This window comes from Ruegeria sp. BHSB058, from assembly GCF_059613285.1.
This window is the reverse complement of sequence record NZ_JBXWSF010000006.1, coordinates 1-55,348: the sequence shown is the minus strand read 5'-3', so window position 1 is coordinate 55,348 and position 55,348 is coordinate 1. Positions and strand designations below refer to the sequence as shown.

Genomic DNA, 55,348 nt, shown 5'->3' with positions numbered 1-55,348 from the left:
CGGTTTCACGGAAAATTCAGAACGATTGTGGCTGTTTTGCGGCTGAAACGGTCTATCTGCTGGCTTGTTTTGATTTTGAGCCCAAGAGGTAAACCATGAAGCTCCTTGTTGCGTCCATTTCGGCCGGTCTGATGGCAACTGCGGTACTTGCCGGCGGCGACACGCCGTCAAACCCTGATGCGTCGGTCTATTTCGCGAACCTGTCCGACGGCGATGCTGTAACCTCTCCGGTCACGGTCGTTTTCGGCCTGAACGGCATGGGCGTCGCCCCGGCCGGAACCGAGGCCGACAATACCGGCCACCACCACCTGCTGATCGACCGCCCGCGCTTTGGCGAGGGCGAGGACGGGGCCGAGGAACTGACCTATGGCCTTCCGGTTGATGATCACCATCGTCACTTCGGCGGCGGCCAGACCCAGGTGACCATCGACCTGCCACCGGGGGACCACACCCTGCAACTGGTGCTTGGTGACCACTCTCACGTCCCCCACGCAACCCCGATCATGTCCGAGGTCATCACCATCACGGTCGAATAACCGGTAGAATCGCCAGCTTCCCCTGACGCAGGGAATGCCCGGTTCCAAACAACGTATCCGGGCTTTGCCCTGACCTCTCCGGCGCATGGATAAGTGAGGTTCCGCTGTGCCGGGCGGAGCAGTTGTTGAAATTGTCAATCTCGATGTCCGCTTTTTTCAAGTCGTCAACTCATAGGCCCATGACAGTACCAGCTATATGCACCAAAGAGACTAACCACCTTCAAGCATGTTGTGTCGTAGGTAATCGTCTCGATTCTGTCGGGTTTCGTCATGTAACTCCCCAGTCACCAGCCGATAGAACAGCCCTTTCAGTGTGGCATTCAGGGGCCAAATATCACCTATGCTGAAGAACGGTATTGGTTCCGCGCCGTACTTGCTATCAGTGTGAAAGTTGCGCACTCGGTCAGAGTAGTAATCCTCAAAGAATTTTCGCTGGGTGTACGGCACACCATAAATCTCATCCATGTACGCTTGGGCATCATACGAACTAGGGTTTTTGGCCCCCAAGGTTTTCAGTTGCCACAATATCCTGCTGTAAGCCGCGTCCAATGCAATCGTGCGCGGCGGCGGAGCGTGGAAAAATCCGGAACGGGAACGTCGGCCTGCATGAGCCGCAGCAAACTGCGGACAAAGCCCTGCATTTGGCGAAGGGGTAAGCCGAACACGACGCGCAGGGTCAGGCAGGTCTCAATTGCCAGATCAGAGTAGTGTCGCTGACCACCACGTTTCCCTGACCTTGGCGCGCACCACCCGGATACCGCATCCTCGCTGAACCAGACCGTATCATCACCACGCTGGCGAAGCGCCTCGTTGTACTCAGGCCAATTCGTGACCCGGTACTTGGCCTTCTCAAATTTATCCCGCCGCGACGCATTGAATTTGAAAGGCATCCCGCCATCCCGTCGTTAAACCAAGAAACTGGCTACGCTGATGAAACGATCCGTGCAACACAGTCGTTCGCAAGGAAGTGCCCGGCCATGTTGTCGATCGCCCGCAGGCCGCGATCTGGCGCGAGGCGATTAACCTGGTCGTCTCGGGCGTTGCCTCGGTCGAGGATGTGGACAAGGCGGTCTGGGCCGGGCCGGGACTAAGATGGGTGGCGACGGGGCCGACCATGCTGTTCAACCTTGGCGCCGGCGAGGGCGGCCTCAGATCGTTCTGCGACCATTTCGCGGACACGTTCAACGGTTGGTGGGATGATCTGGGCCAGATCTATCTGACGCAGGACGTAGCCCGGCAATTGACCGAAGGTGTCGAAGCCGAAGCCCGCGGCATGACGCCTGGCGAGCTGTCGCAACAGCGGGATGCGTTGATCGTCGCCATGCAAATGGCCATCGCGGGGTTGCGCTGAAAAACCGGCGGCGCGTGCCTGATCGTCACGCAAAGCTCCCCTGACAGAACCAGCCCGGAGACATGGCTCCGCCGTGGCCATAGAACAGCCACAGCCGGTCGCCCTGTTCGGTCACCACCACCCAATAGTCGCGCACGCCGCTACGCCAATCGGGGTCGTCCAGCCACCATTCCGGCGCGATGCGCTCGGGGCCGGTGGCCTGAGCCAGTTGCCAGTCCCGCCCGCGCCAACGAAACCGGTCGGGTATGGTGGGGCCGTCCGGGGCCGTCACCGGTTCGGGGCGCCACATCAGCAGGGGGCGCGGGCGCGGGGGGGAGGGCCAGTCGCGCGCGGGTTCGGACCAGGCCGCAGCAAGGATCTGGGCGGATTTCTCGGGGATGTGGGACGAGGCAGGGTGGCGGCGGGTGATCGTCTCCAGCCCCACCCGCGCGCCCAGCTTGGCCGTAAGGTCATCGACTGCGGTGTTGCCCGCCAGCCGGTCGCGCACGGCGCGGTTGGCCTCGGCATGGCCGGTGACGGTGCGGGCATGGACCGGTTCGGTCTGGACCGCCTCTAGCCGCAGCATGTCGATGCCATACCCCGCGTCGATCCGATCGACCTTCATCTCGAGCAGGGGGCGGATACGGTGCGGGTCGAAACCGGGCCGCGCCAGCCCGATCTCGACGATTTCGGCGGCCTGATCGGTGCGGTGCGCCTCGAGCCGCAGACCACGCAGGCCGCGCCCCTTTTCCTCGAGCCGGGTGCAGAGCACAGGCAGCATCCGGTCGATGGCGGCCATGACATCCTCGTGCAGCCCGATCGGATTGGGCAGGGTCATCCGCACCGCGAAATGATGCGCCGGACGGGCGGGCGAGACCGGTTCGGGCGCGCTGCCCATGGCCTGATCCAGCCGCAGCACCAGCCCCCGCCCGAACCGTCGCGCAAGGCTGGCGCGGGGCTGGCCCAGCAGATCGCCGATCCGGCGCAGGCCCAGACGGTTCAGTTGGGCGACGGTCTGATCCTCCAGCCTGAGCGCGGCCACCGGCAACGGGCTGAGCGCACCATAACTTTGCCCCGGCGGCGCGATCCGGGCACCGCCGCCCGACGCCGACACCTGCGGCGCGGCGCCACCGCGGGTCCAGTGCCGCCGTTTTCCGGCGCGGGCGCGGGTGGCGCGGGCCTCCTGGCTGATGGCGTCGCCGTTGCGGTTCGACGCGACCCGCTGCCCCGCATACCGCGCCAGGGCCCAGGCCGCGCCCAGCGTGTCGGCGATACCCGTTTGCACGCCCAGCCCCATATCGGCGCAGTCGGTTTCGATGACGTCCAGCAGCGCCTGTTCACCTCCGAACAGTTGCGCGCAGCCCGACAGGTCGATGACCAGCCCGTCGGGCGGTTCTTCGGCCACCCAGGGGCTGAACTTTCCCGCCCAGCGCCGGAGCGCGGCCAGAAACGCGGCCTCGGCGGGCGCATTGCGGGGGCGGGTGATCAGGACCGCGCACATGGCATGGGCGTCACGCACCGGCTGTCCCACATGCAGACCGGCGGCCTGCCCTTCGGCATTGAGCGAGGTGATGACCTGCATGTTCGCCTGTTCGGCCACCACGGCCAAGGGGCCGGATTGCAGACCGCGCGCGGCGCGCACCAGCCGTTCCGCCCCAAGGCGGGGGAACCAAAGCGAAAGTATTCGGCGTCTGGACATCCGGGCAACAACAAATGTTCTTTGTTTGTTCTTATCCGGGAATCACCCACCGAGTCGAGAGGGGCCTAGCCGCAGGTCAGCCGCTGAATGATACCGCTGTCATCCACAAAAACATTCAACCGGTCGATGCGGTAATCCTGCGTGGCGATGCTGTCGGGCTCCAGCACCCGCGCCTTGTCCGGCAGGCTGGCCTGAATGCCGGATACCGGTTGCCCTACGGCGCCGGCAAAAGCTTCCCCGTCGCAAAAGGCCAAATCGACCGGGGCCGGTTCTGGTGCGGGGCCGGGGTCACCCGTATCCACGGGTTCGGTTCCTCCGCACGCGGCCAGCAGAGGTAAAACCATGAGAAATCGGTACATTGGCGCTCCTTCACGCGGTGATGTCGGTTCTGTGTGATCTTATTGCAAACCGGCCTGCGATGAAACGAGTGTTGAAGAATCCCTGTAATTGACGCAGGGTCGTGCGAAATTAACAGGGAGAAATTGCATCATGCGTACCCGTGCCGCTGTTGCCCTTCAGGCGGGCAAACCCTTGGAAGTGATGGACGTGAACCTCGAAGGACCCAAAGCGGGCGAGGTACTGGTCGAAATCAAGGCCACCGGCATCTGCCACACCGACGAGTTCACCCTGTCGGGCGCTGACCCCGAAGGCCTGTTCCCGGCCATTCTGGGCCACGAAGGCGCGGGCGTGGTGGTCGAGGTCGGCCCAGGCGTGACCAGCCTGAAGCCGGGCGATCACGTGATCCCGCTTTACACGCCGGAATGTCGCGAGTGCGAATACTGCCTGCATCCCAAGACCAACCTGTGTCAGGCGATCCGGACGACCCAGGGTCAGGGCCTGATGCCCGACGGCACCTCGCGCTTTTCGACGCTGGATGGCGATCCGATCCTGCATTACATGGGCTGCTCGACCTTCTCGAACCACACGGTGCTGCCTGAAATCGCGCTGGCCAAGGTGCGCGAGGACGCGCCGTTCGACAAGATCTGCTATATCGGCTGCGGCGTGACCACCGGCATCGGCGCGGTAATCAACACGGCCAAGGTGGAAATCGGCAGCCGCGCCATCGTGTTCGGTCTGGGCGGGATCGGCCTGAATGTCATTCAGGGCCTGCGTCTGGCCGGAGCAGACCAGATCGTCGGCGTCGACCTGAACCCCGCCAAGGTGGAAATGGCCACCAAATTCGGCATGACCGACTTTGTGAACCCGTCCGAGGTTGAAGGTGATCTGGTGCCCTATCTGGTCAACCTGACCAAGGGCGGTGCGGATTATACGTTCGACGCCACAGGCAACGTTGGTGTGATGCGCGCGGCGCTCGAGTCTGCGCACAAGGGCTGGGGTGAATCGATCATCATCGGCGTGGCGCCTGCGGGGGCCGAAATCTCGACCCGCCCGTTCCAGCTGGTCACCGGTCGTTCGTGGCGCGGCACCGCGTTCGGCGGCGCGCGAGGCCGCACCGACGTGCCCAAGATCGTCGACTGGTACATGGAAGGCAAGATCGAGATCGACCCGATGATTACCCACACCATGGGTCTGGACGACATCAACAAGGGCTTTGATCTGATGCATGCCGGCGAAAGCATCCGGAGTGTCGTGATTTATTGATCCCGCTTCGGGCGGGTGGTGAGGCGGGCGGAAACTTTCGCCCGCCTCTATTAATGGGAAAAATCACTCTTAACTCTAAACCATTGGTTGATCTGGGGAATTGAAGTGATTGAAAAACGAAGTGACCGACTGGCTGTACTGATAGACGCCGACAACATCGCCGCTAAACACGCGCAAGCCATCTTTGACGAGGTCGCTTCCCTCGGCGAAGCCAGCATCCGACGGATTTATGGCGATTTCTCCAACGGATCGCCACAGGGTTGGGACAAGGAAACGCTGGCGCAGCATGCCATCGTTCCACACCAGCAGTTCGCCAATACGACTGGCAAGAATTCCAGCGACATCGCGCTCGTCATCGATGCGATGGACATATTGCACTCTGCCCGATTTGACGGTTTTGTGCTGATCTCTTCCGACAGCGATTTCACTCGCTTGGCGAGCCGCATCCGGGAACAAGGTCTGAGTGTCATCGGAATAGGAATGAGGAAGACGCCCGCAGCATTTGTCGCGGCATGCAAACGCTTCATCTATATCGAGAACCTGGAGCCAAATGTCGCGCCCGAGGCCGCAAACGATAAATCTTTGGCGCAGAAACCGGACTTGAACAAAGCTTATCAACTTATACGAAATGTCGTGCTCAACACGAAGGAGCCGGATGGTTGGGCAAGTCTGAGCTATGTCGGCAGCGAGCTGGGCAAGCGCTATCCCGATTTCGACGCGCGCACCTTTGGTTTCAAAAGATTAAGCGACCTAGTACGCGCAATCGGTCGTTTCCAGGAAACTGGGGACAACGGTGGTTTCAAAATCAAGACGCGCGATGACTGACGCTCTTTGTCCAAGCGCACGCCTCAAGACAGCGTAATCGACAAGATCCCCAGCGCGATCAGGCTGGCCCAGCCGATGCGGTGCAGAAAGCGGGGCTCTTTCAGGATTAAGGCGGCAAGGATCACCGAAACCGGAATCGACGCCTGCCGTACCGCGCTGACCGACGCGGCCTCAGCCCCAAGCTGAAAGGCGGTCAGGATGAACAGGTAGGACAGATAGGACGCGATCCCGGCAAAAATGATACGCCCCGGCGCCAGCGTCCAGCCGCGCACGACCCCCAGAAACGGGGCCGACAGGCGGCGATCTTCCCACGCCCTGATACCGGCAAGCAGTGGCGTCACCAGAACATAGGTATGAAACAGGAAAGGCGCCGGGTCGGCCTGTCGCATTGCATTGGCATCGCTCAACGAATAGGCCGCAGAACCCAACATCGCCATGACCGCCAGCGCGAACGCCTTGTGATCGTGCAGCAAACCGCCCGGCGATTTCTGGATCATCAGGCTGCCCAGCAGAACCAGCGCGATCCCCAGCAGGGTAAGCCACGAGTATTGCTGATCCAGCGCCAGCCAGCTGAAAGCGACAATGGCGATCGGCGAGGACCGGATGATCGGGTAATAGACCGACAGGTTTCCACGCCGCAGGGCCGACAGGGTGCCGTAATAATACAATGTCAGCCCAAGGGCCGAAATCACCACAAAGGGCCAGGTTTCGCGCGGCAGACTCAGGTCTTGCCCGGTTGCAAGCGTATGTACCGCCGCCAGGATCACCCACGTCGACGACACCCCGACATAGCACGACACCGGATGCGCCGCCCCCTTCAGTGTCAGGTCCCGCAGCGGGTGAGTCACCGCCGAGATCAGGACAAGGGCAATCCAGTACAGCTCCATACCTCAGGTCTGGTGCAGGGGGTTGCGCTGCAGGAAAGTGTTGAAATGCACCGTCAACTGGTCATCCCCGATCTGCACCACACCATAGGCCGGAGGCTCGTCACAGAATGCACCGTCGACGCTGGCCGCGTTCAGCGGGATCTGGTGGTTGAGGCTGGGCAAGCTGGTGAATGGGATACCACGCCAGTTCACATAGGTCATGCGATGCACATGGCCAAAAAACACGTGCCGGATGTTGCGCCCGTGCTTAAGGGTTTCGGCAAACGCGTCGGCCTCGACCAGCCGGATTTCGTCCACAAAAGGGATGCCAATGTCGAAGGGCGGGTGATGCAGGAACAGATAGGTGGGTTTGTTCCCCGCTTGGGCAAGTTGCGCCTTCAGCCAGTCCAGACGGTCGGGGCAAAGCTGCCCTTCATGCACGCCCTGCCCGTTCTTGGTGGAGTCGAGGAACAGGAAAACACCCTGGTCTGTCTCGTGCCGGTGCTGGACAAAACCGTTGGCGTCCTTGGGATGGTCGGGGAAAACCGATTGGAACACAGCCCGATCGTCATGATTGCCGATCAGCAGAAAGCAGGGCAGCGGGAAAGCAGCCAAACGCACCTTGAGCGCCTCATAGGCCTCGGCCTCGGCAAATTCGGCCAGGTCGCCCGAAATCACGCAAAAGGCAGCATCGGCGTGCCACTGTTCGATGTCGTTTAGACAGGCGTCCAGCCGTTCGGAAGGCACACCGCCGTTCAACGGGCCGTCCCCGCGAACAAGATGGATGTCCGTGATATGAATGAACTTCATCCGCATATTTCCCTATGATCTGCATACTGGACATTGACGATATCCAACTGTCGCACAAGGCTTGACAACCAGTTCGGTGACCTTCTCGCCTGAACGCGACATGTTTCACGGGTTCGGTTTGGCTTTGACGACCGGCGTCATGTCCGGCGCGACCGAGAGAACACCTGAGGTATCTGGTTCTCGATGATAGAATGGCCGCTCAGACCATTACCTTTTACAGTGAGAATGCTGGAAGCGGAGGTCGAAATCGCGGCGAAGATGCATACGATCTTTCCAAGCCTCCACGGATCAAAAGCTAAACAGGCGGGATTGACCAACTGGTAATGCAGATCAATTGAGGATGGCGACGTATTTCAAGACGCTTTTTTCGCCCCATACCGAGCCATGAAGGTATCGACAGCCTGCAGGGCTACCTCGTCGATCTCTTCCTGCGAAAAACGGCTCTGGATGCCAAAGGCCGCGCGCATCCAAAGCCGGGTTTTGCACAGTTCCGAAAACTGCTCGGCGGCGATCTGGACGTCGTCGATCACCAGTTCTCCCTTGGCGACGGCCTTTTCCAGATATTCGGTCATCTGGCGTTGGCCGTTCTCGGGACCGGCCGCATAGAAAGCCTGTCCAAGCTCGGGGAAACGATCCCGTTCGGCCATGCAGATGCGGAACACCTTCTGCGCGAAATCCGACACCAGAAACCCGGTCAACTGCGTGGCCGCGATAGTCAGGACCTCGCGTGCTGGCTTGGATTCGTCGATCATCGACAGAATGCGTTCGGACATCAGGCGGCACTCGGTCTGCGCCACCTCCATGAACAAAAGCCGCTTGTCGGGGAAATAGCTGTAAAGCGTCGCCTTGGAAACGCCCGCCACGCGCGCAATGTCATCTACGCTGGCGCCTTCGAACCCGTCTGCCATGAAAACCTCGCGCGCGCCTTGCAGGACCTGATCGAATTTTCGACCGGTGCGAAGGATTGCGGCGCTCTGAGTCATGGTGTCTCCTGCGATATTCGGTCTATCAAATGTATAAACCGTTCAGTTCAGTTTCAACGATTCGCCGAAGCAGTTGCATGATCTAGCGCAATTACTATCTTAGAACCGTTCTAATAATGAGGCAGGCAATGCGATTTCTTACTCAGCGCAAACACTTCCGCGACCTGTCCGAGCAAGAGGTCATCGCGCTGGCCATTTCGTCGGAAGAGGACGATGCGCGCATCTATCGATCCTATGCCGAGATGCTGCGCGGCGACTATCCGGCGACCGCCAAGATATTCGACGGGATGGCGGCGGAGGAAGACCAGCACCGTGCCCGCCTGATCGCCTTGCATGAGTCGCGGTTCGGCCCGGTAATCCCGCTGATCCGGCGTGAACACGTGGCGGGATATTATGCGCGCCGCCCCGTCTGGCTGGTAGAGAATTTGGGTATCGACCGTATCCGGACCGAGGCCGAAGCGATGGAGCGTGACGCCGAGCGGTTCTATCTGGCTGCGGCAAAACGCACGTCGGATGCCGCAACCCGCAAGCTGCTGGGCGATCTGGCGGCGGCAGAGGCCGGGCACCAGGCCACCGCGTCGGAACTGGAGCAAACGCATCTGGATGACGAAATCCGCGCAACCGAGGATGCAACTGCGCACCGGCAATTCGTTCTGACCTGGGTGCAGCCGGGTTTGGCCGGGTTGATGGACGGGTCTGTGTCGACGCTGGCCCCCATCTTTGCCACCGCGTTTGCCACGCAGGATACGTGGACCACGTTTCTGGTCGGCGTCGCTGCCTCGGTCGGGGCGGGTATTTCGATGGGCTTTACCGAAGCAGCCTCGGACGATGGGGAATTGTCGGGGCGCGGGTCTCCGGTGAAACGCGGCCTTGCCTCGGGCGTCATGACCACGTTGGGCGGATTAGGTCACGCTCTGCCCTATCTGATTCCCGAATTCTGGACCGCGACAACCATCGCTGTGATTATCGTGTTCTTTGAGCTGTGGGCAATTGCGTGGATTCAGAACAGGTATATGGAAACGCCTTTCTTCCGTGCGGCGTTCCAGGTGGTTCTGGGTGGTGCACTGGTTCTGGCCGCCGGTATCCTGATCGGCAGCGGGTGACGCACGGACTTGTTAATCGGTAAAATCATGTTACCAATTCCACCATGGTCGAGATATTCCTGCGCACATTGCCATTCTTTGCGATCATCGGCCTGGGATACTGGGCCGGGCGCAGCCGTTTCTTTACCGAAGACGCCACGGCCTATCTGACCAAGTTCGTGTTCTATTTCGCCCTGTCGGCGATGCTGTTCCGGTTCTCGGCCACCCTGCCCTTTGCCGAGATTTTCGATGGCCGGCTGATAATTGGCTATCTGATCGGCACCGCCGGCGTTTATGCGCTGGCGACGCTGGTGGCCTATCTGCGCGGGCTTGATGTGCCGACTGCGGCGGTCGAGGCGCAATGCGCCGCCATCGGCAACGTGGGTTTTCTGGGGCTTCCCATGATGGCCCTGTTGTTCACCGAAGCCGCGATCGGGCCGATGATGCTGGTCCTGACGGTCGATCTGGTGGTGTTTTCGTCGCTCATCGTCATCCTGATCAACGGCGGGCGGGACGGGAAACTGACACTGGGTACCCTGCGGCTGATCGGGGTCGGCCTGCTTAAAAACCCGATGATCGTGTCGATCAGCATCGGCCTTCTTTGGTCTGCCATCCGGCTGCCGGTTCCGGCGCCGCTGGAAAACTTCCTGACCATTCTGGGTGGCGCGGCGACGCCCGGCGCGCTGTTCGCCATCGGCGCGTCACTTGCCAGCAAGTCGGCCGAGCGGGTTCAGATCGCGGGCTGGCTCAGTTTCTGTAAACTGGCCGTCCATCCCGCATTGGTCGCGGTTGCGCTGTTGTGGCTGATCCCGGTCGATCCATTCGCCGCCACCGTCGCCATCGCCGCCGCCGCGCTGCCGGTGGCGGGCAATGTCTATATGCTGGCGGCGCATTATGGTGTCGCGCCGCATCGGGCCTCAGCCGCCATCCTGATCTCGACGGTGCTGTCGATCCTGACGGTCCCGGCGGTAATCGCCTGGATCACCTGAGGTCAAAAACGGATCACATAATCCTTGCGGGTGGTTTCGATCACCTCCCACGTACCGCTGAAACCCGGGCGCAGGATGAAGCTGTCGCCGGCTTGCAGCGGGTATTCTGTTCCGTCATCGCCAGTGATGATCGAGCGGCCCTCCAGAATGCGGCAATACTCCCATTCGTCATAGGATATCCGCCATTTGCCGGGCGTTGACTGCCAGATGCCACAGTACAGGCCATCGATTTCTTCCGCGTTCCATGTGGTGAAAACGGGATCGCCAAAGATCACCTTTTCGGGAGCCGGACGTTCGGTTTCCGGTTCCACAGCATCGGTCGTCAGTTTCAGAAAAGTGCTCATGTTCGCGGCCCCTTGCGGTCAACTTGAATTGTTTCACCGTTTTTTTGGCGCATGTCCAGCGCGGCAGCGCTTGCCATGTGGGACAGTTTACCCGGGTTTCTGCCGCAAAAAACGGCAATCCTGCCGCGCACCCGCTGGACCCTACGGCCATCAAAGGGTAGCGATAGGCCAACTGAATAAGGAGCCCGATTATGGAAACCGTTTCCGAGAACAAGGCCTTTGGCGGCGTGCAGGGTGTGTACCGGCATGCAAGCGCCGCGACCAGTTGCGACATGACCTTTGGCTTGTTTCTGCCCGCCGAAGCCAAGGATGGGCCAGTTCCGGTTCTGTGGTATCTGTCGGGCCTGACCTGCACTCACGAAAACGCCATGACAAAGGCGGGCGCGCAAAGCTGGGCCGCCGAACAGGGGATCGCGTTGGTGTTCCCCGACACCTCGCCACGCGGCGAAGGCGTGGCCGATCATGAAGACTACGATCTGGGCCAGGGGGCAGGTTTTTATGTCAACGCCACGCAAAAGCCCTGGGCGCCGCACTTCAGTATGTGGAACTATGTGGCCGAGGAACTGCCCGCGCTGCTGACCGAGCATTTCGCCATCGACGGCGATCGGCAGGCAATCACCGGGCATTCGATGGGCGGGCATGGCGCTCTGACCCTGGCGATGAACCTGCCCGGGCGGTTTCGCTCGGTCTCGGCTTTTGCGCCAATCTCGAACCCGACGAGCAGCAACTGGGGCCGCAAGCAAATGAGCGCCTATCTAGGGGATGATGAGGCCGCGTGGGCGAAACACGACTCTAGCCTGTTGATGAAGGAAAAGGGCTTTGACGGGCCGATCCTGATCGACACCGGCACCAGCGACCAGTTCATTGACCTGCTGCGCCCCGAGGCGCTGGCCCATGCCATCGCCGAACGCCGCCAGCAGGCCACCAATCGCTTGCAGCCCGGATACGACCATTCCTATTTCTTCGTGTCGACCTTCATGGAAGATCACATCTCGTTTCACGCCGAAGCGCTGTATGAGGAGTGAGCCATGAGCAAGTTCGACTATGATCTGATCATCATCGGCTCTGGCCCCTCGGGGAAATCCGCCGCTATTCAGGCGGGCAAGCTGAAGCGCAAGGTTCTGGTCATCGACCGCAAGGACCGACTGGGCGGGGTATCAGTGCACACCGGAACCATTCCGTCCAAGACCCTGCGCGAAACGGTGCTGAATCTGTCGGGCTGGCGCGAGCGCAGCTTTTACGGGCTGGCCTATCGCGTCAAGGATCAGATCAGCGCCGACGATCTGAAGGGACGTCTGCACAAGACGCTCGATTATCAGGTCGACGTGCTGGAACACCAGTTCAACCGGAACCACGTGGAAACGCTGAACGGACTGGCGAAATTCATCGGCCCGCACGAGATCGAGGTGACTGCGGACACTGGCGAGACGGCCCGGTTGACCGCCGCCAAGTTCCTGATCGCGACCGGAACCAAAACCTATCGGCCCGACTATGTTCCGTTCAACGGCAAGACCGTCGTGGACGGCGATGAATTTCTTGAAATGGATGAGATCCCCCGCTCGCTGGTTGTCATCGGCGCGGGTGTGATCGGGGTGGAATATGCCACCATGTTCTCGGCATTGGATGTCCGGGTGACGCTGATCGAACCGCGCGAGACCTTCCTGGATTTCATCGACCGAACCCTCATTCAGGAGTTCACCCACCAGATCCGCGAAAACGGTGTCGATCTGCGGCTGGGCTCGGCGGTTGAAAAGATCGAGGATGCGGGCACCCATGTCGAAGTCAGTCTGGCCAACGGCCGCCACGTGCGCGCGGAAATGCTGCTGTTTGCCGCCGGGCGCATGGGTGCGACCTCGGCCCTGAACCTCAAGGCTGTGGGGCTGGAAACCGACCACCGCAACCGGTTGGATGTGGACCGCAAGACCTATCAGACCGCCGTGCCGCATATCTATGCCACTGGCGATGTGATCGGGCACCCCTCGCTGGCCTCGACCTCGCTGCAGCAGGGGCGCGTTGCCGCCTGCCACGCGCTGGAGACACCGACCCTGCCAGAAAGCCCCTGGTACCCTTACGGCATTTACTCGGTCCCCGAGATGTCGACCTGCGGCATGTCCGAAGAGGAATTGCAGGAACGCGGTATCCCCTATGAAGTGGGCGTTGCACGGTTCCGAGAAACCTCGCGCGGGCATATCATGGGATTGGAACACGGCATGCTGAAAATGCTGTTTTCGCTCAAGACCCGGCGGGTGCTGGGGGTGCAGATCGTGGGCGAAGGCGCAACCGAGTTGATCCACATCGCTCAAGCGGTGCTGAACCTGAAAGGGACGGTGGATTACTTCGTGCAGAACACCTTTAACTATCCGACACTGGCCGAGGCTTATAAGATCGCCGGTCTCGACGCTTTCAACCGCATGCCGATCCCGGACGAGTTCAAGGTGCGCAAGAAGCCGGTCGCGGTCAAAACCGAAACCGAGGTGGCGGAGAAAAAGGCCAAAAAGGCGTGACGCTTTACGTCGATGCCGACGCCTGCCCTGTCAAGGCCGAGGCCGAGCGGGTCGCGACGCGGCATCGGTTGCCTATGATGCTGGTATCGAATGGCGGGCTGCGCCCATCGCCAAACCCGCTGGTGCAGGTTGTGATCGTGGCCGAAGGCGCGGACGAGGCGGACAAGTGGATCGCCGAGCGCTGCGGCAAGGGGGATGTGGTGGTAACCTCTGACATTCCGTTGGCGGCAAAATGCGTCGAGACGGGGGCGCGGGTTCTGCGCCCCAATGGCGAGGCGTTCACAGCCGCCAATATCGGCCAGCAACTGGCGATGCGCGACCTGATGGCCGATCTGCGCGCCGCCAACCCACTTGGGGCTGGCGGCGGCGGCAAGGCGTTTTCCAAGGCCGACCGGTCTCGGTTTCTGGACGCGCTGGAACGGGAAATCAGGACAGCGCAGCGGAGCTAGGCAACCATTCCACAGACTTAATGTTCGGGGTCATTTGGTGGCACGTCCAACCCGGCCTTTTCCAACCCGCCCATCAGGCGCTCGATAAAGTCACCCGACATTCCGCGCGCGCGGTAGGGTGCCCGGAGGTCATCCAGGAACTCGGTGTGTTGATCTGTCAGGACCGCCGCCGTCTCTCTGGCTTTTTCTTCTTCTCCGTTCATTGCATAAATGGCCGTCAACGTGGTCAGGCTCATCGGCCCACTTGGCGTTCCCATGCTCAAAAGATGATTGCGAGCCGCTTCGCAATCACCTTGGGCATAGGCATGCAGCACCCAAGCGTTGTCATATCCGGGATGGAGCTTGGGGTTGAGTTCGCGCGCGCGTGAAATCCAATCTTTGCCTGTCTCCCACTCTCCGGAATAGGCCAGAAAGATCCCGAGATCGGCCAAAATCCAGGAATCATTGGGGTTCAGTTCGATGGCCCTGTTTGCATGGTTCATGAAGACGGCTTTGTCATCACCGACCATCTGACTCAAAATCGCCAACGCGTAATAGGCATCGGGGTTGTCGCGGTCTACTTCCAGCGCCCGGTTGGCTGCATCGCGTGCCAGCTGTGCCCAATTCGGAGCGGTATCAAGGGACCGTTTCTTGGATTCCAGATGATTGACAGCCAGTCGCGACCACCCCAAGGAGAACCCGGGCTCTTCTTCGACGGTTCGCAACAAACAGTCACGCGCCTTACGGTGCGCCTCCAGGCTGAATGTCTGGTAGAACCAGAAAGCCAGCAGATAGCATTCATACGCTTTAAGGTTTTCCGGCGCCTTGTCGCGGATCGCCTGCTGGACGCTGGCCTGAAACAGCGGCGCGTCGCTTGAACCGACCTGCGCCGCAACCTTGCTGGCAATCTCGATCTGTATGTCCAGCAGGTCCTGCACACTCAAATCCCGGTCAAACGGACCGGGCGCAGGCAACTGACGACATGTCTTTGCATCTGTAAAAGTTGTGGTGATCCTCAGGTGATCCTTCGACCGGCGAACCGTGCCTCCCAGGATATAGTCGGCACCCAGCTCATCCCGGATCACGTCGCAGCTTGGGTCGTCGCGATATGCGCTGCTCGCTTCTGGCGCAATCACGAACAGGTTCGATGATTTGGACAGCATCGCATTCAGGTCGCGGGTCAGCCCCTGGCCAAAGAAAGCTTCCTCAGGCGCGCCTCCGACATCTTCAAAGGGAAGGATCGCAATCCTGGCGCCGGTGGGCAAACCGGGATTGTCTTCGTCGTCGCGCCCGAACAAGAACACCAACCCAAGCGCTGCGGCGGCCGCTGCGCCCGCAGCGATCCCCAAGCCTTTCCGCGCCCTGCTGAATTTCGCTTTCCTGGCTGCCTCAGGTGGCCACGTCCAGACCTCAACAGGCTGGGAAATCTTCTTCTGCACATGACTGCCAAAATTGCCAAATGTGACATCCACCTTGCCTGCAATCTGCTCTGCGACCGGCTTCGAGATGCAGATGCCACCGGACGGGGCCATAGTTTCGAGCCGGGCGGCAATGTTTACCCCGTCGCCCAAAAGGTTGTCGCCATCCGCCATGGCGTCACCAAGGTGAATGCCCATGCGAAGGCACATTCGCTTTTCTTCGATCAAAGTGTCGTTCCGGTTACCGATTGCGGCCTGTACCCCCACGGCGCAACGAACCGCTTCGACCGGGCTGGCGAATTCGGCAATGACACTGTCGCCAGCGCTTCCGAATATGCGGCCACCATGTCTGGTTACCTGTTCGCCAACAAGGCGCTGGACGGATTTCAAGGCGCTGACCGTACCTTCCTCGTCGCCTCCCATAAGGCGCGAGTATCCAACAACATCCGCGGCCAAGATGGCTGCCAGCCGGCGTTCCAGTCAATCCCCCCTGAAATGAAGCTTGTACTGAAACTACTCCCCCTCAAAACTTGACTGACATAGACGGCAAAGCCGTTGGCAGTTGGCGCTTGCACATCCACTTGCGAATTGGTTCATTCGCCCTGCCCCGTTTCAGACAACCCGACAGGATGAACCCGATGCCCGTAAACGCCGTCATCTTCGACATTGGCAACGTCCTGATCGAGTGGCAGCCCGAGCGATACTATGACCGTGTGATCGGCGAAGACCGGCGCAAGGCGATGTTTGCCGAAGTCGATCTGCATGGCATGAACGATCTGGTCGATCAGGGGCATCATTTTACCGAAACGATCTATGGCTGGGCCGAGAAATACCCCGGCTGGCGCGACGAAATCCGCATGTGGCATGACAAGTGGATTGAACTGGCCGCGCCGGAAATCCCGCATTCGGTCCGGCTGCAACGGGCGCTGCGGGCCAAGGGCGTACCGGTGTTCGCGTTGACCAATTTCGGAGTGCAGAATTTCGACTATTCCTGCACGGTTTATCCTTTTCTCAACGAGTTCGACCGGCACTATGTCTCGGGCCGGATGCAAAGAGTGAAACCGCATGCGCCGATCTATGAAATGGTCGAACGGGACTGCGGTTTGCCGCCCGAAACCCTGCTGTTCGCAGACGACCGCATCGACAATATCGAAACCGCCCGCGCCCGCGGCTGGCAGACGCACCATTTCACCGGCCCGCAGCGATGGGCCGAGCGTCTGGTGGCCGAGGGGCTATTGACCGAAAGCGAGGCCACATGACCATCACACAGATCCCTTTTGCCGAAGGCGAGGCCAATCTCGACTGGTTGGAACTGACCGAAGCCTTGGCCGCCGGCCACAGACTGCCAAAGGCAGAGATTGGCGATACGCTGCTTTATCGTGATCCCGACACCCTATTGTCGCGGGCAGCCTGGATTGACGGGCTGGGCATGGCGGTAAAGACCGCGAACATCTTTCCCCGCAACCCCGACTGTGGAGAGCCGCTGATCAACGGTGCCGTCAATGTCTATAGCGACCATGACGGCTCCCTGTCGGCGCTGGTCGATTTTCATCTGGTCACCAAGTGGAAGACCGCTGGCGACAGCCTGTTGGGGGCGCTGCGCCTGGCCAATCCGGACAGCCGTGAAATCCTGATCGTCGGCGTCGGCGTCGTGGGGCAATCCCTGTGCGAAGCCTTTGGCGCCGCCTATCCAAGGGCCCGGCTGCGGCTGTGGAACCGGACCTTGTCCAAGGCCGAGGAACTGGCGGCATCGCTGGGCGGCGTCGATGTGGCCGCGGATCTGGCCGAAGCGGTGAACCGGGCCGATATCGTGATTTCGGCCACGATGTCCTCGGACCCGGTGATCCAGGGAGAATGGCTGCGCCCCGGGCAGCATCTGAACCTGATCGGCGCCTATCGACCCGACATGCGCGAGACCGATGACGAGGCTTTGCGACGGTCGCGCATCTTCGTGGACAGCTTTGACACCACGATCGAACATATCGGGGAGATCAGGACACCGCTGGCCGAAGGGGTCATCACGCGTTCGGACCTGTTGGCCGATTTCTATGATCTGGGTGCCTTTTCCTATGAACCGGGCGCAATCTCACTTTTCAAGAACGGCGGCGGCGCGCATCTGGATCTGATGACCAGCAAATACATTCTGGACAAGTGGCCGGGGTGATCAGGCCAACTGCGCCTCGCCGGTCCGGTTTTCGCGGATCGGCAGGTGCACGATGGCGCTGAAGGCGCCGACCCCCACGCCGACCCACCAGACCATTGTGTAGTCGCCATAAAGGTCGTACATCCGCCCGCCCAGCCAAACGCCCAGGAACCCGCCAAGCTGGTGGCTGAAGAAGACGATCCCGTAAAGCGTACCCATATAGCGCAGTCCGTAAAGATGCGCGACCAGCCCCGAGGTCAGCGGCACGGTAGCAAGCCAGAGCGATCCCATAACCACCGAAAAGACGATGACCGATGTCGGGGTGACCGGCAACAGGATGAAGGCTGTGGCCGCGATAGTGCGCCCGGTGTAGATGCCTGCCAACACATACTTTTTGGTGAAATGCTTGCCCGCCCACCCGGCCGCCAGGGTCCCGGCAATATTGGCGAGGCCAACCAGCGAAATGGCGACTGCGCCGAGCGCTGATGTCGTCGTGATCCCCATCGAATGCAGTACGCCGCCCGGCTGGATCGGGCCGCACATCTCGGTCACGAAAGCGGGGAAATGCGCAGTGATGAACGAAAGCTGATAGCCGCAACTGAAGAACCCCAGAAAGATCATCGCATAGGACGGGTCGCGCAGCGCCTTCATCAGGATGTGGCCCATGCTTTCTTCCAGTTCCTGCCTGCCGACCGGGGTCGGCGCACGCATGAAGGGCAGCGTCAGGACAAGCGCCAGAATAAGCGCGGCAAAGATCACAAAGACCTGCTGCCACTGAAAATGACCCAGCAGGAATTCGGCAAAGGGCGCGCCCACCACCTGCCCGGCGCTACCCGCCGCGGTGACGACGGCCAGGGACATCGACCGGTTTGCATCCGACGACGCCCGCCCGACCACGGCCAGAACCACGCCGAACCCGGTTCCTGCGATGCCGAAACCCACAAGCCAGGCGTAAAGCTGCATCTCGATCGGCGTCACGGACCAGGCCGTCAGGACCATCCCGGCAACATAGGTCAGCGCGCCCATCACGATGGCGCGGCGATCCCCGATCTTCTCGGCAATGGCGCCAAAGATCGGCTGCCCGATGCCCCAGGCGAGGTTCTGGATCGCGATTGCCATGGAAAAGTCGGCGCGCAGCCAGCCGAACTCTGCCGCGATGGGAATCTGGAACACACCGAAAGAGGCACGCACGGCAAAGCTCACCATGATGATGATGCAGCCGACGATCAGGACAGGTGTCAAAAAGCGGGTAGAACGATCCATCAAGAAGTCCCGGTTGGTTGTTCCGGCGACGTTAGCGGGAAAACATGCGGGGTCAATTCAGGATATTTGGCCATGGGGTTAAGGGAAATTGATATGACGCAAGGTTTTCCCCGCTTTCCAAGGCGGCAGACGGAAGGTATGCCTCAGGAATGTTTGACGTGATTTCGCTATATTCCGACCGCGTGACCGAAGGCATTTTGCACGCGGACGACGCGCAGGAGGCGGTGCTGCCTGAATTCGAACGCATCCGTTCGGAGCTGGCAAAACCGGTCAAGCGCGGACTGTTTCGCAAACCGCCCCCCCCGCCCAAGGGCTTGTACCTGTGGGGCGGCGTCGGGCGCGGCAAGTCGATGCTGATGGACATGTTTGTCGAAACGTTGGGCGACATCCCGTCGCGGCGGGTGCATTTCCACGCTTTCATGCAGGAAATTCACGCAAAGATGCATGAGGCGCGGCAACGCGGAGTCGAGGACACGCTGGCGCCGGTGGCGGCCGAGGTGGTGAAATCGGTCAAGGTTCTGGCCTTTGACGAAATGCAGATCACCGACATCACCGACGCGATGATCGTGGGACGCCTGTTCGAGTTCCTGTTCGACGCCGGCGTTGTGGTGGTCACCACCTCGAACCGGGTGCCGGACGATCTGTACAAGGACGGTTTGAACCGGCAATTGTTTCTGCCCTTCATCAAGCTGATCAAGGAGCAGCTGGTGGTGTGGGAGATGGTCTCGCCCACCGATTACCGGCAAAATCGGCTGGAGGGAGCGCCTGTCTATTTCACGCCCATCGGCCCCGAGGCGCGGGAAAAAATCCGCGCGGTCTGGCGCGATTTGTCGGGAGGGCCCGCAGAACCACTGGTGCTGCACGTCAAGGGGCGCGAGGTTGTTCTGCCCGCCTTTCGCAACAGCGTGGCGCGGGCGTCGTTCTATGACCTGTGCGGACGGATGCTTGGGCCGGGCGATTACCTGGCGATTGCCGAGGCGGTAAAAGTTCTGGTGCTCGAAGATATCCCTCGCCTGTCGCGCAACAACTTCAACGAGGCGAAACGCTTCGTGACCCTGATCGACGCCTTGTACGAGGCCAAGGTGCGGCTGATCTGTTCGGCGGCGGCGCAACCCGAGATGCTGTATGTCGAGGGCGAAGGTACCTTTGAGTTCGAACGCACCGCCTCGCGTCTGCGCGAAATGCAGGCAGAGGGCTGGGGGGCATAAGGGGGCGCTGCCCCCGCCGCCTTTGGCGGTTCAGCCGTTTTCACGCAGGATGTTGCCCGCCAGATAGAGAGAACCGCAAATCAGCACCCGGGCCCGGGAATCTTTGGCTATGATCGCGTTCAGGGCCTCACTCACGCTGACTGCGGTCGCGGCCGCCAGATTGACCGACCCGGCCGCCGCAGCAGTATCTTCAGCACTGAGCGTGTTGGCTTCGCCGGGGATTGAAACGGCTATGAGGCTTTGCGCCTGACCCGCGAGCGGGTGCAGATAGCCGGTAACATCCTTGGTGTTGAGCATGCCGCAAATCAGGTGTGTCGGGCGCGCAGGCAGTTTTGACAGCAGGTCCGCCAGCGCAACACCGGCGGCGGCGTTGTGACCACCGTCGAGCCAAAGCTCGGCTTCGGGCGCGGCCTCGACCAAAGGGCCGGTTTTCAGGCGCTGCATGCGGGCGGGCCAGAAGGCATTTGTCACTGCGGCCTCATAGGCCGCATCGCCCATGTCCAGATGGCGCAGCACGGCAAGCGCCGCGCCGGCGTTCTGAACCTGATGTGCGCCCATCAGGTTCGGCAGCGGCAGGTCGCGCAGGCCGGTTTCATCCTGATAAACCATTCGCCCGTTTTCTTCGTGCACATGCCAGTGCTGGCCATAGGCGATCAGCGGCGCGCCGAGCCGGGCGGCGGTAGATTCGATCACCTCCAGCGCCTCGTCTGGCTGTGGTCCCACGATGCAGGGCACGCCGCGCTTGATGATCCCGGCCTTTTCCGCTGCAATCTTGGCCAGCGTGTTGCCCAGATATTGTTCGTGATCGATCGAGATCGGGGTAATCACGGAAACTGCCGGTTGGTCGATGACATTGGTTGCATCAAGCCGCCCGCCAAGGCCGACCTCGAGCAGCGTGAAATCCGCCCGCGCGCGGGCAAAGGCCAGCAGGGCCGCACAGGTGGTGATTTCGAAATAGGTAATGTTCTCGCCGCCATTGGCGGTATAGCATTCATCCAGAACCGCCGTCAGGTCGGGTTCGGAAATCAGCTCACCAGCAACGCGGATGCGTTCGTGAAACCGCGCCAGATGCGGCGAGGTATAGGCATGCACGCTGCGCCCTACAGCTTCCAGCCCGGCGCGGATCATCGCCTGGGTCGATCCCTTGCCGTTGGTTCCGGCGATGTGGATCACCGGCGGCAGCTTGTCTTGCGGATTGTCCAGTGCCGACAACAGCCGCCAGACACGATCCAGCGTCAAATCGATGATCTTGGGATGCAGCGCCATCATCCGGTCTAGGATGAGGTCGGATGTGGGCGCGTTCATTTCTCGGCTTCAGCCTCGGCTGGGGCCGCCTCGGCCTTGGGTTCCTGGACATCCGGCGAGGGCAGATCACCGGCAATCGCAGGCGGCAGATTCAGCAGCATGCGGGTGATGGTAATCAGCTCGTCCCGCATCTCGGTGCGCTTGGTCACCCGGTCCAGCATGCCGTGATCCAGCAGGTATTCCGCGCGCTGGAACCCTTCGGGCAGTTTCTCGCGGATGGTCTGTTCGATGACGCGCGGCCCGGCAAAGCAGATCAGCGCGTTGGGTTCCGAAATATGCACATCCCCCAGCATCGCGTAAGAGGCGGTGACGCCACCGGTAGTGGGGTGGGTCAGGACCACGATATAGGGCAGGCCCGCCTCTTTCAGCATCTGTACCGCGACGGTGGTGCGCGGCATCTGCATTAGGCTCAGGATACCTTCCTGCATCCGGGCGCCGCCAGCAGCCGAGAACAGGATCAGCGGGCGCTTGAGTTTCACCGCCTCTTGCGCGGCGGCGATGATGGCGTTGCCCACGAACATGCCCATCGAGCCGCCCATGAAGCTGAAATCCTGTGCGGCGGCGATGATCGGCGTGCGCCCGATCTCGCCGGCGGCGACCAGCATCGCCTCTTTCTCGCCGGTTTTCTTCTGCGCCGCCTTCATGCGGTCGGGGTATTTCTTCTGATCGCGGAAATGCAGCGGATCTGCGGTGGGCGCAGGCACGGCAACCTCGGTAAAGATGCCGCCATCGAACAACGCCCTGAACCGGTCGCGCGGGGTGATCGCCATGTGGTGATCGCAATGGGTACAGACGTTCTGATTATCCGCCAACTCGCGGTGGAACAGCATCGTTCCGCACTCGTCGCATTTCTGCCAGAGATTCTCGGGCACTTCGCGACGCGAGAAAATCGAGTTGATCCGCGGACGGACGTAGTTTGTGATCCAGTTCATGACAGAACCCTGATTGTACTGCGTTCAGGTCACATAAGACCCTGCGTCAGGAAATGCAATCAACGCCTGATGGCAATTCGGGCCGCCAGCCAGGCCGTCAGCATCATTGCGAAATCGACATAAAGCCAGTCACGCAGAAACTCGGTATCCGACATCTCGTAGGGAATCAGGAACAGGGCCAGACCGTCCAGACTGCCCGGCAACGCGACGAAGAGAAGCGCAATCACGTTGTTGAACAGGTGCAGCGCGATTGCCGGTCCCAAGGTGCCGGCCCGCGCCGTCAGGTCGGCCATCAACAGCCCGAACACACCGGACCACAACGCGATCAGAACCGCGTTATCCCCCGCCTGCGCGGGCAGGTAGTGCCCCATCGCAAACAGGACCGACGGCACGACCATCCAGATCAGCGGCGACCGAAAGCGCGCTGCCAGGCTTTGCTGGATGTAGCCGCGGAACAGGATCTCTTCGGCCCCGGTCTGGATCAGGACGGCCAAAAGGGAAAGCGGCAACAAGATCAGCCATTGCGCGAATGGCAGGTTCGGCTCCAGCGGTGTGCCCATGTCATAGGGCGGCAGCACCAGAATGACACCGCCCAGAATCACAAGCACGCGCAGCGCTTGGCGGAATTGGTGGACGGTTTGCCGAAATGGGCCAATGACCGAACCAAGCGAACGGTGTTGCATTTGCCGCACGGCCAGCACGACCCCCAGTATGACGAACCCGAAACTCGCCAGAAGCGTGATCATCGGCCCCGGTGCGGTTCCGGCCAGAAAATCCAGCACCCATTTCTCGGACATTGAGATGCTGACAAGGGCGAACAACGCCGCGTTCAGGGAAAACACTACAACCGCCACCAGCGTCAGGCCCACCAGCACCCGCCAGATCTCGGACCGGGGACGAACCGGCAAGACAAGCTGGTCATGGGCCGAATAGGCCGGACAACCGCCTTCACCGCCCATTTATGGCGTCCATATCTGCGGCAGGAGCGTTGGTGGCGCCGGATTCGGATCCTCCGAACTTCTCGACACGCAACCGGTCGGCCACATTGACAAGGTGCCCGGCCACCGTTTCCAGCAATTGCACCGCCACCGACGAGTCATTTTCTACCACCGCGCGGAACTCCTCGGCTCCGATTCTCAGAAAGCTGCTTTTTTCCTGCGCGATCAGGTCGAATTGACGGGGCAATCCGGTGATGATCGACAGATCGCCGATCAGGCGGCCCGGTTCTACCGTCGAAATCGTGCGGGTCTGACCCTCGTCGTCCTTCCAGCTCAGCAGCGCGCGCCCCTCCAGGCACAGATAGGCAGCATCGGCGGATTGCCCGCTCGAAAAGATCACTTGCCCCGCAGCCGCGTCATACCATTGCGCGGAAAACGCCAGCAGCCGCTGGTTGCGTGCATCGATCTTGGCGAACAGCTCGGTCGAGGCGATGATGTTCAGCTTTCGGCTGAGATCGGCCGCCGCACCTTCGCCCAGTTCAAGCTGCGAGCGTGAAACCCCATCGATGCGACCATCCTGGATTTCGATGAACAGGTCATAAGCCTCGGGATGGGCAAAATGGTCTTCCATGAAGATCATGATCGAATCGGGCAGCAATTCACGCAATTTCTGCCGAGTGCGCAGTCGGCTTTCGGAATCGTGGCTGGCCAGAGCCTTGTCGAGGATCAGGATGTCGGGCCGCTTGATCCCCGCGCGAGAGAATGCCGCGCGTTCCTGGAACACGGTCGGCAGATTGGTGCCCCCCAGACCAGAGGGCAGATCATAGATGATGGCGGCCACGCGGCGGCGCAGCCCGGCCTCGTTCAGGACCTCGGCCACCACATCCTCGATCTCGTCCAGACGAGCGCCGGCCATGATGGACACGCGGCCGTACAGCGCGTTTTCCATGACGGTGAGGCGCGGCACATACTGGTCTGGCGAGACCGGAACAAACAGCCCCTCCATCGCGTTTCGCAGTTTTTCCGCCTGAGTCCGGCGGATCGAGAGGATCTTTTCCTTGTACTTTTCCGGAAAGCTGGGGCCGATCTGTTCGGCCGTCAGCAAGAACGGGACGGTCAACAGCAGGGCGCGCTCGGACTCATCCAGTGCGCGATCCCCACGCGCTGCCCGCCGCCCGGCGATGTCGAGCAGACGGTGATACATTTCGGGTTCCATGCCCAATCGCCGGAACAGCGGGTGATCGGTGTCGTCACGTCCGAACGTCTGCTTGAGGGCCTCGATGACGCCCAGCGCGATATCCCGCGCCTCCTCGGCCAAACCCTGCCCGCTCAGCATTTCGATAAAGCGTTCGTCGCCCGCCAGAAGTTCGGGCGCAATGTTTCGGGTGGGGGCCGCAAAAAGCAGGTTGCCACCCAACGGAACGGCGGGGTTGAACCGCTCGGGATGGAAGCGATGCACCAGATCGGAAAGGCCGCTGGTGGCGATGCGCTCTGCGATCTTCGGGCGCAGATCGACCAACGCCTGCGCCAACTCCGGATGCAAGTCCGGATCCAGGCGCGATCGCAGGGTGCGGCGGAACATGAACTCGTCAATCCCCATCGCCTCGACCAACTGAAACCACCAGTCACGGATCTGCTCGCCATCCTCCAACCCGGCGAGGCCCGGATCGGTCCAGTCCATATCCAGCGGATCGGTGCTGTTTCCAGCGCGTTGCGCCTCGGTCTGGGCTCGGCTGAGTGCACTCGATCCGTCATCCCCCTGATGATGCGGAGATGTCCGCAGCGGCATCAGAAGGTTGTCGCCCAATGTTCCATCAAACAGGTAGGGGCGGGAATGGGCATAACCGACACGGGCCGCAATCACGGCCTGATGCAGATCGTTGAGCTTGTGGCGGGCGACAACAACCTCGCCATGCGAGGGCAGAACCTCGCGGGTCAGAAGATGCGCGATCGCCTGCCGTTCGGAGGCCCGTGACGACTGGATTGCCACACGTGCGCCGGGCGGAATGGTCAGGTTGATGTCTTCGAGGATGATGTTGCCATCCTGATCCTGGACCGTTACCTCCCGCAGTTCGACCGCGCCGCGCAAATGCTGGATTTCCTTTGGGCGACCTTCGAACAAGTGTTCGGGGATCATGTCGCGGGGGGCAAACCGTTCGGTCACGATCTGCCAGCGCAGTGACATGTCCTGCACCTGATTGTAATAGAACAAAAGGTCTTTCCACGGCCCCGACAGATCCTTGTAGGCCGCCAGCGCCGCCACCAGCGCCCCCACGGTGATCTGGCCCTTGATCGCAAGATATCCGCCGACCGAATAGAACAGAAACGGCGTCATCTGCGAGATCAGGTTGTTGAGGAACTTCATGAAGAACTTCTTCTGATAGATCCTGAACCTGATTTCGAACAATCGCCCCAGCCGGTCGGTAAACTGCGCCATCCGGTATCGCCAACCGCCATTGGCGCGCAGGTCGCTGATGCCGGCAGCGCTTTCACCAATTTCGGAACTCAGTCGCCGGACTTCCTGAATCCGGTCCTTGTTAAGCAGGTTGATCTGGCGCTGCAGCATCGGGATCAGCCAGGCCTGCAACGGGATCAACGCCACCGAGGCCAGACCGAACCACACGCTTTGCATGAACAGGAACGTGACGATGGTCAGCATCTGCCCGGCCTGGAACACCGGCTGGGCAACCGCATCGCCCATCAGCCCGCCCATCGGTTCGGCCTCGGATGTGATCATCGACACCAGTTCGCCCTGACTTGTCGTCGCGAAATAGGCCTTGGGAAACCGCATCATCCGCCCGATGAGCGTATATCGCAGACGCCGCAGCATACGTTCGGACAACACACCTTTCATGGTGTTGATGCGCATCTTCATCAGGCCGCTGACCAGAACGGTGGCCAGGAACGCAAAGCACAGAACCAAAAGATACTGCACCTGGGTCAGCGTCACGCCCCAAAGCTCGATCGTGGCGCGGGTCGACCCGATGGCGTCATTGATGATCCGCTTGGGCAATTCCAGCGAGGCATAGAGGAACGGAAAGGACATAACGGTCAGCGCCAGCAGAACAAGCTGCTGCCGTTTGGAATACTTCCAGATGAACGCGAACAAACTGGGTTCCATACCCCGGTCCCTCTGCTGGCTGGAGCAATCCGCGGCGCGCCGCGAAAAACCCACTGCTACCGGGACATTGACGGTAAGCACTGCCCCACTCGATTACAAGAACACGCACGCTTCCCGGAACGGTTCACGCAAGGTTTCAAATTGACGAAATAGCACCCGCCATGCCCGGATCAGAGTACAGAATTTCATTTACCGGTAAATTTTCCGCGCATTGTCTTTATCTTGCCAATGTTCTTTCGCTAAAGAGGAGCCAATCATCCACTCAACGGACAGGCGATGGACAGGTTGCTGGACCGAATTTTGCACAAACAGGCGATGAAACGCTGGCAGGCCGCTGCCAACGGGTCCAAGAGCGCCGATCTGACTGAATTGCGCAGCCAGCGCAACCGCGCCCGAGCCCTGCGCCGCAACCTTGACGAGCTTATCCAGGTCGCGGACGGACGCCTGGCGCGTCCGCGCCTGGGCAGCAATCACTTTCCCCGACCGCACGGCACAGAATGGGCCTGGCGACCCAATCTGTGGCGCGGCCCGATACGCAAACCGGGACTATCCTCGGCGGCAAAACGCGAACAGATCGGTGACGATGTCGCCCTGTTCCACGACTGCCCGCTTTCCGAAATCACCCTTCGCCAGTTGCGCAACACGAATGAAGAGGATTTCGCGCCGTTTGGTGTCTGTCTGGAGGTGTTTGAGTTTCAGGGGTCGTTTCTGGCATTGGCCATCGATCTGCCGCCCGAAGCCATGCAAGGGCTGACGCGCGCTCACATGATCCGCATGGATATGATTGTCGAAGCAGAACGTCCGGTCGGGATAATTGCTCGGCTCAACGTTCAACATGGGCCGAATACCGGGCAGGTGTCTCAAGAGCTGACCACCGAGACGCGCGCAGCAAGCGCCGAATTCGATCTGGCCTATTCCGATATGAACGAAAAACGGGTTGAAAAGATCTGGCTGGACCTGATCATTCAGAATCCGGAATGGAACCAGATCGTTCTGCGCGACCTGACACTGTGCCGCCATCACCGCGCCGATCTGTAGTCGAGGACTGACATGAGCCAGTTGACCCTGACGAAACTACGCCTGGAAAACGGGATCTGGGATGGCCTTGTGACCGGCGCTACCGAACCGCCGCGTCTGGATGTCCGGCATCTTGACCAGCCCGTCGATGGGGTGTCCGTGACACAGGACGGGTCCGGATGGGCGGTTCGAATACCGGTCCCGGCGGCGGCCGTGACCGAAGGCGTGAATTGCATCCTCATCTTTGACACCGAGACCGGCGCCAAACTGGGCGATATCACCCTGATTGCCGGAGAACCGGCAGCAGATGACCTGCGCGCCGAGATCGAGTTGCTAAGGGCGGAACTCGATACGCTCAAACGCGCATTTCGCCGCCATTGCACAGAGGCGTAATCCGTCTTTCGGCAAGTTTGAAACCGCAGGGGCTCGAGGACAATCGAGCCAAAATGCTGGAACACGTGTAAATTCGCAATTCGGAGCAGATTATACGTGCATCCAAATATTCCCCAGAAAATCAAATTTTATGATATAATGTCTGAGTTTTTTCAGCTCAGGCTTAATTATGATCAGCTTAAAGAAGATATTTATTGTCTGGCTCTTCGGAATTCTGCTCTCGGTTTCCCTGCAACCGAGACATGCGTTTGCGCAGGTGCCGCCACACAATCCCGGTGAGATTTGTTTCACGGCCTATTTCTGGTGCTGGGCTGATTATCCCGGCCCGCCAGGAGCTTATTGCGAGTGTTGGTATAACGGCGCCTGGTATCCGGGTTATCTGGGGTGAAATGTCATGGCGAACCAGGATACCCAAAGACCATATGAATCCTCGGAACGTACTGCCGTCCGCGAATTTCTCAGGGATGCAAGGCGGGTTGAAAATTACGCCACCTGCTGCGGATACCTGAATGACGACAAGTTCCTGCTGGCGCTCGAAGCCGCGCACAGGGCCGAAAAAGAAGGTGGGCTGGAAATCGACTCCGAAGCCTACCGGACGCTGCGGTCGGAATTCAACAACGTGATCCGCAGCATCTATCCCGTCACCCTGCTGGACCTGCGGGAATGGAACCCGTTTCAAAGCCGCCAAAGCGCCCGGGATATCCCTTTGCCCTCGCGCATCCTGCATGGAACAAAGAAATGGTTCACCAATCTGACTATCGCGGTGGGCGCATTGGTGCTTTTTGTTCTTACCGGGTTTTACACGGTCTGGGCGCAACGCACCGAATTGCTGATCAGCGAGATTCAGGCCATTGAAAAACAGGATTTGGTGGAACTGGAACGCACCTATCTGGCCTGGCTGATCGGACGTTTGGAGAACAATGGCAGCCATGACAGCCAATGGAATTCAAGCTGGAGCGAGGGGTCGTCTTATTTCGACAAGATCCTCGCCTTCGAGGAAAAGGTCGAAAAGCTGCGGCTGGATGTTCAAAGGGCGGAACAGGAAACCTACCCTCTGCAAAAGACACTGGGCCGGGTCGCTGACTATACCTGTTTTGAACAGGGCGCGGTTTCACCCGGTCCAAGCAACGCGTCGCCGCGTCCGCAAAGAGCGTATCGCGCGCAGTGGCTCAAGATCTTTTGCCCTCAAACCAATACCGCGACGCCATATTTTCAAGGCGGCACGTCGGCATCCGTACAGGTCTCCGCCAACGGAGAAATCGCACCACAGGCCATTCTGGACTACTTCGCGGTCATGAGAGAGACTTTCAGAAGCGTCTCGAACACGGTCGACCTTGGTCAACGCGGCGCGTCCGTATCCCGATCCGCAAAGGCGGTGCAGGCCGAACCTGCCTCGTTCTATGCCGGGTCCGGCATCGATTTCACCGCACCTCTCCGACCGGATCAGTGCGAGGACGAGGTGAAAAAGATACTGGCCAGTATTTCGGGTATGCTGGCAACGCAGGGCGCCGAGTCAAGACGCGTTGCAAGTTCGCTTCAAAATCCCGAGATCCTGTTCGATATCACGTTGCGCACCAAGCTGATCCAGTTCATCCGCTGCGCCCGCAAGCAGGAACCCCTTTCACCGTTCCATTGGCTGGGCTCGGGCAAATCGTTCAAGATCGACAACACGTATCAATTGCAACGGGAATACCGCGTGGTGTCCAAATGGTGGCTGCCGTCGCTATACGGCGCGTTGGGGGCCATGGTTTACACGCTGGGGTTCATGCTCAGCCGCACCAATCCCGATCCCAAGTTCTTCCGCTCGGTCGTGCGCTTGATGATGGGATCGCTTGCCGGTGTTGCCGTGGTCAATTTCTTCACCCCCGAGGTGGCCAACATGATCTATGTGCCGTTCAAATCGATCGGGCTTTTGGCGCTGGCATTCCTTGCGGGGTTTTCGATCGAAGTGGTTCTGGCGCTATTGCGCAGCATCATCAACCGTTGGAGCGAGCGGGTGTCGACCGTTGGCAGCGGGGCGCATTGATTGCAGCAAAAAGGGCCGCTCGATGGCGGCCCTTGTCAAGAATTGCCTTTTTATCAGTTCTCGGAACCAAAGGCGGACAGCCCTTTCAGAATGTCTATTGCATAAGCCAATTGATAATCCTGCTCGCGCAGTTCGGCGGTTGCCTCCGCCTTTGCACGATCTTCCTCGATCTGGCGGACTTCGTCCTCGGAAAGGCTGTCATTGTTCAGACGTCCGCGCAGGTCAGCCTCGGAGCGGGTGCGCGGTTTCTTGTCTTCCTCTGCCTCTTCCGCAGGCTGGCGGCGTGGCTGTTCGACAACAATATCCGGGCTGACGCCCAGCGCCTGAATCGAGCGGCCCGACGGTGTGTAATACCGCGCCGTGGTCAGGCGCATCGCGCCATCGCCACGCAACGGCATCACCGTCTGGACCGAACCCTTGCCAAAGCTCTTGGTGCCCACGACAATCGCCCGACGGTGGTCCTGCAAGGCACCGGCCACGATTTCCGAGGCCGAGGCCGAACCGCCATTGATCAGCACCACGACCGGCTTGCCCAGCGCCAGATCGCCGGCGGTCGCGTTGAACCGCTCGCCATCTTCTGGGTTACGGCCACGGGTCGATACGATCTCGCCTTCTTCCAGGAACGCGTCCGACACCTTGATCGCCTGCGTCAGCAACCCGCCGGGGTTGTTGCGCAGATCCAGCACGACGCCGTTGATCTTGTCGACGCCGCCCGCTTCCTCGATCTGCTTGTCCAGCCCTTCCTTGAGATTGGGATAAGTCTGATCGTTGAAGGTCGTCACCCGCAGCACCACGCTGGTGCCTTCGGTGCGGGCGCGCACGGCGGTCAGCTTGATCGTGTCACGGATGATCGTGACATCGAACGGCTCGGCCTCGCCTTCGCGAACGATGGTGATCACGATTTCGGACCCGACCGGCCCGCGCATCAGGTCAACTGCCTTGTCCAGGGTCAGGCCCAGAACGCTTTCACCGTCGACATGGGTGATGAAATCGCCCGCCTCGACCCCGGCCTCGTCCGCCGGGGTTCCGTCGATCGGCGAGACAACTTTGACAAAGCCCTCTTCCTGGGTGACTTCGATACCCAGACCGCCGAATTCGCCGCGCGTCTGCACCCGCATCTGTTCCGCGTCATCGGGCGACAGATAGCTGGAATGCGGATCCAGCGATGTCAGCATGCCGTCAATGGCCGCTTCGATCAGTTCATTCGCCTCGACCTCTTCCACGTACTGGGCGCGGATGCGTTCAAAAATGTCGCCGAACAGATCAAGTTGCTCGTAAACTGTTGCGTTGTTCTTTGCTTCCTGCGCCAGCAGAGGACCCGCAATCTGCGTTGTCGCGATCACGCCCGCTATAGTTCCGGCCAGACCGGCCATCACGAATTTTTTCATACTCGTCTATCCATCCTTGTCCGTTCGGAACCACGCCTCGGGGTTCACCGGGCTGTTGCCTTCTCTCACCTCTATATAGAGCGTTTCTGGGCGGTCAGTTCCAGTGCCATCACCGCTTGTTGACAAAATAGCGCCGATTTCCGGTGTAGTGCCCGCCATCAATCCGACCGGGCTGCCCGCCGGAACCACCTGACCGGGGGCGCCAAAGACCTCCTGCAACCCGGAGAAAACGAACAGTAAATCCGGCTGTGGCTCAAGAATGACCACGTTTCCCAAGTCCAGCAATGGACCGCGATACCGGATCGTCGCCGCAGTCGGAGAAACCACCAACGCACGTGGCCGTGTTGCAACGATCATGCCGTTGCGGGTGATTCCGGCGGCGTCCGCCTCTCCGGCACGTCGCAACACGACACCCTGCACCGGCAATTCCAATTCGCCCTTTTGCGTTGAAATATCGGCGTCGGTCGCCGCGATCTCGCCCGCTGCGATTTCGGACAGGCCGCTGGCAAACCCTTCCAGCGTTTCTGTCGAGGAAATCAGGATCGCAGCCCTGACAGGGTCTTCGGTAAACCGGCGCGGCAGATCGGTTCGGTCCGCCACCGCCTTGCTGAGTTCGGCGCGCGCCTTTTGGACACCGGCCAATCCATCCGCAAGAGTATCCGCTGCATTCTGCTGTAGCTGGCGCAGGGTCTGCACCTCGGTCAGATCCTGTCGCAAGTCTTCTGCTCGCGCATTCAGGGCAGGTGCCACCTCGGCCATCATCATGCCCGACCGGGCCGCACCCAAAGGCCCAACCGGATGCAGCATCAGAACCGGCGGCGGTGTGGTTTCAATGGTTTGCAGCACACCCAGAAGATCCGATATTTCGTCTTCTCGCGACCGCAATTCAGCAGCCAATTGCGCCTCGCGGGTCGCTGCCTTGCGCAGACCGTCGCGCATCGCCGCCAAACCTGCCTCAAACGCCTGAATGGTCGTTGTCAGTGCCCGCACGCGGTCGCGCGCGCTTTCGGCCTCATCAAGAGAGATTGTGGCCTGCTCCAGCATCGCAGCCGCCGTGCGCGCCGCGCTGGCGGCATCGCTTTGGGCATTGGCCGCACCGGACCATATCAAAGCAGCCAAAAGAGCCGCATGGAATTTCATTTCAGCAGGCTCTCGCCCGTCATTTCGGGCGGTTTGGGCAACCCCATCAGGTCAAGGATCGTCGGCGCCAGGTCAGACAAACGCCCTTCGCGCAGGGTTGCCCCGGCTGGTCCACCCACCAGGGCGACCGGGACCGGGTTCAGAGTATGCGCCGTGTGCGGCCCGCCGGTAACCGGATCGGTCATGGTTTCGCAATTGCCGTGATCGGCGGTCACGATCATCGCGCCCCCCGCCTTTTCCAGTGCGGCCACAACCCTGGCCAGACCCTGGTCCACCGCCTCGCAGGCCTTGATCGCGGCTTGCAGATCGCCGGTGTGCCCGACCATGTCCGGGTTGGCATAGTTGGTGACGATCAGGTCATACCCCGCTTCGATCGCCTCGACGAACTTCTCTGTCACCTCGGGCGCGCTCATCTCTGGTTGCAGGTCATATGTCGCAACCTTGGGCGATTGGGGCATATGGCGATCTTCGCCCGCCTCAGGCTCCTCCTTGCCGCCATTGAGGAAGAACGTCACATGCGGGTATTTCTCGGTTTCGGCAAGACGAAACTGACGCAAGCCCTGCTTGGCCACCCATTCCCCCAGCGTGTTGACGATATCGCGTTTTGGGAAAACCGTGGTCATATAGGCGTTGTGACGGTCGGAGTATTCGACCATGCCCAGCAGCGCCGCCAACTTGGGGCGCGGGCCGGTTTCAAACTCGGCAAAGCCCGGCTCGCCAATGGCGCGCAGGATTTCGCGCGCCCTGTCGGCCCTGAAATTAAGGCAGAAAACGGCGTCTCCGTCCTTGATTCCATGGTATCCGGAAAGGACCGTGGGGGCGATGAATTCGTCTGTTTCCGATTGGTTATAGGCGTGATCGATTGCGGAATGGGCGGTGCTGACCGGGCGGCCCTTGCCGTTGACGATGGCCTCGTACGCCTCGGCCACGCGCTCCCAGCGGTTGTCGCGGTCCATGGCGAAATAGCGGCCACAGACGGTAACGATGCCAGCTCCCTCGGGCAGGCGCTCTTCCAGCTCGGCGATATAGCCGAAGGCGGATTTCGGTGCCACGTCGCGTCCGTCGGTGATCGCGTGAAGCGCCACCGGAACACCAGCCCGCGTGATCGCCTGCGCGGCAGCGACAATGTGGTTCACATGGCCATGCACCCCGCCGTCCGAGACCAGTCCCATCAAATGCGCAACACCGCCAGAAGTCTTTGTTTTTGCAATGAAATCACGCAACGTTTCGGTCTCGAAAAACGACCCGTCCTCAATAGCCAGATCAATCTGGCCGAGATCCATCGCCACCACCCGCCCGGCGCCGATATTGGTGTGGCCGACCTCGGAATTGCCCATCTGTCCGGTGGGCAATCCCACATCCGGGCCGTGGGTGATCAGCCGCGCGTGCGGGCCTTGCGACATGATGGCGTCGAAGGTGGGGGTATGCGCCAGAACCGGAGCGTTCGAACGCGCGTCGTCAGACAGACCCCAGCCGTCGAGAATGCACAGGACAACAGGCTTGGGCACGGGCATGGCGGGTCTCCGGAAACTGCTCTTGGCGGTCTTCTATCGTGTGCCCGCCCAAGGGTGAACCTGCTTTTTTGTAGCAGTTTGTACCGTGATTTCAGGGGCCATTGTCCGAAATGTACAATCCACGCGCCTCAGGATTGTTCGTGTCTGGCAAAAGCCTCGGCAAATTCTGGATGCCAGCGCGACAGCGCGGGCCGGTTTTCCAGGATATCCCCCAAGGCCCAGGCGACCCGTTTCCTGTCGCGTTCCGGGGTGACGTCATTGTCGGGGCAGAGGATATAGAAATCCCCCGCCGACATGCGGGCGATCAGGTGATCCACGGTCTGTTCCGAGGTCCAGGCCGCGGCCGGTTTTTCCGGCATGTGGCGGGCGATCATGCCGGTATAGGTGAAACCGGGCACAAAGAGATGCGCCGAGATCGGGGCTTTGGCCTGTCGCAGGTCATGGGCCAGCATCTCGGTCAGAACCTTCACCCCCGCCTTGGAGACATTGTAGGCCGGGCTGCCGGGTGGCGTGGTGATCCCCTGTTTGGAGCCGGTGTTGATCACCACGGCGGGTCGCTCGGCGGCGACCATGCGGGGCAGGAAAGACTGCACGCCGTTGATCACACCGAACAGGTTGACCTCAAGCATCTGCCGCCACGCTTCGGGGTTGGTCCAGCTGGTGCTGGGGCGGGCAATGCCGGCGTTGTTCATCAGCACCGCAACCTCGCCCGCGGCATAGGAGGCCTCGGCCAGCGCCGCGACGGATGTTGCATCGCTGACATCGGTGGGTACGGCCATCACGGTGACGCCGTCGCGGGCCAGCTTGGTGATCCGGGCGGTGGCGGCGTCCAGCGCCTCGCCGGGCAGATCGGCCAGAACCACCCCCAGCCCTGCCTGGGCAAAGCGTTCCGCCGCCGCCAGACCGACACCGCTGGCACCGCCGGTCACGACGGCCAGACCGCCCCGTTCGATCGCTTGAGTATACATGTCACGTCCTCCGATTGTTTGGGTCTATCCCCGCATGTTCTGTTTCATGGTGCCGATAAAGGTTTCGTCATCCTGCGCCTTGCGCGCATCCAGCAGCGTCTCGGCATCGGCACCGGCGCGATAGCGCAGGCGGTCGCTGCCGTCGGTCACCGCGTTCCAGATCACCCCGGCCACAACCTCGGGTTCGGAAGGCGACGCCGCATAAAATCCCATCGCGGCCTGCATGCCAGAGACGGTCGGCAAATATTCAGGCATAGTTTCATCCATCACGAATTCGAAAGACCGCCCCCCGAAATCGGTTTTGATCATACCGGGTTCAACGATCTTTACCTTAACGCCAAATGCTTCAAGCTCGTAATGAAGCGCCTCGGACAGGCCCTCTACCGCGAATTTGGTGCCGTGATACAAAGTGCCAAGCGGAAAGGTCATCTGCCCACCGATGGAAGAGATGTTGACGATGGTGCCGGATTTTTCGGTGCGGAAGTGGGGCAGCATTTCCTTGGTCACGGCAATCAGGCCGATCACGTTGGTGTCGAACTGCCGCTGGACCTGCGCCATCGAAAACGCCTCGAGCGGGCCATAGGCGCCGTAACCCGCGTTGTTCAACAGCGCGTCGATCCTGCCGAATTTCGCAATCCCCTGTTCAACGGCAGATGCGATCGTGTCGGGTTTGGTGACGTCCAGCGCCGCAACCAGAGCATTCTCAGCCGCTTCGAATTCGCCACCGTCGCCGGAATTGCGCATGGTGGCGATCACGTTCCAACCCTGTGACAGGAAAAGCCGGGCCGTGGCCTTGCCGATGCCCGAAGATGCGCCGGTGATGAGTATGGTCTGTGGCATTGGGACCTCTTTCTGTTGGATGTGATCCATACCTATCAACCGGATCGGGATCGGCCTTGCCCGATCCTCCGAATGATCTGCCTGATCCTCCGAAGCTTTGGGATTTAGTGTTCATTGCCCACGCCATCCGGTCTATGTTTCAAAGGCAGGAGGGCTGTTCCGATGATACCCAAAGATCTGGTCAGCGAGGTTTTCAGCTATGTCAGGGCGCGGGATGCGTTGGGATCCGGGTGCGAGACGGGCGTCAAGGGGCTGTACGCCATTGGCAACCTGGAAAAGACCGCCTGTTCGGCGGCGTTTTATGATCCCATCATGTGTCTGGTACTGCAGGGTGCGAAAGAGGCGCATATGGGCGGGCGGGTCGTGCGCTATGGTGCGGGCGACACACTGATCGTCAGCCACGCGGTGCCGGTGGACGCGGCGGTCATTCAGGCCAGCCCCGATGCCCCCTATACCGCGCTTGCCCTGCGGCTGGATCTGGCGCTGGCGCGCAGCCTGTATGACGAGATCGGCGGAGTGGCTGAACCCGAGGGCCATCTGCATTCTCTGGATGCGGCGGCCAGTGATGCGGCCCTGATCGGCGCGGTGGCGCGGCTGTTCCGGCTGTCGTGCGACCCGGTGGAGGCCCGCGCGCTTGGCCCTTTGGTGCTGAAGGAGATCCATTTCCGGCTGCTGCGCGCGCGTCACGGCGGCATGTTGCGCCAGCTGCTGCGGCACGAAAGCCCGGCCAGCCGGATTTCCAGAGCCATCGCGCTGATCCGCAGTGATTTCCGCCAGCCGATCCCGGTTGCCGATCTGGCCGCTGAATCGGGGATGAGCGCCTCGGCCTTTCATGAACATTTCAAGGCGGTGACCTCGACAACACCGTTGCAGTACCAGAAAGAGCTGCGCCTGCTGGAGGCGCGACGGCTGTTGATGTCGGGGGGCCATTCGGTTGCATCAACGGCGTTCGAGGTAGGGTATGAAAGCCCCACCCAGTTCAGCCGGGAGTATTCCCGCAAATTCGGTCTGCCGCCGAGCGTCGAAAAATCTGCATCGGCCCTGTTGGCGGGATAGCTCAGATGCCGCGCTGCGGTGGCATCCGGCGCATCATCCAAAAGACATAGGCCGACAGGATCGCCGCCATGAAACACCAGATCGAGGTGAAGGCGTAGGAGGCGAACAGAAAACCGATCGCGACAGAGGCCGCGATCAGCCAGCCGAAGATGCGAAGCTGCCGGTGGCCGGAGCCGATCAGGGGCACGACGATGATGATCGCATAGACGACCCGAACCGCAACCTTGAGCATCTCGGTGGGAAACATGTGAGGGTTTTCGTAGCGGATGGAATGATGCACCAGCACGATTTCAAGCCGTTCCGGATGATAAAGAACCGGCAGGAACAGCAACATCCCCAGAATGAACCCGGCCACGGCGATCCACGAGAACAGCTTTCTCCGCGCCGGGCCCGGTTCGATCAGCGCCGAGGAAAGCGGCACCCAGAACGGCCAGAACCAGTAGGCGAAGAACAGAAAGACCATCTCGGGCCGCAGGGGCAAGGCCGTGGCGCCGTCAAGCGAAAGCCACAGGAACCCTTCGGCCAGCTGCTGGATGCCGAAGAACAGCGGCAAGGTGGCCAGCGCGAGGTAACGCCGCCCGGCCCGGCGCGCGGCGGCGGTGGTGAAATAGCTGCACGATATCAGGGCGGCGCCAGCGACAAAGCTGGCCTGGGCGGAAAAACACATGGTGCGGGAAACTTACTATGTTCGCGCCGATGCGCCACCCGGTGGCATGTGTTTTTGCCGGGCCGTTACTTTTCCGCACGCGCGGCTATGGCCCTGACGACATGGCGCAGGGCCTTGGCCGCGCCCTTGCGGTCGCCCGACCGCCATTTGCCGTCAACGATATCCAGCGCCGCATCAAGCCGCGCCGCTGCCTGCGGGTCCTTTTGCGATCTGGCCGCGACCAACTGCCCGGCACGCGCCCTGAGCCGGGTCCAGCGGGTATCGGCCAGAGGTTCGGAAGCGGCGCTTGTCTGGGGCGCTGCAGGCCGGTCCTGCAGCACGACCTTGAGCTTCAGCCCCTGGTCGTGCAGGAACCGCTTGATCCGGCGGGCCAGCCGGGGCGGCGGGCGGTTGTCGCAGCTGAGCGTCATCACCCGACCCCGCATCGACGCCGTGCCGAATGCCACTTTCGGGGTCTCGCCCAGTTGCCGCGCCACCCGCCCCATGACATCCGGCGCGCGGTCGCGATGCATGACCAGAACGCTGGTTTCCACCGAGCTGCCCAGGCAAAAGCCATAGCTGACCGGCCTTTGCCGCGACAGCGACACCATGGCTTTGAGGTCTTCGGCATCGGGGGGCGTCGCACTCATCCCCACCCCCGCGCCCTGATCAGCCGGTGCAGGCCGACCACGGCAACGATCCCCACCCCCGAGAACACCAGCAGCGTCGTCCAGTCGAGTTGTCGCATATGCGCGCCCAGCCAGGTCGACAACAGCGTGATTGGTATGATGCCAACGGCAGTTGTCCAGACGAATGTCCAGAGCGGCACGCGGGTCAGACCGGCGGCATAGTTGATCAGGTTGAACGCGACCACCGGCAGGAATCTCAGGACCAGCAGCGTGAAGGCGCCCTGCGTAAGGGTCCAGTCATCCAGCCGCCGCGCCTGCGACTGGCTGAGCCAGCCCCGCACGACATCGCGGCCCAGCCAGCGGGCAAGGCCAAAGGCCACCAGCGCCCCCGGCATGGCGCCGCACCAGATCAGCGCCGCTCCGGTCAGCGTACCGAATATCGCCCCGGCGCAGATGGCCAGGATTTCAGCCGGGAACGGCACGAAACTGTGCAGGATCATCAGCCCGATCACCATCGCGGGCGCCCACATCCCGTAGCCGCGCAGATAGGCCGCCATCTGTCCGGGCGTGGCGAAATACTCGCCATAGGCATAGGCCACCCATGTTCCGGCCACAAGAACGGCCAGCACCCCGGCACAGAGGATCAGGCGGGCGGTTGTGGTCATGGTTGGTCGGGTCCTCGGCCAGTTCGAGACCCAGTATAAGGGACCGCACCGGGAATATCCTATTGATTTCCCTTCGTCCTCGCGAAGGTATGAACGCGGTTTTTGGGCGGCAGGCGCCTTGTGGCGCAACCCGGCAAGGACGCAAGGCCGCGCATATGCTTCTTTCTGGCTGCAAATACCCCAGGGAGCTTAAGGGACAGCGTCCCTCAACAAAAAACCAAAAGAGCGCGCCAAAGGCGCTCTATTCGATTGCCCGCACCCATGCCCCGCGCTGGCGGAGTTGCGTCGAGCTGACATGCAGCATCGGCACATCGGCAAAACACCACGCGGGCGCGTCGGAGCGCCCCAGCAGATGGCGGGCCTGCCCGTCGATCCGATATCGCCCGAACGCGCGTGCCGCCGGCGACATCCGCGCTGCAATGCGATCCCCCGGGCGCGCGACGACACCCACGGGCACGGTTTCCATGATCGACCGCCAGTTGCGCCATTTATGCAGTTGCGCCAGATTGTCGGCCCCCATCAGCCAGACAAACCGCACCCCCGGATAAAGCACCCTGAGCGCCGCCAACGTGTCCGCTGTTGCCCGCGTGCCGATTCTGGCCTCGATATCGGTGATTTCGACGCGCGGATGGCGCATCAGCGCACGCGCCGCCGCCATGCGCTGGTCTAGCGGCGCGGGACCACGTTCCTTGAGCAGGTTTCCCGGCGACACCAGCCACCACACGCGGTCCAGCCCGAACGCCTTCATCGCCTCGCGGGTGATGTGGACATGGCCCTGGTGCGGCGGGTCGAACGAACCGCCCAGCAGGCCGACCACCTGTCCGGGGCGCGCGAAGGGTATGGAGTGCCTCATCATTCTTCGCTGTTGTTCAGAACTGGCGACGCTTGTCAATCGACTGGACTGACGTCGTCGCCCAGCCGGATCAGCCCCGACCGCAGCACTTCGGCACACCAGCCGCCATGCCCGCGCACCGCCGAATAGCCTCCCTTGCCCAGCGCCTCTTCCATCCGGCTGCACGGCGCGCAGATCACGCCGAGGCGCAGAACCGCCTCACCCACCCGCACGTCACGCCCCTTGAGGGCGGACAGGTTTATTCCGGAAACGACAAGGTTGCGCCGCAGGATATCCGGCGCCACTGACCCTTTTCCAAGATACGCCCCAATCGGCGCCAGATGCTCGGCCTGGATCAGCGTCACCGCCCGCTTGCCCGCCCGCGCGCGGTCACCCTGCAACCCTTCCGGGCCGACCTGAACCGCCTCCAGGGCGCGCATCGGGGCGCGCCGCTCGGGCCGCACGCCGATCCAGCGCACCTGTCCGGGCTGTGCCCAACCCGCGATCAGTTCGGCCAATTCAGCCATTACCGCTCTCCTCCCACCGGAATAAAGCTCAGGTCCGGCAGGCGGTCCAGCGGATAGCTGCTGTGCAACCGCCAGATCGTGTCCTGATCCTGCTCCAGCGGCCGCAGCGTGCCGCCGGGAAAGGCCCGGGTCCGCAGCGCCAGCGCGATATCCGACATCACACCCGGATTGTCGCGGAAATAGGAATGCCCATTGCCGCCCGCACCTTCGACCCGGATGAAGTGGATCAGCCCCACCTTTTGCAGCGCCGCAAGCTCGCCCGGCGCGAAATCCGACGCATCCAGTCGACCGAACCGTGCCTCCTGCGTCAGCACCGAAGCATAGGCCAGCGCCTTGTCCCTGGGGTTGATATAGACGTTGACCTGCTCGAAGGCCTCGGAAAACCGCTCGCTGATCAGCCGCTGGCGCACCGTGCCCACATCCAGATCGGGCGCGGCCAAAATCAGGGTGCCGGTCTTCATGGTCAGCTTGGGCTTGTTGCCCCGTCCCCGCTCGCGGATGACCAGTTCGCGCAACGCCGACGTCACCACGTCCGTGCCCCGCGAATGCGCCACGATATCGATCTGGTCGACCTCGGGCACCGAGGCCAGCAGATCCAGCAATTCCTTGAAATGATAGACTGAAAACTCGCTCGATTCGCGGTCTTTGAAATACTTGAACAGGCCCGGGTTTCCGGCAGGCCAGGAAAATGCCAGCGGGATCGACTGCCGCCCGGAATAGTGCCAGATATTGGTCAGCGTCGTCAGCGCGTCGTCGAATTCGTTGTTGAACCCGTGCACGTAGATCAGGATGTTGCCCGTCCCGCTTTGCCGTGTCTGTTCGGCGATGGCGGTGCGGAACTGATCGGCATAAAGCTCATAGGTCCGCCTGGCGCCCGCCTCGGTCTGCAACCGCCCGTCGCGTCGTTCCGATACCAGCGGCGTCTTGGAAAAGCGGATGTGGTCGGCAAATGACGCCACATTCAGCCGGGCCGGGCGCTGCGTGCTGCCCGCCTGGGTCTGCGCCAGCAGCGCGTTCCAGCTGTCGACGCCGCTGAAGGCGACCGTCGCCGTGCCGTATGACATCGAATCCGAACGCTCTGACAGATACACTACCTCGCCATTCTCTTTCAGATCCTGCGACCGGTCGGTGGCATACAGAACCTGCGGCGTCACGCTGCGATAGACGGGCGGAACCCTGTCGGCCTGATAATTGCGACCCTCGGCATAGACATTGGGAACCTTCGCCAACCGATCCGTGCGCGAGGTGCATCCCGCGAGGACCAGACAGGCAAGGCCAAACAGCCCAAGCAATCCGGCAGTTGAACGATTCCGCATGATCCGATGCCTCCTTTGCCCCGAAAGCACTGCAGAAGGCCGAAAAAATCAAATCAAACCTGCGGCATGTCTTCTTCATTTCTAGACGATTGCCCCTCCTCACGCCTTCCGCTATCACACCGCCCAACCCGAATTCCCCTTTCCAGAGGACACGACATGGCCGCCTATCAATATGTCTACCACATGCAGGGTGTCTCCAAGACCTACCCCGGTGGCAAGAAGTGCTTCGAAAACATCCACCTGAGCTTTCTGCCCGGCGTGAAAATCGGCGTTGTCGGCGTCAACGGCGCGGGTAAATCGACGCTGATGAAGATCATGGCCGGTCTCGACACCGACTTCACCGGTGAGGCATGGGCCGCCGAAGGCGCCAAGGTTGGCTATCTTCCGCAGGAGCCGCAGCTGGATGAATCGCTGACCGTGCGCGAAAACGTCATGCTGGGCGTAGCTGAAAAGAAGGCGATCCTCGACCGCTACAACGAACTGGCCATGAACTACTCGGATGAAACCGCCGACGAGATGGCCAAGCTGCAGGACGAAATCGACAGCCAGAATCTGTGGGATCTCGACAGCCAGATCGACGTGTCGATGGAGGCGCTGCGCTGCCCGCCGGACGATGCCAACATCGCCAACCTTTCGGGCGGTGAAAAACGCCGCGTGGCGCTGTGCAAGCTGCTGCTGGAAGCGCCCGACATGCTGCTCTTGGACGAACCGACCAACCACCTGGACGCCGAAACCATCGCCTGGCTGCAACAGCACCTGATCGACTACAAGGGCACCATCCTGATCGTCACCCACGACCGGTATTTCCTGGATGACATCACCGGCTGGATCCTGGAACTCGACCGCGGCCGCGGCATTCCTTACGAGGGCAACTATTCGGCATGGCTGGAACAAAAGGCCAAGCGGCTGGAACAGGAAGCGCGCGAGGACAAGTCCAAGCAGAAAACCCTGCAGCGCGAACTGGAATGGATGCGTCAGGGGCAAAAGGCCCGTCAGGCCAAATCCAAGGCCCGGATCAACGCCTATAACGAGCTGGCCGAACAGTCCGAACGCGAAAAGCTGACCCGCGCCCAGATCGTCATCCCCAACGGCCCCCGCCTTGGCGGCAAGGTGATCGAGGTCAACGGGCTTGCCAAGCACATGGGCGACAAGCAGCTGATCGAAAAGCTGGACTTTGCCCTGCCCCCCGGCGGCATCGTCGGTGTGATCGGCCCCAACGGCGCGGGTAAGTCGACGCTGTTCAAGATGCTCACCGGGCAGGAGAAACCCGACGCCGGCACCATCGAATACGGCGACACGGTGCAGCTGTCCTATGTCGACCAGTCCCGCGACGACCTGAAAGACAACGACACCGTGTGGGAGGCGATCACCGGCGGGGCCGAGATCATCCAGCTGGGCGACGCGCAGGTCAATTCCCGCGCCTATTGCTCGTCCTTCAACTTCAAGGGCGGCGACCAGCAGAAAAAGGTCTCGCTGCTGTCAGGGGGTGAGCGCAACCGCGTCCACATGGCCCGCCTGCTGAAAGAGGGCGGCAACGTCCTGCTGCTGGACGAACCGACCAACGACCTCGACGTCGAAACCCTGCGCGCACTGGAAGACGCGCTGGTCGATTTCGCCGGCTGCGCCGTCGTCATCTCACACGACCGCTTCTTCCTCGACCGGATCTGCACGCATATTCTGGCGTTTGAGGGGGATGCACATGTTGAGTGGTTCGAGGGCAACTTCGAGGATTACGAAGAAGACAAAAAGCGAAGGCTCGGGCCGGACGCGCTGGAGCCCAAGCGGTTGAAGCATAAGAAGTTTGCGAGGTAGTCTGATTTGTCGAACCTGTTCCTCGACGCAAACATCCTGCTAGATTTCTACCGATATGGTGCTGATGATCTTAGCGAGATCGAAAAACTAGTTACCTTGATAAAAGATGATGAAGTAATCTTGTATTCAAACTCTCATCTCAAGAATGAAACACAGAGGATGAGGGAACGAGTTTTGTCCGACTCGTTCTCGGAGCTCAAGGCAACGAAGCACCAGGTCAAGGCACCAAATTACACCAAAAAATTACCTGAACTAGCGGCTCTGCAAAAAGCTCTTAAAGACGCTAACGACGGTCATTCAAAATTGGTGGAGGCAGTAGGCAAGAGGATCGCAAGCAAGAACCTCGATGCAGATGTTCTCATCACGGCCATGTTTGACAAATGCCAAAACCTAGAGATCACTGAAGATGTCATACGGGCAGCGCGCTTACGCCAAGACCTTGGGAATCCACCCGGAAAGCAAGGTGCAATCGGAGATAGTATTCACTGGGAAACCCTTCTTGGTGCGGCAGGGTTGAAACAGATAGACATTGTGTCTAGAGACGGCGATTTCGAATCCGAGTTGGACATTGGAAATTTGAAGTCGTTTCTTTCAGAGGAATGGTCAGACCGGAAATCAGGTTATTCGCGAGTGACCCTCTACAAATCTCTCAGCAGCTACTTCAAGAAAGAATTCCCAAAAATTGAACTTTCCAAGGAAACTCAAAAGGTTGAGCTTATTGAAGAACTTAGGAACTCGCCAAATTTTGCATCTACACACAGTATTATCGCTGAGCTGGCCCCCTTTGAATACTTTACCAAAGGCCAAGTACATCGATTAATCGAGATATTGTGTGACAATCCTCAGATCGGACGGATCGGAACAGACGCTGACGTCAAAGCCTTTTATTCACGTTTCGAGACAGATGCATCCGATTTGCCTCAGGAAATGCTCGCCGAAGCTGCCAAAATAGTTGGCGAAAAGGAGGAGTTCTATTTCTTTCCCTTTTAGCACGCGTAGGATGGGTGCTTGCACCCATCACGACAACCTGTAAGCCGGGCTTCAGCCCGGCACCCCTCGAAACACCCACACCTTTACCAACGTCCGCCGATGAATGGCCTCAAAACTCTTCAATCGCCTTAAGGGGAATGGTGGATGCCGGGCTGAAGCCCGGCCTACGGGGGGTGTTCTTTGTATCACGGCTCTCCGAATGCGCCGTCCGTCACACCGCCGCTCCACTCCGGATCAACCCGGCCTGCGCGGATATCACGATGGATCGACGAATACGGCCAATCGGTCGGACGCTCCACCAACCCATGCTTGACGGAGGCTCCGCCCGTTCGCACCTCGAAACGTCCATAGGACGTTTCGCCACCTACGATAAACCTGTGCTCACCCCCAACAATACGCCATGTGATTGCGGTAATCCTGTTCGTCGCGAATGGTATGTTCCCAAAACCGGCGCTGCCAAAAAGGCGCTTCGCGTTTATTGGCCCGTAGGCCGGGCTTCAGCCCGGCATATCTGCCGGATGTCACAACGGGTAGATGCGTGAGTTCGGGTGCCGGGCTGAAGCCCGACCTACGGTTTGCCTTGTTCACGCCCATGGTAAACCGCGCCTTGATCGCGCCCCACCGCGTTGAATAATCCGCATCCCCCGGCGGCAAGGTCCACACCGCGTGCAGATGATCGGGCAGCACGACAAAGGCGTCGCACCAGAACGGCCGCTCACACCGGGTCACCAAATAGGCTGCACGCAGATGAGCAATTTCCCGGGTCAACAGATCCGATGACCGGTCACTCAATGACACGGTAAAGAAATACTTCGCTCCGGGAATACGGACGCGGCGATAGTCGGACATGCCGAAAGATCACCCAAGACCCATTAAAGTTCGGTGAACCGCCCCCTGCTGCCTTAACCCGTATTCCGTTACAAGGAACCGGGTCGGCACGGCGCCGGTGATCCTGGCCAGATCCTGCGTGCTCTGATAGACGTGGCTGCCCAGTTCCAGTTGCGACACCGCCGAGCCATCGGCGCCCACGACGCCCCGACCTCAAGACACCCCCGCGAATCACCGCACCATATTTGCGCAACTCCGCCATATCCCTGCCCAAATCTCGGGTTTTCCTGACAGGACACTACTGGGAGTGCTTCGTCATGGCCCTTATCTTTTTCGCCAGCGTCGCCGGGCTTGTCGCCGCCATCGTGCAGGTGTTTGTTTTCGATCTGTCCATCTCGATGGCTGTCGCAACGTATCTGGCCTTTGCTGTCGCCTCGACCCTGATCTTCGGGTTCCGTCACCTGGGGCTTGCGCGGCGGTTGCGCAAGAATGGCGGGGACGAGATTCTGGAAGCCGAAAACCGCGATACGGCGGCGGATCGACTTGTACGATCCGGACAAACGACCTGAAAAAAAACGATACATTTCGAACAAAACCTTGCCAGTCGCCTTTGGCAATGCCATATCCCCATCGCTATCGTTTTTCTATTTCGACCTACTGTCTCCGACCACCGGCGCTCAGTCTATCGATCCAGACGACGCTGCCAGGCTGCCGCAATTCCGTGGGCAGCAACAATCAGGAGATACCGGAATGCCCGCAGGCACCGTAAAATGGTTCAACACCACCAAAGGCTTTGGCTTCATCGCACCCGAAACAGGCGGCAAGGACGTGTTCGTGCACATCTCTGCTGTCGAGCGTTCGGGCCTGACCGGCCTGGCCGACAACCAGAAAGTCACCTACGAGCTGCGCTCGGGTCGTGACGGCCGCGAAAGCGCGGACAATATCGAACTGGCATAAGCCATTGACTGGGCGGGATTAATTCCCGCCCTACGTCCTTACCCAGCCGACGATCTGCCCTTCGCGCAGCGCCCCGGACTGGCGTTTCCTTTCCTTGCCCTTTTCAAAGGCCACCATGGTCGGAATACCGCGGATGCGATAGCGCCCGCCGGTCGACTGGTATTTCTGCGTGTCCAGCTTGACCAGACGCGCCTGTCCGGCCAGCTTGCCCGCGGCCCTGGAAAACTCCGGCCCCATCATCTTGCACGGCCCGCACCACGGCGCCCAGAAATCAACGACCAGCGGCAGATCGTCGTGTTTCGCCGCCTTTTCGAGAATCGCCGGATCGACGTCCACTGCCGCGCCGCTCACCAACCCAGACCCGCATTTCGCGCATTTGGGACCCGCCAAAAGCTTGTCACCAGGTATCCGGTTCAGCTGGCCACAGCTCAAACAGGTCAACGTCGTTTCAGTCATCTCCGGGTCCTTCAATAACCACATTTCCCAGATAGGAACCGGGATGGCCCTGCGCAATCGGCCGCGCTTAACCAAATCTTATGAAGGTCCAGCCAATCATCGAGTCATTTCAAATATCACAAAACTGTCAGGGGGCTTCTGCGCCCGGAAACTATTGCCCAAATTGGTACTGTCATGAGAAAAATCGCCCACCCTCTTTGGCCCGCCCTGTCCAGCCTGACCCTTGCCGGGTTTGCCCATTTGATTTCGCTCCCGCAAGAGCTGGGCGCGCATCCCTGGTGGGCGGACAAGGTGATCTGGATCGGTCTGCCCATCGGTCTTGCGCTGGTCGGGCTGGCCTGGGTTCTGTCCATCCCTCGCAATCTCCAGTTGGTCGGGTTCACGCTGTTTGCCCTGGCCGCGTTTCTGGCGGCACAGGGCGGCAAGACGCAGTTCGCCGCATCCTACGCCGAAGACCTGCTTGCCGGGCAAATCTGGTATTTCGGCTGGGTGGTCACCTGTGCTCTGACGACCGCAGCTTCGGCATCACTTTTCTGTTACACACGCAAGGTGGATTGACCGGCACGGACCTCCCGCCGAAACTGGACCTATTGGTTTTGTTGTTGAAAAGGGGATTGAAATGATTTCGCGCCGCGCTTTTCTTGCTGCTGCAACTGCGGCCGGCGTTCTTCCAGGTCAGGCGAATGCCAAGCAAGCCGTCGAATATGACCCGACGCCACAGATCGTCAGGATCAAGAAACAGTTCCTGCCCGGCCAGTTGCTGATCGTTCCGCGTTCCTTTTACCTTTATTTCGTGACCGAGCCCAAAAAGGCGATCCGATACGGTTGTGGCGTGGGCAAAGCCGGGTTGGAGTTCACCGGAACCGCGACCATCGACGTCAAGAAGGAATGGCCCACCTGGCGCCCCACCCAGGAGATGATCGAGCGCGATCCGGTGGCCTATGGCAGATTTGCAGACAACGACTATGTGCAGCCGGGCGGCACCGACAACCCGCTGGGCGCAAGGGCGCTGTACCTGTTCCAGAACGGGCAGGACACATATTTCCGCATTCACGGCACCAACCAGCCCGAAACCATCGGCCACGCCGTTTCCAACGGCTGTATCCGGATGCTGAACGAACATGTCATGGATCTGTATGAAAGGGTGCCTATCGGAACGGTCGTGACCGTTGTCTGATCCCCGCGCGTCGGAGGCACGAAGGCCATGATCCGAGTCTGGAAAATTGCCTGCCTGCTCTGGCCCGGAGCGGTCTTGGCCGCTTCCGCCTATCAGCCGCCTGACTCTGAGGTCGCGATGGTCAAATCCCGGCTCACACCGCTTCAATATCTATCTTTCGCCGCCGGGTTTGAGTATTGCGGATATCTTGGTTGGAACCAGTTCGGGAATTTGACCTTCACCGTCATTACGCGCGGCGACGAAAGCGGTTGCACGCCCGCAATACCCCGCAGCGGTTTCACCCCGATCGCCTCGTTGCACACGCACGGGGCCTATGACGCCTTTACGCCTGCCGAATTCCCGACCGTGCTGGATCTCGAGGCGGATCGCGACGAAGGCGTCAACGGTTATGTCGCAACGCCGGGTGGTCGTCTTTGGTTCATCGACAGCAATGCCATGGTCACCTATCAGATCTGCGGCCTGGCCTGTCTGCCACAAGACCCCAATTTCCGCGCCGGTGACGATGGCATCATCCGGCAAAGCTATACCCATGACGAGTTGATGCAACTGGAATACACTCACTGACGCCCGTCACGGGGCGGACCAGTCGACACCCTCCGCCTCTTCGATCTTCAGCCGTCCTTCGGGCCAGGGCCGCGTCAGTTTCCCGGCCTGCGCCTCTGTCCCGCTCAGCCACAGCGGAATATCCCGAACCTCCAGCAACACCCCCATCCGATGGTGGATCGGGCGGGCGTCATCGTTCGGCTCACAGGTGACGATCGCAACCTGATCCACCGCCATGCTGGCCGAGGCCTGCCACCGGTCGGTGATCGCGGCGAAAAACAACAGCCCGCCTTTGGCATCAGATATCCGCCACGCGGTCTTGCGCCGCGCCGGCCCTGTCCATTCATACCAGCCGTCGGCGGGAACCGCCGCGCGGCCGACACCGGAAAACGCCGATTTTTCGAACACGGTTTCCGAGCGCGCGTTGATAATCGTTTCCATCACCGGACGCCCGCGTGCATTGACCCGCCCGACCGGGATCACCCCCCAGCGCATTCGTGTCAGCCCGTCGGGGCCGAACACGACGACCGGTTGTCCGGGCTGAATGTTGCGGCGCGGCGGTTCACTGGCCAGGTCCCCGACCGATGTGTCCAGCCGTTGCGCCACCTGATCGGCTGGTGTGGTCAGAAACAGGCGCCCAGGCATGGCAAATCACTCCGCCGCACCGACGCGGTCCACCAGTGCCAGAACATGCGGCCCGAGGTTTTCGACAATGGCCGCCACGCCCCTGGCATTGGGATGGATGCCGTCGGGCTGCATCATCTGTTGGACTGCCGCCGGATCGTCCGATCCCAGCCCCGCAAAGAAATTCCCGGCCAGCAAGGTGTCATGTTGCCGGGCCAGATCGGGATAGATTGCATCGAACGCGGCCTTGTATTCGGGCCCAAAATTGCCCGGTGCTTCCATCCCGATCAGCAACACCTCAACCTCGGCGCTGTTCGCAACCGTCAGGACATGATCCAGATTGGCCCGCGCCTCGGCCGGATCAATCCCGCGCAACAGGTCATTACCCCCCAACACCACGATCATAGCGTCCACATCGGGCGTCAGTGTCCATTCGACCCGCGCCGCCCCACCCGCCGTGGTGTCGCCGGACACGCCGGCGTTGATCAGACGCACATCCGCCCCGTTCCCGGCCAGCCATTCGCGCATCTGCGGCACGAAACCCTCCTGCTCGATCAGGCCGAAACCCTGCGTCAGGGAATCCCCCAGCGCCGCGACAACCACCTGTTCGGCACAGGCGGGCGCGCAGATTGCAACCAGCAGGCCAGCGGTTAAACTCTTGCGCATGAACGATTTGGCTCCATATCCAGTCAGGTACCCAACTCACAGGACCCGCCGATGACCGACCCCGTGCTTATTCTCAAAGATGCCTCTTTGTCGCTGGAAAGCAATGCCGGGCGTGTCGATATCCTGCACGACGTTTCGCTGAGTGTTGAGCGCGGCGAAACGCTTGGCCTTGTCGGTCCTTCGGGTTCGGGCAAGTCATCGCTGCTGATGCTGATGGGCGGGCTGGAACAGGCCACGCGCGGGTCCATCACCGCCCTGGGGCAAGACCTGACCCGGCTGGACGAGGACGCGCTTGCCCGTTTCCGCCGCGACAACATGGGGGTGGTGTTCCAGAACTTCCACCTCATCCCCACCATGACCGCGCTGGAAAACGTCGCCACGCCGCTGGAACTGGCAGGCCACCGCGACGCCTTTTCCCGCGCCGAGGCCGAGCTGGACACCGTTGGCCTTTCGCACCGGCTCGACCACTACCCCGCGCAACTGTCGGGCGGCGAGCAACAGCGCGTCGCGCTGGCCCGCGCTTCGGCCCCGCGCCCGCAGATCCTTTTGGCGGACGAGCCCACCGGTAATCTGGACGAGGCCAACGGCCACGCCATCATCGACCTGCTGTTCGGCCTGCGCGACCGGCATGGGGCGACACTGGTGCTGGTGACCCACAGCCACGAACTTGCGCGCCGCTGCGACCGGGTGGTCCGGCTGCGCGATGGCCGCGTCGATACCGAAACCCGCCGCGAGGCCGCCGAATGAGCCTGCGCCAAGCCGCCCGCATCGCCCGGCGCGAACTGCGCGGCGGATTGCAGGGGTTCCGCGTCTTCCTCGCCTGCCTCGCCCTTGGTGTTGCCGCCATCGCCGCCGTCGGTTCCGTGCGCTCTGCCATCGAGGCCGGGCTGGCCCGCGAAGGCGCCGCACTGCTTGGCGGCGATGCCGAGCTTGAATTCACCTATCGGTTCGCCAGTGAAGACGAGCGCGCCTGGATGACCGGCAAGGCCGATACCCTGTCCGAGGTCGTCGATTTCCGCTCGATGGCGGTGGTCGACCGGGCAGAGGAAACCGACCGGGCGCTGACACAGGTCAAGGCCGTCGACGGGGTGTATCCGCTGGTCGGCACTGCCCGCCTGTTCCCCGACATACCCCTGCCGCAGGCGCTGGCGGGCCGCGACGGGCTGCCCGGCGCGGTCATGCAACGCGTGCTGATCGACCGTCTGGGCCTGCAGCCGGGCGACACTTTCCGGCTTGGCACGCAGGATTTTGTTCTGATGGCCACCCTTGTCCACGAACCCGACGGCGCGGCAGACGGGTTCGCTCTTGGCCCGCGCACCCTGGTGCTGACCGACAGTCTTGCCAATTCGGGCCTGTTGCAGCCGGGTACGCTGTTCTCCACCAAATACCGGCTTGACCTGCCCCCCGGCGCTGACCTTGCCGCGACCGCTCGCGAAGCGAAACGCACATTCCGGAACGCCGGCCTGCGCTGGACCGATGCCCGCAATGGCGCCCCCGGCATTGCCGAGTTCGTGTCGCGCCTCGGCGCATTCCTGATCCTCGTGGGCCTGTCCGGCCTTGCGGTCGGCGGTGTTGGTGTTTCTGCCGCCGTCCGCGCCTATCTGACCGGAAAGACCGGCACCATCGCCACCCTGCGCACTCTGGGGGCGGACCGCACCACCATCTTCCAAACCTATTTCCTGCAGATCGGCGCGCTGTCGATCCTCGGCATCCTGATTGGCCTTCTTCTGGGCGGTCTTGCCCCCGTCCTGCTGGCCCCGCTGCTGCAAGCGCAATTGCCGGTACCGGCGGTGTTTTCGCTCTATCCGGAACCGCTGTTCGAAGCCGCGCTTTATGGCCTCATCACCGCCTTCATCTTCACTCTCTGGCCATTGGCCCGCACCGAAGACATCCGGGCCGCCGCCCTGTTCCGCGACGCCCTGTCGGCATCGCGCGCCCTTCCACGCGTCCGCTACGTGCTGGCGACCGCCCTTGCCCTGGCGCTGCTGGTCGGGCTGGCCGCATCCTTCAACGGCTCGCCCCGCCTCACGCTCTGGACAGCCGCGGGTCTCACCGGTGCCCTGATCCTGCTGGCGGCCTCGGCCTATGGCATCCGCGCCCTCGCCCGCCTCACCCTGCCGGGCGCACGGGGGCGTCCTGCTCTTCGCTGGGCGCTCGCCGCCATTTCCGGCCCACGCGAAGGGGCTGCATCGGTCGTCCTGTCGCTGGGCCTTGGCCTGTCGGTCCTTGCGGCAGTCGGCCAGATCGACGGCAACCTGCGCCGCGCGATCTCGGGCAATCTGCCCGATGTCGCACCCTCCTATTTCTTCGTCGACATCCAGAAAGACCAGATGCCCGGCTTTACCGAACGCCTGTCCAACGATCCGGCGGTCAGCGGCATGGAAAGCGCGCCGATGCTGCGCGGCGTCATCACCCGGATCAACGGAAAACCTGCCCGCGACGTGGCGGGCGATCATTGGGTGCTGAGTGGCGACCGGGGTGTGACCTATTCCGCCGCCCCACCGCCCAAGGCCCGCCTGACCGCCGGGGAATGGTGGCCCGACGACTATTCCGGCCCCCCGCAGATCAGCTTCGCCACCGAAGAAGCGCAGGAAATGGGCCTTTCCCTCGGCGATACGCTCACCATCAACATCCTGGGCCGCGACATCACCGCCGAAATCACCTCGTTCCGCGAGGTTGATTTCTCGACCGCCGGCATGGGGTTCGTGTTGTCGATGAACCCCGCTGCGCTGGCCGCCGCACCGCACAGCTTCATCGCCACGGTCTATGCCGAGGAGCAGGCCGAGGCCGCCATCCTGCGCGACCTCGCCACGCAGTTCCCCAACATCACCGCCATCCGTGTCCGCGACGCCATCGACCGCGTGTCCGAGGTGCTGGGCGGGCTGGCAACCGCCACATCCTATGGCGCGGGTGTGTCGTTGCTGACCGGGTTTCTGGTGCTGATCGGCGCCGCCGCCGCTGGCGAACCCGCCCGCCGGCACGAGGCGGCGATCCTGAAAACGCTCGGCGCCGCGCGCCGCCGTATCCTGCTCAGTTTCGCCCTGCGCGCCGCACTGCTTGGCGCGGCGGCGGGCCTTGTGGCGCTGGCGGCCGGTTTGCTGGGCGGCTGGGCCGTCGCAACCTACGTTTTCGAGCTGAACTTCACGGTAATCTGGCCCTCTGCCGTCACCATCATCGGCACAGGGATAGGCGTCACCCTCGCAGCAGGGCTGATCTTTGCCTGGCAGCCGCTTTCGGCCCGCCCCGCGCAGGTCCTGCGGGCCAATGATTGACCCAAGGCATGCGGTTCAGCCTGCGCTCAGGCGCTTTGCCGCAGACAGGCCACCGGCTGCAGGATTTTCAGCAGGTCCGTGTTGTCACAAACCAGCGCATCCAGCGTGATCTCATCCAGCGAGGCATAAAAGGCCTGCGCCGCATCCCGCAGCGCCAGCCGCAACCGGCAGGCATCTGTCAGTGGACAGGTATTGTCGGCATCGGCAAAACACTCGGCAATCGGCAGGTTGCCTTCGACATCGCGGAATACCTCACCGATCCGGATCTGTTCGGCGGGCCGCCCCAATGACATCCCCCCGTTCCGACCGCGCTGGGTGCTCAGATAACTGAGCTGGCTCAGCTGGTTGATCACCTGGGCCAGATGGTTTTCGGAGATATTGCATACCTCGGCGATCTCGGCTTTCGTGACCAGCCGGTCCTGATGCGCGGCACAATACATCAACAGACGGATGGCGATATTCGTCCTCTTGGTAATGCGCATGTGTTCCTCCTCGAATTTCACGGTGGAACCTTATTGCACGCGTTCCAAAAAAACTGTTTGACATACATCAATTGCTCACATGACAACAAACCCGATGAAAGACCCGTATTTCTTTGGCTATGGCAGCCTCGTCAATCTCGCGACACATGATTTCCCCGATCCGCACCCGGCCACGCTGCGCGGCTGGCGGCGTGCCTGGCGGCACACCGATCTGCGACCGGTGGCCTTTCTCACCGCCATCCCTGCCCCGGACAGCGAAATCGAAGGCATGATCGCCCATGTACCCAAAAACGACTGGGCGGCACTGGACGAACGCGAATGGGCCTATGACCGGGTGCCCGCGACCCGGGCCATCTCGCACCCGCTGAAGGGAGACGTCGAAATCGCCGTCTACGCCGTGCCGGAACACCGCCACACAGCCCCCTCCGACCGCTACCCGATCCTGCTCAGCTATATCGACGTCGTGGTCCAGGGCTATTTGCGCGCCTATGGGCCGGACGGGGCCGACCGGTTCTTCGCCACCACCGACGGGTGGGGCGCACCGATCCTGAATGACCGGGCCGAGCCGCGTTATCCCCGCCATCAGCAACTCCGCCCGGAAGAGACCGAATTCGTCGACGACCGCCTTGGGGCGATCTCGGCAAAAATCGTCCAGACCGCCTGACGAAAAAGGGCGGGTGCCCACGCGCCCCGCCCGTCTTCATCTTTTCACAAATACTCTCGCCGAAGGCACGCGCCCGTACGGGCGCGTTCACTCAACCGCGGGCGCGGATCACCTGCATCAGCGGCAACAGCGCGGCCATCTCCGGCCCCCGCTCCATGCCGGTGACCGCCTTGCGGAGCGGCATGAACAATCCCTTGCCCTTGCGGCCCGTGGCCTCCTTGACGGCCTGGGTCCACGTACCCCAGGTCTCTCCGTCATACGGGCCTTCGGGCAACAGCGCCATCGCCTCGGCGATGAACGCGCGGTCCTCGTCTTCGATCAGCGGCTCGGCGCCGTCGCGGCACAGCTCCCACCAGCCCTGAAGATCGTTCAGCGTTGTGATGTTCTCGCGCGCCATCAACCAGAACGGCTCGGCCAGATCATCCGGAACGCCTGCTGCCGCCACCGCATCGGCCACGTCCGACAGGGGCAGCATCTGAAGGTACTTGGCGGTCAGCGGGAACAGGTCCTGCACGTCGAACTTGGTCGGCGCGGCGCCGAACCGGGTTACGTCGAACCCGTCGATCAGCTCCGCCATGTCGTTTCGCATTTCAACCGGGTCCGAGGACCCCAGCCGCGCCATCAGGCTCAGCAGTGCCATCGGTTGGACGCCCTGCTCGCGCAGGTCGCGCAGCGCCAGCGTCCCCAGACGTTTCGACAGCGCCTCGCCCTGCGGTCCGGTCAGCAACGAATGATGCGCAAAGCTGGGAGGTGTTCCGCCCAGCGCCTCGATGATCTGGATCTGGGTGGCGGTATTGGTCACGTGGTCGGACCCGCGCACCACGTTCGTCACACCCATTTCGGTGTCATCCACCACCGAGGCCAGCGTGTACAGCACCTGCCCGTCCGCCTTGATCAGCACCGGGTCCGAGACCGAGGCGGCGTCGATCGAGATGTCGCCCAGAATGCCGTCGGTCCATTCGATCCGCTGTTGATCCAGCTTGAACCGCCACACCCCGTCACCACGCTCGGCGCGCAGCGCGTCCTTTTCAGCCTCCGACAGCGCCAGCGCGGCGCGGTCATAGACCGGCGGCTTGCCCATGTTGAGCTGTTTCTTGCGCTTGAGGTCCAGCTCGGTCGGGGTCTCGAACGCCTCGTAGAACCGCCCCATCCCGCGCAGCTTGTCGGCGGCCTCGGCATAGCGGTCCAGCCGCGCGGACTGCCGTTCGACGCGGTCCCACTGCAGGCCCAGCCATTCCAGATCCTGCTTGATGGCGTCGACATATTCTTCTTTCGACCGTTCGGGATCGGTGTCGTCGATGCGCAGGATGAAGGTGCCGCCTGCCTTGCGGGCAATCAGGAAATTCATCAATGCGGTGCGCAGGTTGCCGACGTGGATGTAACCGGTGGGCGACGGGGCGAAACGGGTGGTGGTCATGGGTGTCTCCTGTTGCGCGGCTCTTGTCACATGGGCGGCATTTTGTCCAGCGCGGCTGAACGCGCCTTTCGGCGCGCATGCCTCCGGCGGGCGTATTTTTCAAAAGATGAAGCGGGTCAGGTCGGGTCGACCGGCCAATGGGCCGCCAGATCGGTCAACCCCGCCCGGATCAGTTCC

The 55,348-nt window shown here is 61.3% G+C and carries 56 protein-coding genes and 1 pseudogene; 26 read left to right on the top strand and 31 right to left on the bottom strand.

All coding sequences use genetic code 11. The annotated features are described in order from the left end of the window. The first annotated feature begins 95 nt into the window (after window positions 1-95). Window positions 96-536 (top strand): DUF4399 domain-containing protein, encoded by a 441-nt coding sequence (locus AC2FNB_RS02710; RefSeq protein WP_496744312.1) that lies wholly within the window; start codon window positions 96-98, stop codon window positions 534-536. A 551-nt stretch (window positions 537-1,087) separates the two neighbouring features. Here the strand turns inward: AC2FNB_RS02710 and AC2FNB_RS02705 are convergent. Next, window positions 1,088-1,426 (bottom strand): annotated as a pseudogene (locus AC2FNB_RS02705) (transposase); the annotation flags it as partial. 77 nt (window positions 1,427-1,503) lie between these two features. Here AC2FNB_RS02705 and AC2FNB_RS02700 point away from each other — a divergent pair. Next, a complete protein-coding gene (locus AC2FNB_RS02700; RefSeq protein ID WP_496744311.1) occupies window positions 1,504-1,887 on the top strand; it encodes a 3-hydroxyacyl-CoA dehydrogenase family protein in 384 nt (127 codons plus the stop codon). Between the two features lie 25 nt (window positions 1,888-1,912). Here the strand turns inward: AC2FNB_RS02700 and AC2FNB_RS02695 are convergent, their stop codons facing one another. Together AC2FNB_RS02695 and AC2FNB_RS02690 are read right to left on the bottom strand one after the other, a co-directional pair. Then, window positions 1,913-3,565 (bottom strand): Y-family DNA polymerase, encoded by a 1,653-nt coding sequence (locus AC2FNB_RS02695; RefSeq protein ID WP_480748474.1) that lies wholly within the window; start codon window positions 3,563-3,565, stop codon window positions 1,913-1,915. Between the two features lie 65 nt (window positions 3,566-3,630). Then, window positions 3,631-3,924 carry an I78 family peptidase inhibitor gene (locus AC2FNB_RS02690; protein ID WP_496744309.1) on the bottom strand — a complete coding sequence of 98 codons (294 nt, stop codon included), beginning with the start codon at window positions 3,922-3,924 and terminating at the stop codon, window positions 3,631-3,633. 130 nt (window positions 3,925-4,054) lie between these two features. Between AC2FNB_RS02690 and AC2FNB_RS02685 the strand changes: the two genes are divergently transcribed. After that, window positions 4,055-5,167, top strand: a complete 1,113-nt coding sequence (locus AC2FNB_RS02685; protein ID WP_480748472.1) for an S-(hydroxymethyl)glutathione dehydrogenase/class III alcohol dehydrogenase — start codon at window positions 4,055-4,057, stop codon at window positions 5,165-5,167. Between the two features lie 108 nt (window positions 5,168-5,275). Then, on the top strand, window positions 5,276-5,992 hold the full coding sequence (locus AC2FNB_RS02680; protein WP_496744358.1) for an NYN domain-containing protein: 717 nt from the start codon (window positions 5,276-5,278) through the stop codon (window positions 5,990-5,992). A 23-nt stretch (window positions 5,993-6,015) separates the two neighbouring features. Here the strand turns inward: AC2FNB_RS02680 and AC2FNB_RS02675 are convergent, their stop codons facing one another. From AC2FNB_RS02675 to AC2FNB_RS02665, 3 genes are all read right to left on the bottom strand, one after another. After that, a complete protein-coding gene (locus AC2FNB_RS02675; RefSeq protein WP_496744307.1) occupies window positions 6,016-6,879 on the bottom strand; it encodes an EamA family transporter in 864 nt (287 codons plus the stop codon). A 3-nt stretch (window positions 6,880-6,882) separates the two neighbouring features. After that, on the bottom strand, window positions 6,883-7,668 hold the full coding sequence (locus tag AC2FNB_RS02670) for a phosphodiesterase (protein ID WP_496744305.1): 786 nt from the start codon (window positions 7,666-7,668) through the stop codon (window positions 6,883-6,885). Between the two features lie 353 nt (window positions 7,669-8,021). Then, a complete protein-coding gene (locus AC2FNB_RS02665) occupies window positions 8,022-8,651 on the bottom strand; it encodes a TetR/AcrR family transcriptional regulator (RefSeq protein ID WP_480748469.1) in 630 nt (209 codons plus the stop codon). 128 nt (window positions 8,652-8,779) lie between these two features. On the opposite strand from AC2FNB_RS02665, the gene mbfA reads away from it, so the two are divergent. Then, window positions 8,780-9,754 carry an iron exporter MbfA gene (mbfA, locus tag AC2FNB_RS02660; RefSeq protein WP_480748468.1) on the top strand — a complete coding sequence of 325 codons (975 nt, stop codon included), beginning with the start codon at window positions 8,780-8,782 and terminating at the stop codon, window positions 9,752-9,754. Between the two features lie 44 nt (window positions 9,755-9,798). Then, on the top strand, window positions 9,799-10,722 hold the full coding sequence (locus AC2FNB_RS02655; protein WP_480748467.1) for an AEC family transporter: 924 nt from the start codon (window positions 9,799-9,801) through the stop codon (window positions 10,720-10,722). 2 nt (window positions 10,723-10,724) lie between these two features. Here the strand turns inward: AC2FNB_RS02655 and AC2FNB_RS02650 are convergent, their stop codons facing one another. After that, entirely contained in the window at window positions 10,725-11,066 is a 342-nt protein-coding gene (locus AC2FNB_RS02650; protein WP_496744302.1) for a cupin domain-containing protein, read from the bottom strand. Between the two features lie 191 nt (window positions 11,067-11,257). Here AC2FNB_RS02650 and fghA point away from each other — a divergent pair, with 191 nt between their 5' ends. The 3 genes from fghA to AC2FNB_RS02635 are packed head-to-tail and all read left to right on the top strand — an operon-like array spanning window position 11,258 to window position 14,019. Beyond that, window positions 11,258-12,091: an S-formylglutathione hydrolase gene (fghA, locus tag AC2FNB_RS02645; protein WP_496744300.1), complete on the top strand. Its 834-nt coding sequence runs from the start codon at window positions 11,258-11,260 to the stop codon at window positions 12,089-12,091. Between the two features lie 3 nt (window positions 12,092-12,094). Continuing rightward, window positions 12,095-13,570, top strand: coding sequence for a Si-specific NAD(P)(+) transhydrogenase (sthA, locus tag AC2FNB_RS02640; protein ID WP_496744298.1), 1,476 nt, complete (start codon window positions 12,095-12,097; stop codon window positions 13,568-13,570). Then, window positions 13,567-14,019 (top strand): YaiI/YqxD family protein, encoded by a 453-nt coding sequence (locus AC2FNB_RS02635; RefSeq protein ID WP_480748463.1) that lies wholly within the window; start codon window positions 13,567-13,569, stop codon window positions 14,017-14,019. Before sthA ends, AC2FNB_RS02635 begins: the two co-directional genes overlap by 4 nt. A 17-nt stretch (window positions 14,020-14,036) precedes the next feature. Here AC2FNB_RS02635 and AC2FNB_RS02630 read toward each other — a convergent pair whose 3' ends face one another. Beyond that, on the bottom strand, window positions 14,037-15,872 hold the full coding sequence (locus tag AC2FNB_RS02630; protein WP_496744296.1) for an adenylate/guanylate cyclase domain-containing protein: 1,836 nt from the start codon (window positions 15,870-15,872) through the stop codon (window positions 14,037-14,039). A 182-nt stretch (window positions 15,873-16,054) separates the two neighbouring features. Here AC2FNB_RS02630 and AC2FNB_RS02625 point away from each other — a divergent pair, with 182 nt between their 5' ends. Beyond that, complete coding sequence (locus AC2FNB_RS02625) at window positions 16,055-16,675, top strand: HAD family hydrolase (RefSeq protein WP_496744294.1); 621 nt, start codon at window positions 16,055-16,057, stop codon at window positions 16,673-16,675. Further along, window positions 16,672-17,580 carry an ornithine cyclodeaminase family protein gene (locus tag AC2FNB_RS02620; protein ID WP_496744292.1) on the top strand — a complete coding sequence of 303 codons (909 nt, stop codon included), beginning with the start codon at window positions 16,672-16,674 and terminating at the stop codon, window positions 17,578-17,580. The genes AC2FNB_RS02625 and AC2FNB_RS02620 overlap by 4 nt, the downstream gene beginning before the upstream one ends. On the opposite strand, the gene AC2FNB_RS02615 is transcribed toward AC2FNB_RS02620, so the two are convergent. Beyond that, window positions 17,581-18,822 carry an MFS transporter gene (locus AC2FNB_RS02615; protein ID WP_496744290.1) on the bottom strand — a complete coding sequence of 414 codons (1,242 nt, stop codon included), beginning with the start codon at window positions 18,820-18,822 and terminating at the stop codon, window positions 17,581-17,583. A 149-nt stretch (window positions 18,823-18,971) separates the two neighbouring features. Here AC2FNB_RS02615 and zapE point away from each other — a divergent pair, with 149 nt between their 5' ends. Continuing rightward, on the top strand, window positions 18,972-20,030 hold the full coding sequence (gene zapE, locus AC2FNB_RS02610) for a cell division protein ZapE (protein ID WP_480748458.1): 1,059 nt from the start codon (window positions 18,972-18,974) through the stop codon (window positions 20,028-20,030). Window positions 20,031-20,060: 30 nt separating this feature from the next. Here zapE and AC2FNB_RS02605 read toward each other — a convergent pair whose 3' ends face one another. Genes AC2FNB_RS02605 through AC2FNB_RS02590 form a run of 4 tightly spaced genes read right to left on the bottom strand, consistent with a single transcriptional unit; the run spans window position 20,061 to window position 26,326 of the window. Further along, a complete protein-coding gene (locus tag AC2FNB_RS02605; RefSeq protein ID WP_496744288.1) occupies window positions 20,061-21,335 on the bottom strand; it encodes a bifunctional folylpolyglutamate synthase/dihydrofolate synthase in 1,275 nt (424 codons plus the stop codon). Continuing rightward, window positions 21,332-22,267: an acetyl-CoA carboxylase, carboxyltransferase subunit beta gene (accD, locus tag AC2FNB_RS02600; protein ID WP_480748456.1), complete on the bottom strand. Its 936-nt coding sequence runs from the start codon at window positions 22,265-22,267 to the stop codon at window positions 21,332-21,334. The genes AC2FNB_RS02605 and accD overlap by 4 nt, the downstream gene beginning before the upstream one ends. 59 nt (window positions 22,268-22,326) lie before the next feature. Next, window positions 22,327-23,226 carry a CPBP family intramembrane glutamic endopeptidase gene (locus AC2FNB_RS02595; protein ID WP_480748455.1) on the bottom strand — a complete coding sequence of 300 codons (900 nt, stop codon included), beginning with the start codon at window positions 23,224-23,226 and terminating at the stop codon, window positions 22,327-22,329. Beyond that, window positions 23,216-26,326 carry an ABC transporter transmembrane domain-containing protein gene (locus AC2FNB_RS02590; protein WP_496744287.1) on the bottom strand — a complete coding sequence of 1,037 codons (3,111 nt, stop codon included), beginning with the start codon at window positions 26,324-26,326 and terminating at the stop codon, window positions 23,216-23,218. Before AC2FNB_RS02590 ends, AC2FNB_RS02595 begins: the two co-directional genes overlap by 11 nt. 276 nt (window positions 26,327-26,602) lie before the next feature. Between AC2FNB_RS02590 and AC2FNB_RS02585 the strand changes: the two genes are divergently transcribed. The 3 genes from AC2FNB_RS02585 (at window position 26,603) to AC2FNB_RS02575 (ending at window position 29,762) form a co-directional block, all read left to right on the top strand. Beyond that, window positions 26,603-27,364 carry a DUF6478 family protein gene (locus AC2FNB_RS02585; protein WP_480748453.1) on the top strand — a complete coding sequence of 254 codons (762 nt, stop codon included), beginning with the start codon at window positions 26,603-26,605 and terminating at the stop codon, window positions 27,362-27,364. Between the two features lie 12 nt (window positions 27,365-27,376). Then, entirely contained in the window at window positions 27,377-27,736 is a 360-nt protein-coding gene (locus tag AC2FNB_RS02580; protein ID WP_480748452.1) for a hypothetical protein, read from the top strand. Window positions 27,737-28,130: 394 nt separating this feature from the next. After that, window positions 28,131-29,762: a hypothetical protein gene (locus tag AC2FNB_RS02575; RefSeq protein WP_496744284.1), complete on the top strand. Its 1,632-nt coding sequence runs from the start codon at window positions 28,131-28,133 to the stop codon at window positions 29,760-29,762. Window positions 29,763-29,815: 53 nt separating this feature from the next. Here the strand turns inward: AC2FNB_RS02575 and AC2FNB_RS02570 are convergent, their stop codons facing one another. From AC2FNB_RS02570 to AC2FNB_RS02550, 5 genes are all read right to left on the bottom strand, one after another. Beyond that, a complete protein-coding gene (locus AC2FNB_RS02570) occupies window positions 29,816-31,150 on the bottom strand; it encodes a S41 family peptidase (protein ID WP_496744282.1) in 1,335 nt (444 codons plus the stop codon). A gap of 6 nt (window positions 31,151-31,156) precedes the next feature. Continuing rightward, on the bottom strand, window positions 31,157-32,290 hold the full coding sequence (locus tag AC2FNB_RS02565) for a murein hydrolase activator EnvC family protein (RefSeq protein WP_480748449.1): 1,134 nt from the start codon (window positions 32,288-32,290) through the stop codon (window positions 31,157-31,159). Next, complete coding sequence (gene gpmI, locus AC2FNB_RS02560; protein ID WP_480748448.1) at window positions 32,287-33,804, bottom strand: 2,3-bisphosphoglycerate-independent phosphoglycerate mutase; 1,518 nt, start codon at window positions 33,802-33,804, stop codon at window positions 32,287-32,289. Before gpmI ends, AC2FNB_RS02565 begins: the two co-directional genes overlap by 4 nt. 128 nt (window positions 33,805-33,932) lie before the next feature. Then, complete coding sequence (locus tag AC2FNB_RS02555) at window positions 33,933-34,772, bottom strand: SDR family NAD(P)-dependent oxidoreductase (RefSeq protein WP_496744280.1); 840 nt, start codon at window positions 34,770-34,772, stop codon at window positions 33,933-33,935. A 24-nt stretch (window positions 34,773-34,796) separates the two neighbouring features. Then, window positions 34,797-35,612, bottom strand: coding sequence for an SDR family oxidoreductase (locus AC2FNB_RS02550; RefSeq protein WP_496744278.1), 816 nt, complete (start codon window positions 35,610-35,612; stop codon window positions 34,797-34,799). A 162-nt stretch (window positions 35,613-35,774) separates the two neighbouring features. Here AC2FNB_RS02550 and AC2FNB_RS02545 point away from each other — a divergent pair, with 162 nt between their 5' ends. Beyond that, window positions 35,775-36,668 carry an AraC family transcriptional regulator gene (locus tag AC2FNB_RS02545; protein WP_496744277.1) on the top strand — a complete coding sequence of 298 codons (894 nt, stop codon included), beginning with the start codon at window positions 35,775-35,777 and terminating at the stop codon, window positions 36,666-36,668. Window position 36,669: 1 nt separating this feature from the next. Here the strand turns inward: AC2FNB_RS02545 and AC2FNB_RS02540 are convergent, their stop codons facing one another. The 6 genes from AC2FNB_RS02540 to AC2FNB_RS02515 all read right to left on the bottom strand — a co-directional run bounded on the left by AC2FNB_RS02540 (window position 36,670) and on the right by AC2FNB_RS02515 (window position 41,283). Beyond that, window positions 36,670-37,335 (bottom strand): DUF6629 family protein, encoded by a 666-nt coding sequence (locus AC2FNB_RS02540; protein WP_496744275.1) that lies wholly within the window; start codon window positions 37,333-37,335, stop codon window positions 36,670-36,672. Between the two features lie 65 nt (window positions 37,336-37,400). Beyond that, window positions 37,401-37,964, bottom strand: a complete 564-nt coding sequence (locus AC2FNB_RS02535) for a hypothetical protein (protein WP_496744273.1) — start codon at window positions 37,962-37,964, stop codon at window positions 37,401-37,403. After that, window positions 37,961-38,608, bottom strand: coding sequence for a TVP38/TMEM64 family protein (locus tag AC2FNB_RS02530; protein WP_496744272.1), 648 nt, complete (start codon window positions 38,606-38,608; stop codon window positions 37,961-37,963). The genes AC2FNB_RS02535 and AC2FNB_RS02530 overlap by 4 nt, the downstream gene beginning before the upstream one ends. 241 nt (window positions 38,609-38,849) lie before the next feature. Next, the gene (locus AC2FNB_RS02525; protein ID WP_496744270.1) at window positions 38,850-39,461 is read right to left on the bottom strand and encodes a nicotinate-nucleotide adenylyltransferase; all 612 of its coding nucleotides are present in this window, start codon (window positions 39,459-39,461) and stop codon (window positions 38,850-38,852) included. Window positions 39,462-39,496: 35 nt separating this feature from the next. After that, window positions 39,497-39,967 carry an MOSC domain-containing protein gene (locus tag AC2FNB_RS02520; protein WP_496744268.1) on the bottom strand — a complete coding sequence of 157 codons (471 nt, stop codon included), beginning with the start codon at window positions 39,965-39,967 and terminating at the stop codon, window positions 39,497-39,499. Continuing rightward, window positions 39,967-41,283 carry an alpha/beta hydrolase gene (locus AC2FNB_RS02515; RefSeq protein WP_496744267.1) on the bottom strand — a complete coding sequence of 439 codons (1,317 nt, stop codon included), beginning with the start codon at window positions 41,281-41,283 and terminating at the stop codon, window positions 39,967-39,969. Before AC2FNB_RS02515 ends, AC2FNB_RS02520 begins: the two co-directional genes overlap by 1 nt. A gap of 156 nt (window positions 41,284-41,439) precedes the next feature. Between AC2FNB_RS02515 and ettA the strand changes: the two genes are divergently transcribed. Both ettA and AC2FNB_RS02505 read left to right on the top strand, forming a co-directional pair. Further along, the gene (gene ettA, locus AC2FNB_RS02510) at window positions 41,440-43,095 is read left to right on the top strand and encodes an energy-dependent translational throttle protein EttA (RefSeq protein ID WP_496744265.1); all 1,656 of its coding nucleotides are present in this window, start codon (window positions 41,440-41,442) and stop codon (window positions 43,093-43,095) included. A 6-nt stretch (window positions 43,096-43,101) separates the two neighbouring features. After that, a complete protein-coding gene (locus AC2FNB_RS02505) occupies window positions 43,102-44,085 on the top strand; it encodes a PIN domain-containing protein (protein ID WP_496744263.1) in 984 nt (327 codons plus the stop codon). 381 nt (window positions 44,086-44,466) lie between these two features. Here the strand turns inward: AC2FNB_RS02505 and AC2FNB_RS02500 are convergent, their stop codons facing one another. Both AC2FNB_RS02500 and AC2FNB_RS02495 read right to left on the bottom strand, forming a co-directional pair. Further along, entirely contained in the window at window positions 44,467-44,934 is a 468-nt protein-coding gene (locus tag AC2FNB_RS02500; protein ID WP_496744261.1) for an REP-associated tyrosine transposase, read from the bottom strand. A 9-nt stretch (window positions 44,935-44,943) separates the two neighbouring features. Beyond that, window positions 44,944-45,114 carry a hypothetical protein gene (locus AC2FNB_RS02495; protein WP_496744259.1) on the bottom strand — a complete coding sequence of 57 codons (171 nt, stop codon included), beginning with the start codon at window positions 45,112-45,114 and terminating at the stop codon, window positions 44,944-44,946. Between the two features lie 116 nt (window positions 45,115-45,230). On the opposite strand from AC2FNB_RS02495, the gene AC2FNB_RS02490 reads away from it, so the two are divergent. Then, window positions 45,231-45,482, top strand: coding sequence for a hypothetical protein (locus AC2FNB_RS02490; RefSeq protein WP_496744258.1), 252 nt, complete (start codon window positions 45,231-45,233; stop codon window positions 45,480-45,482). A gap of 181 nt (window positions 45,483-45,663) precedes the next feature. After that, entirely contained in the window at window positions 45,664-45,870 is a 207-nt protein-coding gene (locus AC2FNB_RS02485; RefSeq protein ID WP_480751815.1) for a cold-shock protein, read from the top strand. Window positions 45,871-45,900: 30 nt separating this feature from the next. On the opposite strand, the gene AC2FNB_RS02480 is transcribed toward AC2FNB_RS02485, so the two are convergent. Next, window positions 45,901-46,326 carry a thioredoxin domain-containing protein gene (locus tag AC2FNB_RS02480; RefSeq protein WP_480751814.1) on the bottom strand — a complete coding sequence of 142 codons (426 nt, stop codon included), beginning with the start codon at window positions 46,324-46,326 and terminating at the stop codon, window positions 45,901-45,903. Between the two features lie 174 nt (window positions 46,327-46,500). On the opposite strand from AC2FNB_RS02480, the gene AC2FNB_RS02475 reads away from it, so the two are divergent. The 3 genes from AC2FNB_RS02475 (at window position 46,501) to AC2FNB_RS02465 (ending at window position 48,067) form a co-directional block, all read left to right on the top strand. After that, entirely contained in the window at window positions 46,501-46,884 is a 384-nt protein-coding gene (locus AC2FNB_RS02475) for a hypothetical protein (RefSeq protein WP_480751812.1), read from the top strand. 61 nt (window positions 46,885-46,945) lie between these two features. Next, window positions 46,946-47,503: a L,D-transpeptidase gene (locus tag AC2FNB_RS02470; protein WP_480751811.1), complete on the top strand. Its 558-nt coding sequence runs from the start codon at window positions 46,946-46,948 to the stop codon at window positions 47,501-47,503. 27 nt (window positions 47,504-47,530) lie between these two features. After that, window positions 47,531-48,067: a DUF4329 domain-containing protein gene (locus AC2FNB_RS02465; protein ID WP_496744255.1), complete on the top strand. Its 537-nt coding sequence runs from the start codon at window positions 47,531-47,533 to the stop codon at window positions 48,065-48,067. Window positions 48,068-48,073: 6 nt separating this feature from the next. Here the strand turns inward: AC2FNB_RS02465 and AC2FNB_RS02460 are convergent, their stop codons facing one another. Next, window positions 48,074-48,691, bottom strand: coding sequence for an SOS response-associated peptidase (locus AC2FNB_RS02460; protein ID WP_496744253.1), 618 nt, complete (start codon window positions 48,689-48,691; stop codon window positions 48,074-48,076). A gap of 6 nt (window positions 48,692-48,697) precedes the next feature. Continuing rightward, window positions 48,698-49,336 (bottom strand): arylesterase, encoded by a 639-nt coding sequence (locus tag AC2FNB_RS02455; protein WP_496744251.1) that lies wholly within the window; start codon window positions 49,334-49,336, stop codon window positions 48,698-48,700. 51 nt (window positions 49,337-49,387) lie between these two features. Here AC2FNB_RS02455 and AC2FNB_RS02450 point away from each other — a divergent pair, with 51 nt between their 5' ends. Both AC2FNB_RS02450 and AC2FNB_RS02445 read left to right on the top strand, forming a co-directional pair. After that, the gene (locus AC2FNB_RS02450) at window positions 49,388-50,083 is read left to right on the top strand and encodes an ABC transporter ATP-binding protein (protein WP_496744249.1); all 696 of its coding nucleotides are present in this window, start codon (window positions 49,388-49,390) and stop codon (window positions 50,081-50,083) included. Beyond that, window positions 50,080-52,608 carry an ABC transporter permease gene (locus AC2FNB_RS02445; protein ID WP_496744248.1) on the top strand — a complete coding sequence of 843 codons (2,529 nt, stop codon included), beginning with the start codon at window positions 50,080-50,082 and terminating at the stop codon, window positions 52,606-52,608. Before AC2FNB_RS02450 ends, AC2FNB_RS02445 begins: the two co-directional genes overlap by 4 nt. Before the next feature lie 26 nt (window positions 52,609-52,634). On the opposite strand, the gene AC2FNB_RS02440 is transcribed toward AC2FNB_RS02445, so the two are convergent. Beyond that, window positions 52,635-53,090, bottom strand: a complete 456-nt coding sequence (locus AC2FNB_RS02440; RefSeq protein WP_480751803.1) for an RrF2 family transcriptional regulator — start codon at window positions 53,088-53,090, stop codon at window positions 52,635-52,637. Between the two features lie 94 nt (window positions 53,091-53,184). On the opposite strand from AC2FNB_RS02440, the gene AC2FNB_RS02435 reads away from it, so the two are divergent. Further along, the gene (locus AC2FNB_RS02435; protein WP_496744246.1) at window positions 53,185-53,754 is read left to right on the top strand and encodes a gamma-glutamylcyclotransferase family protein; all 570 of its coding nucleotides are present in this window, start codon (window positions 53,185-53,187) and stop codon (window positions 53,752-53,754) included. A gap of 91 nt (window positions 53,755-53,845) precedes the next feature. Here AC2FNB_RS02435 and gltX read toward each other — a convergent pair whose 3' ends face one another. Then, window positions 53,846-55,171, bottom strand: coding sequence for a glutamate--tRNA ligase (gene gltX, locus AC2FNB_RS02430; RefSeq protein ID WP_496744244.1), 1,326 nt, complete (start codon window positions 55,169-55,171; stop codon window positions 53,846-53,848). Between the last annotated feature and the right edge of the window lie 177 nt (window positions 55,172-55,348).

Bases quoted from the DNA above. Each gene is read 5' to 3' on its own strand.
- AC2FNB_RS02710 (WP_496744312.1), top strand. From the start codon at position 96: ATGAAGCTCCTTGTTGCGTCCATTTCGGCCGGTCTGATGGCAACTGCG.
- AC2FNB_RS02695 (WP_480748474.1), bottom strand. From the start codon at position 3,565: ATGTCCAGACGCCGAATACTTTCGCTTTGGTTCCCCCGCCTTGGGGCG.
- AC2FNB_RS02690 (WP_496744309.1), bottom strand. From the start codon at position 3,924: ATGTACCGATTTCTCATGGTTTTACCTCTGCTGGCCGCGTGCGGAGGA.
- AC2FNB_RS02685 (WP_480748472.1), top strand. From the start codon at position 4,055: ATGCGTACCCGTGCCGCTGTTGCCCTTCAGGCGGGCAAACCCTTGGAA.
- AC2FNB_RS02675 (WP_496744307.1), bottom strand. From the start codon at position 6,879: ATGGAGCTGTACTGGATTGCCCTTGTCCTGATCTCGGCGGTGACTCAC.
- AC2FNB_RS02670 (WP_496744305.1), bottom strand. From the start codon at position 7,668: ATGAAGTTCATTCATATCACGGACATCCATCTTGTTCGCGGGGACGGC.
- AC2FNB_RS02665 (WP_480748469.1), bottom strand. From the start codon at position 8,651: ATGACTCAGAGCGCCGCAATCCTTCGCACCGGTCGAAAATTCGATCAG.
- mbfA (WP_480748468.1), top strand. From the start codon at position 8,780: ATGCGATTTCTTACTCAGCGCAAACACTTCCGCGACCTGTCCGAGCAA.
- AC2FNB_RS02655 (WP_480748467.1), top strand. From the start codon at position 9,799: ATGGTCGAGATATTCCTGCGCACATTGCCATTCTTTGCGATCATCGGC.
- AC2FNB_RS02650 (WP_496744302.1), bottom strand. From the start codon at position 11,066: ATGAGCACTTTTCTGAAACTGACGACCGATGCTGTGGAACCGGAAACC.
- fghA (WP_496744300.1), top strand. From the start codon at position 11,258: ATGGAAACCGTTTCCGAGAACAAGGCCTTTGGCGGCGTGCAGGGTGTG.
- sthA (WP_496744298.1), top strand. From the start codon at position 12,095: ATGAGCAAGTTCGACTATGATCTGATCATCATCGGCTCTGGCCCCTCG.
- AC2FNB_RS02625 (WP_496744294.1), top strand. From the start codon at position 16,055: ATGCCCGTAAACGCCGTCATCTTCGACATTGGCAACGTCCTGATCGAG.
- AC2FNB_RS02620 (WP_496744292.1), top strand. From the start codon at position 16,672: ATGACCATCACACAGATCCCTTTTGCCGAAGGCGAGGCCAATCTCGAC.
- AC2FNB_RS02615 (WP_496744290.1), bottom strand. From the start codon at position 18,822: ATGGATCGTTCTACCCGCTTTTTGACACCTGTCCTGATCGTCGGCTGC.
- zapE (WP_480748458.1), top strand. From the start codon at position 18,972: ATGTTTGACGTGATTTCGCTATATTCCGACCGCGTGACCGAAGGCATT.
- AC2FNB_RS02605 (WP_496744288.1), bottom strand. From the start codon at position 21,335: ATGAACGCGCCCACATCCGACCTCATCCTAGACCGGATGATGGCGCTG.
- accD (WP_480748456.1), bottom strand. From the start codon at position 22,267: ATGAACTGGATCACAAACTACGTCCGTCCGCGGATCAACTCGATTTTC.
- AC2FNB_RS02595 (WP_480748455.1), bottom strand. From the start codon at position 23,226: ATGGGCGGTGAAGGCGGTTGTCCGGCCTATTCGGCCCATGACCAGCTT.
- AC2FNB_RS02590 (WP_496744287.1), bottom strand. From the start codon at position 26,326: ATGGAACCCAGTTTGTTCGCGTTCATCTGGAAGTATTCCAAACGGCAG.
- AC2FNB_RS02585 (WP_480748453.1), top strand. From the start codon at position 26,603: ATGGACAGGTTGCTGGACCGAATTTTGCACAAACAGGCGATGAAACGC.
- AC2FNB_RS02580 (WP_480748452.1), top strand. From the start codon at position 27,377: ATGAGCCAGTTGACCCTGACGAAACTACGCCTGGAAAACGGGATCTGG.
- AC2FNB_RS02575 (WP_496744284.1), top strand. From the start codon at position 28,131: ATGGCGAACCAGGATACCCAAAGACCATATGAATCCTCGGAACGTACT.
- AC2FNB_RS02570 (WP_496744282.1), bottom strand. From the start codon at position 31,150: ATGAAAAAATTCGTGATGGCCGGTCTGGCCGGAACTATAGCGGGCGTG.
- AC2FNB_RS02565 (WP_480748449.1), bottom strand. From the start codon at position 32,290: ATGAAATTCCATGCGGCTCTTTTGGCTGCTTTGATATGGTCCGGTGCG.
- gpmI (WP_480748448.1), bottom strand. From the start codon at position 33,804: ATGCCCGTGCCCAAGCCTGTTGTCCTGTGCATTCTCGACGGCTGGGGT.
- AC2FNB_RS02555 (WP_496744280.1), bottom strand. From the start codon at position 34,772: ATGTATACTCAAGCGATCGAACGGGGCGGTCTGGCCGTCGTGACCGGC.
- AC2FNB_RS02550 (WP_496744278.1), bottom strand. From the start codon at position 35,612: ATGCCACAGACCATACTCATCACCGGCGCATCTTCGGGCATCGGCAAG.
- AC2FNB_RS02545 (WP_496744277.1), top strand. From the start codon at position 35,775: ATGATACCCAAAGATCTGGTCAGCGAGGTTTTCAGCTATGTCAGGGCG.
- AC2FNB_RS02540 (WP_496744275.1), bottom strand. From the start codon at position 37,335: ATGTGTTTTTCCGCCCAGGCCAGCTTTGTCGCTGGCGCCGCCCTGATA.
- AC2FNB_RS02535 (WP_496744273.1), bottom strand. From the start codon at position 37,964: ATGAGTGCGACGCCCCCCGATGCCGAAGACCTCAAAGCCATGGTGTCG.
- AC2FNB_RS02530 (WP_496744272.1), bottom strand. From the start codon at position 38,608: ATGACCACAACCGCCCGCCTGATCCTCTGTGCCGGGGTGCTGGCCGTT.
- AC2FNB_RS02525 (WP_496744270.1), bottom strand. From the start codon at position 39,461: ATGAGGCACTCCATACCCTTCGCGCGCCCCGGACAGGTGGTCGGCCTG.
- AC2FNB_RS02520 (WP_496744268.1), bottom strand. From the start codon at position 39,967: ATGGCTGAATTGGCCGAACTGATCGCGGGTTGGGCACAGCCCGGACAG.
- AC2FNB_RS02515 (WP_496744267.1), bottom strand. From the start codon at position 41,283: ATGCGGAATCGTTCAACTGCCGGATTGCTTGGGCTGTTTGGCCTTGCC.
- ettA (WP_496744265.1), top strand. From the start codon at position 41,440: ATGGCCGCCTATCAATATGTCTACCACATGCAGGGTGTCTCCAAGACC.
- AC2FNB_RS02500 (WP_496744261.1), bottom strand. From the start codon at position 44,934: ATGTCCGACTATCGCCGCGTCCGTATTCCCGGAGCGAAGTATTTCTTT.
- AC2FNB_RS02490 (WP_496744258.1), top strand. From the start codon at position 45,231: ATGGCCCTTATCTTTTTCGCCAGCGTCGCCGGGCTTGTCGCCGCCATC.
- AC2FNB_RS02485 (WP_480751815.1), top strand. From the start codon at position 45,664: ATGCCCGCAGGCACCGTAAAATGGTTCAACACCACCAAAGGCTTTGGC.
- AC2FNB_RS02480 (WP_480751814.1), bottom strand. From the start codon at position 46,326: ATGACTGAAACGACGTTGACCTGTTTGAGCTGTGGCCAGCTGAACCGG.
- AC2FNB_RS02475 (WP_480751812.1), top strand. From the start codon at position 46,501: ATGAGAAAAATCGCCCACCCTCTTTGGCCCGCCCTGTCCAGCCTGACC.
- AC2FNB_RS02470 (WP_480751811.1), top strand. From the start codon at position 46,946: ATGATTTCGCGCCGCGCTTTTCTTGCTGCTGCAACTGCGGCCGGCGTT.
- AC2FNB_RS02465 (WP_496744255.1), top strand. From the start codon at position 47,531: ATGATCCGAGTCTGGAAAATTGCCTGCCTGCTCTGGCCCGGAGCGGTC.
- AC2FNB_RS02460 (WP_496744253.1), bottom strand. From the start codon at position 48,691: ATGCCTGGGCGCCTGTTTCTGACCACACCAGCCGATCAGGTGGCGCAA.
- AC2FNB_RS02455 (WP_496744251.1), bottom strand. From the start codon at position 49,336: ATGCGCAAGAGTTTAACCGCTGGCCTGCTGGTTGCAATCTGCGCGCCC.
- AC2FNB_RS02450 (WP_496744249.1), top strand. From the start codon at position 49,388: ATGACCGACCCCGTGCTTATTCTCAAAGATGCCTCTTTGTCGCTGGAA.
- AC2FNB_RS02445 (WP_496744248.1), top strand. From the start codon at position 50,080: ATGAGCCTGCGCCAAGCCGCCCGCATCGCCCGGCGCGAACTGCGCGGC.
- AC2FNB_RS02440 (WP_480751803.1), bottom strand. From the start codon at position 53,090: ATGCGCATTACCAAGAGGACGAATATCGCCATCCGTCTGTTGATGTAT.
- AC2FNB_RS02435 (WP_496744246.1), top strand. From the start codon at position 53,185: ATGAAAGACCCGTATTTCTTTGGCTATGGCAGCCTCGTCAATCTCGCG.
- gltX (WP_496744244.1), bottom strand. From the start codon at position 55,171: ATGACCACCACCCGTTTCGCCCCGTCGCCCACCGGTTACATCCACGTC.